The organism is Brevundimonas lenta, from assembly GCF_014196335.1.
Taxonomy (GTDB): domain Bacteria; phylum Pseudomonadota; class Alphaproteobacteria; order Caulobacterales; family Caulobacteraceae; genus Brevundimonas; species Brevundimonas lenta.
This window is the reverse complement of sequence record NZ_JACIDM010000001.1, coordinates 776,398-834,068: the sequence shown is the minus strand read 5'-3', so window position 1 is coordinate 834,068 and position 57,671 is coordinate 776,398. Positions and strand designations below refer to the sequence as shown.

The following is a 57,671-nucleotide window of genomic DNA, read 5'->3' as shown; positions in this document are numbered from 1 at the left end:
GGCCCACTACGGCCCGGTCGTCTCGGCGGCGCACAAGCAGCGCATCGAGAGCTACATCCAGATGGGCGTCAACGAGGGCGCCGAACTGGTCGTCGACGGCCGCGGCTTCAGCCTGCAGGGCCACGAGAACGGCTTCTTCCTCGCCCCCACCCTGTTCGATCACGTGACCCCGAACATGGCCAGCTACCGCGAGGAGATCTTCGGCCCGGTGCTGCAGATCGTCCGCGCCGCGACCTTCGAAGAGGCCCTCGCCCTGCCGTCGAAGCACCAGTACGGCAACGGCGTCTGCATCTTCACCCGCGACGGCGACGCCGCGCGCGAGTTCGCCGACCAGGTCGAGGTCGGCATGGTCGGCATCAACGTCCCCATCCCCGTGCCGGTCGCCTACCATTCCTTCGGCGGCTGGAAGCGCTCGGGCTTCGGCGATCTGAACCAGTACGGTCTCGACGGCGTGCGCTTCTACACCCGCACCAAGACCGTCACCCAGCGCTGGCCGCGCAAGGGTCCGGTGGCGGATCAGAGCTTCGTAATTCCAACCATGCGATAAAATGGAATTCTTCTTCCGTTTTCTGAATCCGTGAAATAGGCTCCTCGCCAACGAGGCGGACGCCCGACGTCCGCCCGGTTCCTGGGAGGGGCACTGTCATGGCGCGCGGACTTTTGGGCTTTTTCGCCACGGGGCCTGACCTCCCCCGGATCACCGACAAGGGCACGATCGACACCCTGTTCCGGCGTCACCGCTTCCGCGTGATGGTGGCCATCACCCTCGGCTACGGCCTGATCTACATCTGCCGCCTGGCCATCGGGGTGGTGAAGAAGCCGCTGATCGACCAGGGCGTCTTCAGCCCCGCCGAGCTGGGCATGATCGGTTCGGCGCTGTTCTGGACCTATGCGATCGGCAAGCTGACCAACGGCTTCTTCGCCGACCACGCCAACATGCGGAAATTCCTCACCGCCTCCTTCCTGCTGTCCGGCCTGTGCTGCATCGCCATGGGTTCGGTGAACTACCTGTGGGCCGCCGTCGCCATCTGGGGCCTGAACGGCTGGTTCCAGAGCTTCGGCGCCCCGGGCGGCGTCGTCGCCATGACCGCCTGGTATTCCAACAACGAGCGCGGCCGCATGTACGGCATCTGGAGCACCGCCCACTCGATCGGCGAAGGCCTGACCTTCCTGCTGGTCGGCGCCGTCGTCGTCGCCATGGGCTGGCGCGCCGGCTTGTGGGTGCCCGGCCTGATCGGCATCGCGGTCGCCCTGTTCACCTGGATGCTGCTGCGCGACCGGCCCCGGACCATGGGTCTTCCGGCCGTCGCCGAGTGGCGCAACGACCACTACACGGGCCCGGCCCGCGTCGAGCAGTCGACCGTCCTGCGCACCCAGCTGTCGATCCTGAAGCTGCCCGCGATCTGGATCCTCGCGGTGTCCAGCGCCCTGATCTACGTCACCCGCTACGCCATCAACTCGTGGGGCATCCTGTATCTCCAGGAGGACCGCGGCATGGACCTGCAGTCCGCCGCCGGCCTGCTGTTCATCTCGACCATCGCGGGCATCGTCGGCGCCATCAGCTACGGCTTCATCTCCGACAAGGTGTTCGGCGCGCGCCGCCCGCCGGTGAACCTGATCTTCGCCATCCTCGAGCTGGCCGGCCTGCTGCTGTTCTTCTTCGGGCCCAACACGATGTTGTCGCTGACCATCGCCATGATCCTGTTCGGCGTCGGCCTGACCGGCCTGGTCACGGCGCTGGGCGGCCTGTTCGCCGTCGACGTCGCGCCCAAGCGGGTGGCGGGCGCGGCCATGGGGGTGATCGGGGTGTTCAGCTACATCGGCGCCGCCGTGCAGGAGAACGTCTCCGGCTTCCTGATCGAGAAGCACATGACCACCATCGGCGACGACAAGATCTACGACTTCGGCCCGGTGATCTGGGTCTGGGTCGGCGCCTCCGTCCTGTCCATGCTGCTGGCCGCCAGCCTGTGGCGCACCCGCCTGAGGGACTGATCTTGATCGACGCATCCGACGACCTGAAGGCCATGATCGAGGCCGCGAAAGCGGCCGGTGACGGTCTGGAACGCCATTTCGGCCGCCTCGCCGATCTGGAGATCCGCTCCAAGAACGGCCCCGCCGACATGGTCTCCATCGCCGACGAGGAGGCCGAGCACACCACCCGCGGCATCCTCGCCCGGGCCCGGCCCTCCTACGGCTTCCTCGGCGAGGAAGGCGGCTCGGTCAGCGGCGGGGATGACGCCCAGACCTGGATCGTCGATCCGCTGGACGGCACCACCAACTTCCTTTTCGCCTGCCCGCTGTGGGGCGTGAACGTCGCCCTCGCCCGCGAGGACCGGGTCGTCGCCGGCGTCACCTACATCCCGATGCTGAACGAGCTCTACGTCGCCGAAGAGGGCAAGGGCTGCTGGCTGAACGGCAAGCAGGTCCGCGTCTCCCCCCGTCACGCCCTGATCGAGTCCGTCCTCGCCTGCGGGATCCCCTTCGCCGGCAAGCCGGACCATCCGCTGTTCGCCCGCGAGATGGAGCTGCTGACCTCCGACGTCGCCGGCATCCGCCGCACCGGGGCCTGCGCCGTCGACATGGCCTGGGTCGCCGCGGGCCGCTGGGACGCCTACTGGGAGCGCTGCCTCAACGCCTGGGACATGGGGCCGGGGATCATCCTGGTGCAGGAGGCCGGCGGCCGCGCCACGGGCGTCGACGGCGGTCCGCTGGACATCCACGCCGGTCACGTCTGCGTCTCCAACGGCGGCGTCCACGACCCGCTGATCGAACGCCTGAACGCCGCCCTTTCGGAGTAATCGCATGATCCGGAAACTGACTTTCGGCCGCCGCGCCTTCCTGGCCGGCGCGTCGCTCAGCGCCCTGCTCGCCGCCGCCCCGCGCGCCCTGGCCGAGGTGCTGGGCTACCCCCGGGCCCTGCAGGGTCCCATGGTCGGATCGCCCGGCCCGAGCCATTTCACCGTCTGGGTCCGCGCCAGCGGCGCCTTCCCGGTGACCCTGGAGTACTCCACCGACCGCGACTTCGAGACGGTGATCCAGGGACCGACCGCGACCGCCCGCGTCGAGGACGACTGCTGCGTCACCCTGCGCGTCGACGGGCTCCAGCCCGGCGCCGACTACTGGTACCGGCTGAAGTACAACGGCGACGCCGACCGCTATCAGCACTTCCCCTATCGCACCCGCACCGCCCCGGCCGGCGCGGCGGAGTTCAGCGTCGCCTTCGGCTCCTGCTGCCGCATCCAGTTCGACGCCGACCAGCCGATCTGGAACGCCGTGCGCGAGATCGACCCGGACCTGATGTTCTGGCTGGGGGACAACATCTACGGCGACAGCGACCAGCCCTCGGTGCTGGCCGATCTCTACGGCCGCGGCCGTCTGGTCGAGCGGCTGGTCCCCCTGCTCCGCTCCAAGCCCCAGCTGGCCATCTGGGACGACCACGACTTCGGCTACAACAACGGCGACGGGCTCAGCCCCTACAAGGCCGCCTCGCTGAAGGTGTTCAAGAACTTCTGGGCCAACCCGTCGTACGGCGAGGCCGACAACCCCGGCGTCTATTTCAAACAGTCGTACGGCGGGGTCGACTTCTTCTTCCTCGACGGCCGCTACCACCGCGACCCGATCGAAACCACCGACAACGCCCGCAAGACCATGCTGGGCGCCAGGCAGAAGGCCTGGCTCAAGCGCGAGCTGGCGGCCTCGACCGCGCCGTTCAAGGTGCTGGTCGCCGGCGGCGGCTTCTCCTCGGCCGAGAACGAGGAAGGCGGCGACAGCTGGGGCGTCTTCCTGACCGAGCGCAACGAGATCTTCGACTTCATCCGTGATCGGAACATCGGCGGCGTCTTCTGCATCACCGGCGACAGCCACATGGGCGAGCTGAACTGCATCCCGCGCTCGGACGTCGGCGGCTACGACATCTACGACTTCTGCTCCTCGCCCCTGGCCCAGATGCCCGCAGCCAAGAACATCCGCCAGACGCCGGAGGTGCGCATCCGCGACACCTGGACCCGCAGCGTCAACGTCGGCCACCTGCGCTTCGACATGACCGGCCCGACGCCGACCATGACCTACACCCTGCACGACGTGATGGGCGAAGCCGTCTGGGACCCGCTGGTGCTGACCCCCGCCGATCTGACCAACGGCGTGCGCACCTGGGATGTGAAGGCCGACCCCGATGAGCTGAAGCGGCTCGAACGCTTCAAGCGCGGCGGCGGCTACTACGGCTACGATCCCGCGCCGGGCTGGCCTAGCCACCCACACTACGACGGAGAGTCAGGCTGACGTAGCCGGGCTGCTCCCAGCGGCGCCGCTCGATCTCGTCCAGCGGCGTCGTCGAGCGGGGCCCGTCGTATTTCTCGCGCGTCTCGATGAACTCGCGGCCGAACAGGTCCGCGACCTCGGCGCGCAGCCGCCAGTGCTCGCCGATCCGCTGCTCGACATGGATCGACCAGCTCGTGGCCTCCGATGCGCGGGTCACCTCGTCGAACCGGTATTCGGTCGAGTGCTCGGCCAGCGGATCGAACGACACGCCCCAGTTCAGGCCCATCGACGGAATGTCCTGGGTCAGCTCGATCCAGCCCTCGAACGGCTCCTCGTCCGAGATGCGGCGGCGCTCGCCGGTGACCGGATCGACCACCTCGCTGTCGCGCCACTCCATCCACGTCCGCAGATGTCCGCCCGCCAGGCCCAGACGATCCAGCGGCGCCGACAGCTCGGCCGTCAGCGTGTCGCGCCGTCCGTCGCCGATATTGCCCGGCGCGTCGAACACGTCCGTCGGCGTCACGATCAGGATGCGGTCGACGACATCCTCGATCTCGTCGTGGGTCCAGGTCAGGGTCAGCGCGGCGTCGGAGCCGAACCGGTGCTCCCAGCTCAACGCCGCCCGCCAGGTCTTGTCCGGCTCCAGCTCCGCATTGCCCGCCGACACCACGTCCTGATCCAGCGAGGCGGAAGCGACGAAGTCCCCGAAATCCAGCTGCCCGATTTCGCGCGACACCGACAGCCGCAGCCGGTCGCTGTCGCCGGCGTTCCAGGTCACCGCCGCCCGCGGCTTCGGATAGAAGAACGACCGATCCAGCGGCGTGTCGCCGGTCTGCGAGATCTGCGAGGTCTCCAGCCGGACCCCCGCTTCGACCAGCCAGCGGTCCGACGGCTTCCACGAGCCGCCGACCGACGCCTCGGCCCGCCGTTCCTCGATCCGCACGTCCGATCCCGGCAGGTCGACGGGGACGCCGTTCTCCTCCAGCCGCGCCTCGCTTTCGAGGAAGTTGAACGCGCCCTCCAGACCCGCCGTGACCGTCAGCGTATCCGACCGTTCGTTGACCAGTTCGACGCGCACGATCGACTCTCCGGCCTCGGAGGTTTCGGCGAAACGTTCGGCGTCGCCGTTCTCCAGCGAGGATTCCTGCGCATCCACCCAGCCCAGCCGCTGGCTGGCCATGACCTCCGCGGTCAGGCGCTCGGCGACGGGGCGCTGGTAGCGGACGCCGAACTCGACCTCGTCGAAGGTCTCGCTCTCATCGACAGCTTCGGCATCGCCGCCGCTCTCCTCGATCCGGGTCCGCGCCTCCATGTCCTCACGCCGCAGCGCGCCGGTCGCGGTGAACTGGCCGCCGCCGATCGCCCGCTGCCAGGCCGCGCCCGCCTCGGCGGTTTCAAGACGGGTATGCATGTCGAGCCGGCTGGTCTCCTCCAGGGCGCCGTCCGGCCCGAACTCGTCGATCACGCCGTCGCCGGTCTCGTCGTCCAGTTCCGGCTCGAACTTCAGCGTCAGCTCCAGCGACTGACCATCCCAGGTGCGCGCATATTCCGCCTCGCCCTGAAACCCCGTCGAGCCGTCGGTCCAGGCGACCAGGCCGCCTTCCGCCGCGCCTTCCGACGTCGCGATCCGTCGACGGACGATGTTGGCCACGACCGCATAGCCGCCCATGTCGACGCCCGCCGCCCCGCCGCGGATCAGCTCGATCCGCTCGACCGAGGCCGCCGGAATCCGGTCCAGCATGTCGCCGATGTCCTGCCGCTTGCTGGCGGGTCGGGCGCCGTCGATCAGCACATTGCCGAGCGCGCCGGAATAGCCGCGCACGTCGGCGTCGGCCTCGATGACGCTGAAGCCCGGCACCCGGTCCAGCATGTCGCCCGCCGTCCGCGGCGCGCTGTCCGCGAAGGCTTCCGGCGCGAACACGGTGACCCCGCCGGGCGCGGTCTGGGCCAGCGCGCCGCCCGCCCCGGCCATCGCCAGCAGCAGGCTCGTCGCCATGATCTTTCCACGCACCGAACGCGACACGCCCATACCGGTCTCCCCCATTCGGGAACCGTTCTGGACCAGGCTTCCTGACACCGCCCCGCGTCCGCCTGTCAGCGAAATGTCAGCGGACAGGGCACACCTTCCCGCCATGACCCGCACATCCCTGCTCCGTCGCATCGCCCCCGTAGCCGCCGTCGTGCTCCTGGCCGCCGTTGCTCCTGCCGCCCCGGCCTTCGCCGGCACGAGCGAGGAGGATCACGTCGCCGCCCGCGAGGCGCTGCGACGCGGCGAAATCCTGCCCCTGGCCCGCATCCTCGCCATCACCGCCCGGCACGTGCCCGGCGACGTCATCGACGTCGAACTGGACCGCGAGGACGGCCAGTGGCGCTACGAAGTGAAGGTTCTGACCTCGACGGGCCGCGTGCGGGAGGTCAAGCTCAACGCCCGCGACGGTGCGGTGCTGGAGATCGAGGACGAGTGAATGCGGTGTCTCGTCGTCGAGGACGATCCGGATATCCAGACTGATCTGAAACGCGCCATCGAGGCCGCCGGCTTCACCGTCGACGTCGCCTCCGACGGCGACGCCGCCTGGTATGCGGGCGACGTCGAGGACTACGCCATCGCCGTGCTGGATCTCGGCCTGCCGCGGCTGGACGGCCTGTCCGTCCTGCGTCGCTGGCGGGCGGCGGGTCGCGCCTTCCCGGTGCTGATCGTCTCGGCCCGTTCCGACTGGACCGAAAAGGTCGAGGGCATTGAGGCCGGCGCCGACGACTACCTCGCCAAGCCCTTCGAGATGGGCGAACTGGTCGCCCGCCTGCGCGGCCTGCTGCGGCGGGGCGCCGGCCGGCTGTCCAACGTCGTCACCATCGGCAAGCTGCGCCTGGACACCACGCGCATGGCCGCCTCCTTCGACGGCTCGCCCGCCCGCCTGTCGCCGCTCGAATTCCGCCTGCTCGACTACCTCGCCCACCAGCCCGGCCGGGCCGTCTCGTCCGGCGAACTCGCTGACCACCTGTACGGCGCCTCGGAGTCCGGCGACGCCAACGCCATCGAGGCTATCGTCGCCCGGCTCCGGCGCAAATTCGGCGCCGAGCTGATCACCACCCGCCGCGGCTTCGGCTATCTGCTGGAAGCCGGCGCGTGATCACCTCCCTGCGCACGCGTCTGCTGGCCGGCGCGGCCCTGGCGATCATGACCGCCCTCGTCGTCGCCTGGCTGGTCATGAGCCTGCTGTTCGAGCGCCACCTCGAACGCCGCATGACCGTCGAGATGACCGGCGATGCGACCCGGCTGGCGGCCGCCCTGACCATCAACCCGGCCGGCGGTCTCGCCCTCACCGAAGACCTGCCGGACCCGCGCCTGATCACCCCCGCGAGCGGCTTCTACTGGCAGGTCTCTGCGCCGGGACAGGTGCTGCGCTCCCGGTCGCTGTGGGACCAGACACTCCCCGCACCGCCCACCGCCCCGGCCGACGCATGGGCGCTCCGCCGCACCGCCGGACCGTTCGACGGCGACGTCTATCTGCTTGAGCGCAGCATCCGGCCGGACGCCGAACATCCCGCGGCCGTCATCCAGCTGGCCCGCGACGCCTCGGGCATCGCCACCGCCCAGGCCGAGTTCGGCCGCGAGCTGGCCGGCTTCCTCGCCATCCTCTGGCTGTTCCTCATCGCCGCGGCCTGGGTGCAGGTGCACCTGGGCCTGCAGCCTCTGGCGGGCATCCGCGCCAGGCTCGCGGCGTTGCGCTCCAACTCCTCCGCCCGCCTCGACGACCCGGGCCTCAGCGACGTGCGCCCGCTCACCGACGCCATCAACGAACTGGCTGATGCCCGCGAGGCCGATCTGCTCAAGGCCCGCGCCCGCGCCGCCGACCTCGCCCACGGCCTCAAGACCCCGCTTGCGGCCCTCAAGGCGCAAAGCCGCCGCGTACGCGACGCCGGACAGATCGAGATCGCCGACGGCCTCGACCGCGCCATCGCCTCCCTCGCCTCCACCACCGAGGCCGAGCTGGCCAGAAGCCGCATCGCCGCGGCCGGTCCCGGCGGGGGCAGCCCCGCGCGCGATGTCGTCGATCAGCTGATCAGCGTGCTGGAGCAGACCGACGAGGGCGAAATGGTCGCCTTCACCAACGCCGTGCCGGAGGATGTCGAACCGCCGCTGCACCGGGACGACCTGACCGAGCTTCTCGGCCCCCTGCTGGAGAACGCGGTCCGCTTCGCCCGGCGTCAGGTCGCCGTTCACGGTGAAACCGGACCGGCCGGCCTGTCGATCCGGATCGAGGACGACGGCCCCGGCCTCCCGGCCCAGAACCCGTCTGATCCCACCGTGCGAGGCGTCCGTCTGGATCAGGCGTCGAAGGGCCACGGCCTGGGTCTGTCGATCGCCGCCACCCTGGCCGAGGCCTCGGGCGGACAGCTCCAGCTGACGCAGTCCGCGCTGGGCGGCCTCAGCGTCCGCATCGACTGGCCGCACCGGGACGCGACGACGCCCGCGTGATCAGCCGGGCGCCCTGACCACGACGTAGCAGCCGTGGCTGTTCGCCTCGTCCTCCGCAGCGCGCAGGGCGGCGCGATGCTCAAGGAAGCTCCCCGACAGGCGGCCGTCCAGCGATCTGAACCGCCACAGGCCGTGGTCATGGGATATCTCGATCGGCACAGGCGCAGGTTCCGGAGGCGGGATCATCGCCGCGCCGCCGGTCTGTGGTTCAGGCGATCCGCCTGCACCTGAAGCGCACGCGCCAGCCGCTCGGCCTTGCGGCGCGGAAGCGCCTCGGTCCGGCAGCCGTTGACGGCGACGCACCAGCCGCCGTCTCTCGGCAAGACCTGGTACCGGCAGGCGCCGGACGTCGGGCAGGACGCCGGTCGGTCATCGACATAGCCGGACATCATCGGCCGCGCTCCCCACCTTCCGGCGAACGGGCGCCGAACGCCTGACCGATGACGTCCAGCGTCATGCGCCAGACGCTGCGCTCGGCGCGGCGCGGCTGGAGAGTCAGTTTCAGCAGGTGATTCCGGGTCATGACGACCTCCGTTTCGGGGAAGCGGAGTCGACACCCGACGGCCGTAAGCGGGCCATGCTGAAAGAGCGGCGGCGACCTAAGGCGCGCATAAAGCCGGTCAGCCGCCCTTACGCTTTCCTTATGCGGCCGCCCCGAACCCGAATGGCGCGCTTACGCGGATCGGGAGCCTTGTCCCGTCTCCATCAAGTCGGAGGCGATCGGCATGGCCGATGTGATTTTTCTGGCGTTGGGCGGCGGGGCCTTCGTGCTCTTCGCCGCTCTCGCCGCTGCATTGAAGAGGGTGTGACGATGATCGGCATCCTCTGGGGCGTCGGCGCTGTCGTCGTCGCCGTCTACATGGTCGCGGCGCTGCTGCGCCCCGAGCGGTTCTAGGAGAGCCGCGTCATGAACATTCAAGGTTGGGGCGAGATCGCCCTTACGCTGGGGCTCGCCTGCCTGCTGGGCCGGCCCATCGGCGTCTACATGTCGCGCGTCTGGAACGGCGAGCGGACCTGGCTCGACCCGGTGATGAAACCGGTGGAGGGCGTCTTCTACAAACTGGGCGGCGTCGACCCGGCGCGCAGCCAGGGCTGGCTCGGCTACGCCGGCGCCCTGCTGGCGTTCAACCTCGCCGGCTTCCTGTTCCTCTACGCCATGCTACGCCTGCAGGGCGTGCTGCCGCTGAACCCGCAGGGCTTCGACGGCGTCAGCCCGCATCTGGCGTTCAACACCGCGGTCAGCTTCGTCACCAACACCAACTGGCAAAGCTACGGCGGTGAGACGACCATGTCGTCCCTGACCCAGATGGCCGGCCTGACCGTCCAGAATTTCGTCTCGGCGGCCACCGGCGCGACCATCGCCGCGGCCCTCGCCCGCGCGTTCATCGCCAACCGGGGATCGGGCGTCGGAAACTTCTGGGCCGACCTGGTGCGGACCACCCTGTGGCTGCTGCTGCCCCTGTCCTTCGTGCTCGCCATCGTTCTCGTCGGCCTGGGCGTGACCCAGACGCTGGCGGCCAACGCCACGGCGACCACCCTTGAAGGCGGCCAGCAGACGCTGAGCCTGTTCCAGACCGCCAGCCAGCTGGCCATCAAGCAGCTCGGCATCAACGGCGGCGGCGTCTTCAACGCCAACTCGGCGCACCCGTTCGAGAACCCGACCCCGCTGACCAACCTGATCACCGCCGTGTCGATCAACGTCATGGGCTGGGCCGCCTTCTTCGCCTTCGGCCGCAGCGTCCTGGCGAAGAAGGAGGCGCGCGCCCTGGCGACCGCCGCCTTCCTGATCCTGTTCGCCTGCACCGCCGGCATCTACGTCGCCGAAAGCCAGCCCGCCCCGGCCCTCGTGGCCGCCGGGATCGAGCAGCCGGTCAATATGGAAGGCAAGGAGACCCGCTTCGGCCTGGCCGCCTCGTCCGCCTGGGCCGGACAGACCACCGGCGCATCCAACGGCTCGGTCAACGCCATGCACGGCAGCCTGATGCCGCTGTCCGGCGGTCTGACCATGTTCCTCATGGCGCTGGGCGAGATCCTGCCGGGCGGCATCGGCTCGGGCATCGCCATCATGGTGGTGATGGCCATGCTGTCGGTCTTCGTGGCCGGCCTGATGGTCGGCCGCACGCCGGAGTATCTCGGCAAGAAGATCGAGGCGCGCGAGATCCAGTTCGCCATGATCGCGGTGCTGGTCCTGCCGCTGGCCATCCTCGGCTTCACCGCCATCGCGGCGGTCCTGCCGACGGCCATGGAAGGGTTGCTGAACCACGGGCCGCACGGCCTGTCGGAGATGCTGTACGCCTACATCTCGGCGTCCGCGAACAACGGCTCGGCCTTCGCGGGTCTGACCGCCAACGCGCCCTGGTGGAACACCACCCTCGGAATCTCGATGCTTGCGGGCCGGTTCGTTCCCGCCGTGGCGGTGCTGGCCATCGCCGGAACCCTCGTCGCCAAGCCCCGGCTGGCGCCCTCGACGGGCACCCTGCCCACCCATGGCCCGCTGTTCATCGGCCTGCTGATCGGGGTGATCCTGATCCTCGGCGGGCTGCAGTTCTTCCCCGCCCTCTCGCTGGGTCCGATCGTCGAGCATTTCCAGATGCTCGCCGCCGGCGCCGGCGTCTGAGCCCCTGCGGACATCGCAAATGACACAAGTCGCAATCGACCACGCGTCGCATCGCACGGCGCTCGCCGGGGGGCTCAGCGGAGCCATCCTCGGGCGCGCCCTCCGCGACGCCTTCGTCAAACTGAACCCGGTGAAGCTGGTCCGGAACCCGGTCATCTTCACCACCTGGATCGTCGCCCTGCTGGCCACGGTCTCGGCCGCCGCCGGGATCGGCTCGGGGCAAGGCTTCGGCTTCGCCCTGCAGCTGGCCCTGTGGCTGTGGGCCACGGTCCTGTTCGCCAACGTCGCCGAAAGCGTCGCCGAAGGGCGCGGCAAGGCGGCGGCCGACAGCCTGCGCGCCACCCGCGTCACGACAAAAGCCAAGCTGATCGTCGACCCGATCACCGGCGCCATCGTCCCCACCCCGGCGCATGAGCTGGACGTCGGCGCGATCATCCTTGTGGAGGCGGGCGACGTCATCGCCTCCGACGGCGAGATCATCGAGGGCGTCGCCTCGGTCAACGAGGCCGCCATCACCGGTGAATCCGCCCCGGTGATCCGCGAAAGCGGCGGCGACCGGTCCGCCGTCACCGGCGGCACCACCGTCGTCTCCGACTGGATCAAGGTGCGCATCACGGCCAAACCGGGCGCCACCTTCCTCGACCGCATGATCGCCATGGTCGAGGGCGCGGACCGTCGCAAGACGCCGAACGAGCTGGCGCTGGGCGTGCTGCTGGCGGGCCTGACCCTGGTCTTCCTGATCGCGGTCGTCACCCTGCTCGGCCTCGGCGCCTACTCCGGCGTCAAGCTGGATCCGATCGTGCTCGGGGCCCTGTTCATCACCCTGATCCCGACCACCATCGGCGGCCTGCTTTCGGCCGTCGGCATCGCCGGCATGGACCGCCTGCTGAAGGTCAACGTCCTGGCCACCTCGGGCCGCGCCGTCGAGGCGGCCGGCGACGTCGACACCCTGCTGCTCGACAAGACCGGCACCATCACCTTCGGCAACCGCATGGCGGTCGAGGTGATCCCGGTCCCGGGCGTCCGTCCTGAGGCGGCCCTGCGCGCGGCCATCATGGGCTCGCTCGCCGACGAAACGCCGGAAGGCCGCTCGATCATCGAACTGGGCCGCAACGCCGGCCTGTCGCTCAGCCTCCCCGTCGGCGCCAGGGCCATCCCCTTCTCCGCCGTCACCCGCCAGTCAGGCGTCGACGCCGGGGGCAAGACCTGGCGCAAGGGCGCGGTCGACGCCGTGCTCAAGACCGTCGGCCTCGACGAAGGTCAGGCCCCGGCCGAGTTCCGTCAGGCCGTCGACCGCATCGCCCGTTCGGGCGGCACGCCCCTGGCCGTGGCCGAGGACGGCGTCCTGGTCGGCGTCATCCACCTGAAGGACGTGGTCAAGCCGGGCGTGAAGGAGCGCTTCGCCGACCTGCGCCGCATGGGCCTGCGCACGGTGATGATCACCGGCGACAACCCGGTGACCGCCGCCGCCATCGCCTCCGAGGCGGGGGTCGACGACTTCCTCGCCGAGGCCACCCCCGAGGACAAGATGCGCCTCATCAAGGCCGAACAGGCCAGGGGGCGGCTGGTGGCCATGTGCGGCGACGGGGCCAACGACGCCCCCGCCCTCGCCCAGGCCGACGTCGGCGTGGCCATGCAGACCGGCGCCCAGGCCGCCCGCGAGGCCGGCAACATGGTCGACCTCGACAGCGACCCGACCAAGGTCATCGAGATCGTCGAGGTCGGCAAGCAGCTGCTCATCACCCGCGGCGCGCTGACCACCTTCTCGATCGCCAACGACGTGGCCAAGTATTTCGCCATCATCCCGGCGATGTTCGTGGTCGGCCTGCCGGCGCTGGGCGCGCTCAACATCATGGGCCTGCACAGCCCGCAGAGCGCGATCCTGTCGGCGGTGATCTTCAACGCCCTGGTCATCATCGCCCTGATCCCGCTGGCGCTTCGGGGCGTGAAATACCGCGCCATCGGGGCCGGCAAGCTGCTCAGCCGCAACCTGCTGATCTACGGCCTCGGCGGCCTCGTCGCCCCGTTCGTCGGCATCAAACTCATCGACATCGTCATTTCCGCGCTCGGCCTGGCCTGAGCCGCGAACCATCAAGAACAGCCTTCAATGATCCGCAAATCCCGTCTCAAATCGTCCGGCCGCAACGACGCCCTGTTCGCCGGCGCCTGCATCGCCGCCCTCGCCATCTGGGGCATCGCCTCGAACGTCGAAGCCCAGGAAACGTCCGGCCCGCAGGTCGCCGGCCCCCAGATCTCGGGCAACGTCGCCATCACCAGCGACTACATCTTCCGCGGCGTCAGCCAGACCCAGGAAGAGCCCGCCATCTCGGCCGGCGTCGACCTGACCAACGGCGGCTTCTACGCCGGCGCCTGGGCCTCCAACGTCGACTTCGCCGATGGCGCCAACGCCGAGATCGACCTCTACGGCGGCTGGCGCACCGAGGCCTCCGGCTGGACCCTGGACGCCGGCGCTGTCGGCTATTTCTACACCGCCCAGCCGGATGGCGCCGACTATGACTACGTCGAGCTGAAAGCCGCCGCCTCGCGCGCCTTCGGCCCGGTCACCGTCGGCGGCGCCGCCTACTGGTCGCCCGACTTCTTCGGCGCGGCCGAGGAGGAAGCCACCTATGTGGAAGCGAACGCCGCCTGGGCGCCGGCCGACAAATGGATCGTCTCCGGCGCGGTCGGTCGCCAGTTCGTCTCGTCCGACTTCGACTACACGACCTGGAATCTCGGCGCCGCATACCAGCTGACCGACAACCTCGCGCTCGACGCCCGCTACTACGACACCGACCAGCACGACTTCGGCGACATCTACGGCGCGCGCGCCGTGGCCTCGCTGAAGGCGACCTTCTGAGGCGCACGACCATGCTCAGCCAGATCCGCCCGGCCCTCGTCATGACGGCCCTCTTCACCCTCCTGCTCGGGGTCGCCTATCCGTTGGCGGTGACCGGCGTGGCCCAGCTCGCCTTCCCCTGGCAGGCTGACGGCAGCCTGATCCAGGACCGCGACGGCACGGTCCGCGGCTCGGCCCTGGTCGGCCAGCCCTTCGCCGAGGCGCGCTACCTGCACCCGCGCCCCTCTGCCGCCGGCGACGGCTACGACGCCTCGGCCTCGTCGGGCTCCAACCTCGGCCCGATGAACGAGGACCTGAAGACCCGGGTCGCGGAGGGCGTCGCCGCCGTCCGCGCCGAGGACGGTCCGGGCGTCATCCCGGCCGACGCCGTGACGACCTCGGCCTCTGGCCTCGACCCGGATATCTCTCCGGCCTACGCTCGGCTCCAGGCCGCGCGCGTCGCACAGGCCCGGGGCGTCGCCGTGGAACAGGTCCAGCGCATTCTCGACCGCAACACGGAAGAACCCCTGCTCGGCTTCATCGGCCAGCCGCGCGTCAATGTCCTGATGGCGAACCGCGACCTGGACGCCCACTTACCCGCGCGATGACCCCCGACGCCGACCCGCCCGTCGCGACCCCGGCCGCCCGCCGCAAGCGCGGGCGGCTGAAGGTTTTCCTCGGCATGTCGCCGGGGGTGGGCAAGACCTGGGAAATGCTGCGCGCCGCCCGCCGCCGGAAGGCCGAGGGCGGCGACGTCGTGGTCGGGGTGGCCGAGACCCACGGCCGCAAGGAGACCGAAAGCCTGTTGCGCGGGCTTGAGGTCCTGGCCCGTGCGCCGCTGGCCCACCGCGACCGCACCCTGTTGGAGTTCGACATCGACGGCGCTCTCGCCCGCCGCCCCGAACTGCTGCTGGTCGACGAATACGCCCATTCCAACGCGCCGGGCTCCCGCCATCCGAAGCGCTGGCAGGACGTCGAGGAGATCCTCAACGCCGGCATTGACGTCTGGACCACCCTGAACGTCCAGCACCTCGAAAGCCTGTCCGACGTCGTCCTGCGCATCACCGGCGTGCGCCAGCGCGAGTCCGTTCCCGACAGCGCCCTGTCCCGCGCCGACGACATCGAGGTCGTCGACATCACCCCCGACGAACTGCGCAAGCGCATGTCCGAGGGCAAGGTCTACGTCCCCGAGACGGCGCGCCTGGCTGCCGACAATTTCTTCAAGGTCGAGAACCTCACCGCGCTGCGCGAACTGGCCCTGCGCCGCGCCGCCCAGACCGTCGACGATCAACTGGTCGCCACCCTGCGCGAGCGGGGCATGGAGGGACCGTGGGCGGCCGGCGAACGCATCCTCGTGCTGGTCGGCGGCGACGCCATGGCCGCCTCTCTGGTCCGGACCGGCCGGCGCATGTCGGACGTGATGATGGACGCGCCCTGGACCGTGGCCCACGTCGACCGGCCGTCGGGCGCGGGTCAGGCCGCCGCCTCTGCGGGCCGCATCTCCGACGCCTTCAAACTGGCGGAACAGCTCGGCGGCCGCACCCTGCTGCTGACGGGCGACGACGTCGTCCGCACGGTGATGGACCACGCCCGGCGCTCCAACGTCACCCAGATCGTCATCGGCAAGGGCCGCGACAGCCGCCTGTCCGAATGGCTCGGCCGTTCCCTGGCGGCGGAGCTGCTGCGCCACGCGCGCGGCGCCGCCATCCATGTCGTCACCGACGACAGCGAGCCGGAGCCCGTCCGGCGCGAATGGAAGCCGGCCTTCGGCAGCTGGCGCGGCTACGTCATCGGCGTCGGCTTCGTCGGCCTGGCGACCCTCGCCGCCCTGTTCCTCGACCGCACGTTCGAGCGCGTCGATCTCGGCGTCGTCTACCTGTCGGCCGTGCTCGCCGCGGGCGTCCTATACGGCCTGCGCCCGGCGCTGGCGGCTGCGACCACCGCCTTCCTCGTCTACAATTTCCTCTTCCTCGCCCCGCGCTACAGCCTCGGCATCGGCTCGCCGACGGACCTGCTCACCCTCGTCGTCTTCTGGGCCGTGGCCCTGGTGACCGGCGCGCTCGCCGGCCGGGTCCGCGAACAGGCCAGGGCCGCCCAGCGCCGCGCCTCGGGCGTCTCCGCCCTGCTCGCCGCCAGCCAGGCCTTGTCCGCCGCCGGCGATCGCGCCGCCGCCGCCCGCATCCTCGCCGAACAGACCGCCGCCGCCGCCGGAGCGAAGGCCCTGGTGCTGCTGCCGGTCGACGGCGAGCTGGCCCTGGTCGCCTCGGCCCCGGACGGCGTCGACGCCGCCCTCTCCGCCGAGGTCATGGCCGCCGCCCGCTGGACCTGGGAGAAGGGCGAGCCCGCCGGTCACGGCACCGGCACCCTGCCCCAGGGCCGCTGGACCTTCCGTCCGCTCGAAGGCGTGCGCGGCCGCGCGGGCGTCGCCGGCATCGAGGCCGCCGCCCTGTCACCCGGCTCCGATGAAGAGCGTTTGGCTCTCGCCCTGCTCGACCAGGGCGCGGTCTCGCTGGAGCGCGCCGAACTGGCCACCGAAGCGGTCGAGACCGAAACCCTGCGCCGCGCCGACCGCTTCCGCTCGGCCCTGATGAACTCGGTCAGCCACGACCTGCGCACGCCGCTGTCGACCGTGCTCGGCTCGGCGACGACCCTGATCGACTACGGCAAGTCGCTGACGCCCGCCGTGCGCGACGATCTGTTGCTGTCCATACGCGAGGAGGCCGAACGCCTCGGCCGCTACGTCGGCGACCTGCTCGACATGACCCGGCTCGAGGGCGGCGGACTGAATATCAAAAGCGACTGGACCGACGTCCGCGACGTCCTCAACGCCGCCGCCGAACGCGTCTCGCGCCGCCTCCAGACCCGCCGCATGACCCGCGACTTCCCCGCCAGCCTGTCGGTCGTCCAGGCCGATCCCGGCCTGCTGGAGCAGGCGCTGGTCAACATCCTGGAGAACGCCATCGAATACAGCCCCGACGGCTCGACCATCGAACTGGCGGCCTACGAGGATCGCGGCTCGGTCGTCATCTCGATCGAGGACGAGGGCAAGGGCATCCCCACCGCCGAGCTGGAGCGCGTGTTCGATAAATTCCGCCGCATGGAGGAATCCACGGACCGCTCGAAGGGCGCCGGTCTCGGCCTCGCCATCGCCAGGGGTTTCGTCGAAGCGCTCAACGGCCGCATCGCCGCCGCCAGCCCGATCCACGACGGCAAGGGCACCCGCGTTCTGATCAGCCTGCCCAAGGCCATCGCCACCCACCCGTCCCTGCTCTAGCCTCGCCCCATGTCCGCCGTCCGCCCGCAGATCCTCGTCATCGACGACGAACCGCAGATCCACCGCTTCCTGTCGCCTGCGCTCGACGCCGCCGGCTATGAGCCGAAGCGCGCCGACAGCGGTCAGGAAGGCCTGCGCGGCATCGCCCTGTGGTCGCCCGACGCCGTGGTGCTCGACCTCGGCCTGCCCGACATGGACGGCAAAGACGTGCTGGTTCGCGCCCGGGAATTCTACGCCGGGCCGATCATCGTCCTGTCCGCCCGCGACCGTGAGGCCGAGAAAATCGCCGCCCTCGATCTCGGGGCCAACGACTATGTCGAGAAGCCGTTCGGCGTCGGCGAACTGCTGGCCCGCCTGCGCGCCAGCCTGCGTCAGACCGCCGACCGCGACGCCCCGACGGGCCCCGTCGTCGTCGGCGACGTCACCATCGACCTCGACCGCCGCCTCGTCGCCCGCGCCGGCCAGCCGGTCCGGCTGACGCCCAAGGAATACGACGTCCTCGCCCACCTCGCCCGCCACGTCGGCAAGGTCATCGGCCACCGCGACCTGCTCACCGCCGTCTGGGGCGCCGCCCATGCCGAGGACACACAGTACCTCCGCGTCGTCGTCGGCCAGTTGCGCCAGAAGCTGGAGCCCGACCCGGCCCAGCCGCACCTGATCCAGACCGAACCGGCCGTCGGCTACCGCCTGGGCGGCTGACGCCGACCAGGCGCGGCGGGAGCGCTATGGAAGGGTTTCACCTGGGTGACGTCGGCCCTCGCTGAGCCTCTATGTCTTGCCGCGACGCTCGGCGTCACGGACCGGAGGCTGTCATGGCGACCACCGAAGACTTCCTGACGCCGGCGGCGATGGCCATTCCGAAGGAAGGCTATTTCGAACGGATCGAAGGCGCCCACGGCCCCATCTATCCGAAGACGCCGGCCAACTACGGCTTCTCCGTCATGGGCAAGGTTCTGCCGGGTCGGGAGCAGGCGATCCGCGACTATGCGACGACCATCGAGGCCGCGGTGAAGGAGACGCCCGGCGTGCTCGCGCCGCTGAAGCTGCACTACCTGCGCTGGATCCTGTTCCCGATCGGGGACGACCTCTACTTCATGTACCAGGGCATCTTCGACACCGACTTCGACAAATACCTGGACGACGCCGTCTCCCTGTTCCTGGCGACCGGCATCACCACCGTCTTCGTCAATCTGGAAGGCTGGCCCGAGGACTGGAAGGACAACCTTCCCGCCGTCATCCGGTTCTTCCGCGAGCACCAGGTCCCGAGCTTCCTCGAGTACGCGGAATACCCCTGGGTCAGCGCCGACGAAATCAAGAAGGCGCTGCGCCTCAAGGCGTCCCTGACCACGGCTCTGGACCAACTCCAGTAGATCTGACCCCAGGAGGGTCCGATGACGGAACCCGGCCGCACCTACAATCAGGATCACGTCCCGCGCCCGGCCACGCCGGGACGCCGCCGGGTCAGCGCCTACGTCTCCTGGACCTATCCCGGCGAGGCGAACCGCAACGTCGCCGAGATGGACAACCGCTTCTCGACCATGACCGAGGTCCGCCGCGTCTTCTGGCCGGCCTATGAGGAGCCGCGCTTCGCCGATCCGCTGCAGTTCCAGCAGGGCATCGGCGGGTCTCTGGAGCTGTTCTTCTGGGCCTGGGTCCCGTTCCAGCGGGCGATGGCCGAGGCGACCGGCCACCCGGTGCCGATGTTCCAGCGCATCGACCAGGCCGGCTTTCGCCTGCCGCTTGACGAGCGGGTGCTGGGCGATTGCGACACCCTGCTCATCTTCGGCCTCGACCATAACGTCACAGGACAGGTCCCGTCCGCTGAGGAGATAGCGGCGCTCAAGGCCTTCCTGGCCCGTGAGGGCAGCTGTCTGGTCATCGGTCCCCATCACGACGTCGGCGGCGAACCCGACCGCGACCGCCGCGCACAGGAATTCGCTCACCACGGCGACGGCCTGGTGCCGCGCGAGCAGCGCTTCGGCCAGTTCGCCCTGGCCCTGCTCAAGGCTCTCGATATCCCGGTCGAGAACCGCCACGGCCTGCGTCCCGCCGTCGACGCCGCCGGCCTGATCGCGCCCCTGACCGTCGACAGGACCGTGGATACGAAGGGCTGGCTGGAGGGGGTGACCCGCTTCAACTTCCACATGCACCTGCCGCACTACGCCCTGACGCGCGACGACGGCACGGCGGTGGTGCTGGCGCGCCAGCCGGTCGACCTCGGCCGGCCGCACCCGTTCACGGCCTCGGGCGAGACCGAGTTCAACACCCTGATCTGGGCCCCGCCGAAGGGCGACCGCAGGGGCGACGTCCTGGTCTGCGACTCGACCGTCTTCAGCACCCTGTTCGGCGGCGACGAAAGCCTGGAGCGGTTCTGGCGGAACATCGCCACGGCCGCGTGACGCCATGAGCGACGCCGCGCCCGCGCTCGAGCTCGACGACATCCAGAGCGGGGTCCTGCGCCCGCGTCCCTCGCCCTACGCCGCCACCTACATCCTGCTGCGCATCGACGATCGCCGGGACGGGCGGGAATTCCTGCGTCGGCTCGGCGGCGTGATCACGGCCGTCCGGCCGCCGAAGCCGGTCGAACGCGACACCTCGGTCAGCGTCGCCCTGACTTACGAGGGGCTCAAGGCGCTGGGCGTTCCACAGACCTCGCTGGACAGCTTCACCTGGGAATTCCGCCAGGGCATGCGGGCGCGGGCCACGGCCCTCGGCGACGTCGGCGAGAGCGCACCCGAGCACTGGGAAACCCCTTTCGGCACGAACGACATTCACGTGGTCCTGATCGGCCTCGCCCCCGACGTTGCGAAACTGGAGGCGGCGCTCGCCTCCGGCCGCGCGGCCTTCGAGGACCTGCCGGGCGTGGTCCCGGTCTGGCGTCAGGACTGCCACGCCCCGCCCGATCACAAGGAGCCGTTCGGCTTCCGCGACGGCATCAGCCACCCGGCCATCGAGGGCAGCGGCATTCCCGGCGACAACCCGTTCGACCCGCCGCTCAAGGCCGGCGAACTGGTCCTCGGTTATCGCGACGAGATCGGCGCCCTGCCGCCCGCGCCTGTCCCTGAAATACTGGGTCGCAACGGGACCTACGTCGCCTTCCGCAAACTGCGCCAGAAGGTGGCCGAGTTCCGTCGCTACGTTCGCGCCAACGCCGCCGACGCCGCGGACGAAGAGCTGGTCGCCGCCAAGATGATGGGCCGCTGGCGGAGCGGCGCCCCCCTCGCCCTGTGCCCCCTGCACGACGATCCGGAGCTCGGAGCCGACCCGACGCGACACAACGCCTTCATGTTCCGCGCCGACGACGCGACTGGCTATAGCACCCCGCCCGGCTCGCACATCCGTCGCAGCAATCCCCGCGACGCCGATGTCGCCGGTGTCGTCCGCCTGCACCGCATGGTCCGCCGCGGCACCGCCTACGGTCCCTTGCTGCCCGAGGGCGTGCTGGAGGACGACGGCGAGGACCGCGGCCTGATGTTCGCCTTCGTCGGCGCCCACCTGAAGCGGCAGTTCGAGTTCGTGCAGTCCGAATGGATCAACGGCGGCGAATTCCTCGGCCTCGGCGACGCCCGGGATCCGGTCACCGGCAGCAACGAAGACGGCGACGCCTCCTTCTCCTTTCCCCGCCGCCCCCTGCCACGCAAGCTCCGCAACCTCGCCAGCTTCGTCGTCACCCGCGGCGGCGAATACGCCTTCATGCCAGGCCTCAGCGCCCTGCGCTGGCTCTCCGAACTGACCGACGAGGCCGACGGGTGAGCGCCGTCTCCAGCGACGTCCTGGTCATCGGCGGCGGACCGGCCGGTGTCATCGCCGCGGCCCGTGCGGGCGACCTCGGCGCGCGCACCACCCTGGTCACCGCCGGATCGTTCGGCGGCATGGCGGCCACCGACGGCCCGGTGCCGGTGCGCACCCTGGCCCACGCGGCGCGGCTGATGCGCGAGGCCCGCCAGCTCGAACGCTTCGGCGTCACCGTCAGCCCGCCCGTCCTCGACTACCCACGCCTGCTGGCCCGGGTGGACGCCGTGGTCGAAGAGGTCGCCCGCACCTCCCTGCTCCGCAAACAGATCGAGGACGCCGGGGTCGCCATCCACACCGACGTCGGCCCGGTCCGCTTCCTCGATCCGCACACCGTCGAGGCGCCCGACGGCCGACGCTTCGAGGCCGACAAGATCATCCTCTGCGTCGGCGGCGTCAGCCGCCGCCTGCCCATCCCGGGGTTCGAGCTGACGGCGACCCACAGCGACGCCTGGTCCCTGACCTCCGTCCCCGAGACCCTCATCGTCGTCGGCTCCGGCGCGACCGGCGCCCAGGTCGCCTCGGTCTTCAACGCCTTCGGCTCGAAGGTTCAGCTCTTCGAGGCCGGCGCCCGCATCCTGCACACCGAGGAGCCCGAGGTCTCGACCTGCGTCGCCGAAGCCTTCCGCGCATCCGGCATCACCATCCATGAGGGCTTCGGGGCCATCGAGTCCTTCGAACCGGCGCCCGGCGGCGTGCGCATGACCTGGAGCAAGGACGGCGAACGCCATCACGCCGACGCCGCCGTGGTGGTCGTGGCGATCGGCTGGGCCGCCGACACCGCGGCGATGAACCTCGCCACCGCCGGCGTCGAGATCAACGAGCGCGGCTTCATCCGCGTCGACGACGCCCAGCGCACCACCGCCCCGCACATCTTCGCCGCCGGCGACGTCACCGGCCGCCTCATGCTCGCGCCCCAGGCGCAGCACGGCGGCTTTACCGCCGCCACCAACGCCGTCACCGGTTCAGGCGAAAGCGCCGCAAGGGCGGTCAATCCGCTCGGCAGCTTCACGGACCCCGAGTACGCCCAGGTCGGCCTCGGCGAAGCCGCCGCGCGCAGGGCACACGAGGTGGAGGTCTTCACCGTCGGCTTCGACGTGACCATCCGGGCCATCATCGACGACCGCACCACGGGCTTCTGCAAACTGGTCGTCGACCACGCCGACCATCGCGTGCTCGGCTGTCACATCGTCGGCGAGCGGGCCGTGGAACTGGCGCAGATCGCCGCGGTGGTCATCGACGCGGGCATGACGGTCGAGACGCTGGCGCAGCTCCCCATCTCCTTCCCGACCTACGCCGGAATTCTCGGACGCGCCGCCGCGGCTGCGGCCCTCGGGCTTCGATGAGCGCCCGGCGGAATGCCGTCGCCGCCGTCGCGACGCTCGTCGCGCTCGCCCCGTTTACCGCCGCCCCGGCCCGCGCCCAGGACGACGGCCCCCGCGTCTACCAACTGGTCCCGAACGGCGCCCGCACCTTCACCGCCTTCGCCGTCGCCAAGCGCGGCAATGAGACGCCCGAGCCGGGCACGATCGTACCGGGGTCGGAGATCGACACCGACCTTCTGGTGCTCCGCTACGCCCAGACCTTCGATCTGGCGGGCCGCGCCTTCACGCCCTTCGCCATCCTGCCCATGGGTCGAGTGAACGCGACCGGCGCCGCCGAAAGCTCCGGCCTCGGCGACGCGCAGATCGGCGCGACCCTGGGCCTCATCGGCGCCCCGGCCCTGTCCCCGGAAGCGTTCGCGAGCTTCGAACCCCGCTTCGGCACGAGCGTGCTTGCCCGGGTCTATTTCCCGACCGGCGCCTATGATGCGGCGACGCCGGTCAACCTCGGCTCGAACCGGCCATCCTTCCAGCTCGGCTTCCCGACGTATTTCGCCTCCGGCCGCTCGTTCCGCGATCCGTCGCTGACCTCGCTGGAGGTGCTGCCGACGCTGACCTTCTACCAGGACAACGACGACCCCTTCGGCGGCGAGCGCAGCTCGAAGGACCCGCTGTTCAGCGTCGAGGCGCATCTGACCCGCAACCTCGGCGCCCGCACCTGGGTCTCGGCTGACCTGCTCTATCGCAACGGCGGCAAGGCGACGCTCGACGGCGTCGAGGACGCGGGCATGCACGGCTGGTCGGCGGGCGGCAGTCTCGCCTTTCCCTTCATCTCCAGGACCAATCTGATCCTGAGCTACCAGCACGTCATCGAGCGGCGCGACGACGGCCCCGACGGCTGGTTCTTCCGCACCGCTCTGGTGGCGCCGTTCTAGCTCGTCCGGCGACCGGCGATCCCCGCTGCGGGTTTCACCTCATAGCCCGCGCGGCGACGCGGAGGCTAAGGGCACATCCCAGAAATGGCGCCTTTTGGAGGTGGACGATGAGCGCTCACGACCAGCTTGTGACGGCGGCGACCCGACGGGCACATGAGATCATGGCCTTGCCCGTCGAGGAACGGGAGGACCGCTACGCCGGGATGAAGACCGAGCATCTGGCGACCGCGGGCGCCCTCGGCCTTCCCGACGACGCCGTCCAGGAGCTCGCCGATCAGATGGAGCGGACGATCCGTCGCCTCGTCGCCATCATGGAAGGCGGGGAGTAATTGCTATCCCGTCCCCATATATATAACGCCGGTTGACAGAACTCGCGTTCAAGTAGCCTCCTCTGCGATCTCGCCTTTTAGCAGAAACCGCAACGGGGGTTCTCGTGCCGATCCAGGATGTCGAACACGTCGTTGTGCTTATGCTGGAGAACCGCTCGTTCGACAGCATGCTGGGCTGGCTCTACGAGCATGACGCCCCCAGCCAGTTCATTCCCGCCAGTCCCGGCGCGCCCTATCGGGGCATGCAGAACGTCAATCCGGACGACTTCATCAACACCGTGCCGAAAAGCACCCTCACGGCGAAGCCGACTCGCGGGGTGACGGGGTTCACCATCCCGGACTTCGATCCCGGCGAAGAGTTCGAGCACGTCAACACGCAGTTCTACGGCCCCGACACGACGCCGTCCGGCAAGCCCTCCATGACAGGCCTGCTTGCGGACTTCGTCGGCATCCTGAACGGCCAGAATGTCAGCCCCGCGGACGTCCAGCGCCTGGCCCCGACCATCCTGCAGTGCTTCACGCCCGGCCAGCTGCCGGTGCTGAACCAGCTCGCGAAACACTACGCCGTCAGCGACGCCTGGTACGCTTCGGTGCCGTCCCAGACCAATCCGAACCGCTCGTTCCTGATGTGCGGCACCTCGAACGGGATGGTGAACAACGGCGACCTCGAAACCAATCCCCAGGCCAAGGAGATCCACAAGTTGCTGGGCATGGCCATCGGCGACGATCGCGTCGACGCGCCGACCATCTTCAATGCCCTCGACACCGCCGGCGTCGACTGGACCGTCTTCTGGCAGACCAGCTACCTGCCGCAGAAGATATCGACCCTGCTCAACGGCTTGCCGGTCCTCATCCCGATCCTCGCGGCCTCCGGTCATCCGGTGGCGGCGGCCGCGGCGAGCGTGGCTCTCGCAGCCCTCAGCCCCTACACCAGCTATCTGGAGGACCTCACCTCGGGCGAGCTGGGCTCCTGCTACACGTGGCGTCTGTACCCGCAGATCAAGGACAAGATCCCCAACGCGGCCCAGCATTTCCAGAAGCTGGAGGACTTCCACCGCCGCGCCCGCGCCGGCCAACTACCGGCCTTCAGCTACATCGAACCGTTCTGGTCGATCTCGCACACCGCCACCGACAACTCGGGGCTCGAGAAGCTGGTCACCGTCCTGGGCAATGACTACCACCCGCCCAGCAATCTCCTCGTCGGCGAGGAGTTCGTGAAGGAGGTCTACACCAGCCTGATCTCCAACCGCGCGGCCTGGGAAAAGACCCTGCTGCTGATCACCTTCGACGAGTTCGTCGGCGTCTTCGATCACCGCAAGGACGAGCTGGTCGAAGGCGTCGTCACCCCGCCCTGGGGGCCGAACGGCCAGCCGCCGTTCAAGAGCACGAGCGACTTCAAATTCGACCGCCTCGGCGCCCGCGTCCCGACCATCCTGATCTCGCCGCACGTCCAGAAGGGCACGGTCTTCCGCTCGGCGACGAACGTCCCCTACGACCACACCTCGGTCATCGCCACGACGCTGAAATGGCTGAACCGCACCGACCTCATGCCCCAGTTCGGACAGCGCACGGCGGCGGCGCCGACGTTCGAGAACGCGGTCACCCTCGGCACGCTCCGGACCGACGAAGCCGATATGCGCTTCCTGGACACGCCGAAGGCGATCGGCGACCCGGTCGGTTACGGCGACAGCTTCGTCCTCAAGAACCAGAACGGCCAGTATCTCACCAGCTTCTACACGACCATGCTGGCCGTCGGCGGCGGGTCCGTGATCCCTGACTCGCTCATGGGCATATGCGTGGATCTGGGGATCGCGGCCCACTTTCCCCGCATCGGGGGCGACACGCCCGCCACCCTGGCCTTCATCACCACCGACGCCGACCCCACGCCGCAGATCGCGGACGGCGCCCAGGTCATGCTGGTCTCGCGCGAGGAAGGGCTCGGCGCGCTCAACGTGCTCGGCGCCTGGGCGGACTCCAGCGACTGCTACTACGCCAACGAATATCTCGACGCGGCGAACGTGGCCAAGCAGCGGTGGGCGATCCAGAAGCTGGCCAACCAGGGCCAGCCGCTCCAGTACGGCGACCAGGTCTATCTCACCAACATGTCCTACTCCGGCCAGCGGCTGACCCGCGACCAGGGCTGGTTCACGCCCGCGGGCTGGATCACCACCGGGGCCGGCGGCGACTACTGGACCATCGTGCCGGCCGAGGCGCGCGTCGGCCACAATCCGTGGAACGGCGCCCCGCCCCTGACCATGATCGCGGCGTCGCAGCAGGGCGGCTCGCGCGGCGCCCAGCTGTGGGGCGTGGATCCGTCGGGCCAGCTGCGTTCGACCTTCCAGGAGACTCCCGGCGGCGCCTGGTCGCCCTGGTCCGGCGTCTGGAACGGCGCCTCGCCCTCCAACGCCATCTCGCTCGCCGCGGCCCAGCAGAACGACGGCACGGTCCGCCTGTGGCTGCTGGATGCGAACAACGCCCTGTACTCCAACGCCCAGACCTCGCCGGGCGGCGGCTGGTCCGGCTGGTCTCCTGCCGGCTGGAACGGCGCCCCGACGCTGCGCTCCATCGCAGCCTCCCAGCAGGGCGGCTCCCGCGGGGCCCAGCTCTGGGGCATCGACATGGACGGCCAGCTCCGCTCGACCTTCCAGGAGACGCCGGGCGGGCCCTGGTCCGGCTGGTCGGGCGTCTGGAACGACGCCTCGCCCGCGGGCCTGATCTCGGTGACCGCGGCGCAACAGAACGACGGCACGGTCCGCATCTGGGTCGTGGATCTGCACAACGCCGTCTATTCGAACGCCCAGACCTCGCCGGGCGGCGGCTGGTCCGGCTGGTCCGCCGCCGGCTGGAACAACGCCCCGCCGCTGCAGACGGTCGCCGCCTCGCAGCAGGGCGGCAGCCGCAGCGTCGCGCTCTGGGGCGTCGACACCAGCGGTCAGTTGCGTTGCAGCTTCCAGGAGTCGCCGGGCGGTCCGTGGTCGTCGTGGTCCGGCGTGTGGAACGGCGCATCGCCGTCCCACATCGGCTCGGTCGCCGTGTGCCAGCAGAACGACGGCACGTGCCGCATCTGGGCGCTGGACGGCAACCAGACCCTCTACTCGACCGCCCAGACCGGTCCCGGCCTGGGCTGGAACCCCTGGTCGCCTTCGGTCTGAGGCAGGGTCGGGGGAGGACGTCCTCCTGCGTCCTCCCCCGGCTCAATCATCGGACGCCGCCCAGGCGCATCGCCTCACGGTGAGCCACCACGGCCAGGACGCCGTACATCCCGCCCACGCACAGGGCGTAGGCCAGCGCCGCGCCGGTCGCCCCGAACGGCGGGATCAGCACGATCAGCAGGACCACCTGCACCGCCGCCGCCACAGCCACGGCGGCATAGATGACCCCGCGCCGCTGCCGGATCTTCAGCCAGGTCGGCGCCAGCGAGAACAGCACCGTCACCCCGGTCGCGACCGCCAGGATCCTCAGCGCCGCGACGCCCTCCGCCGCGAACTCGGGCCGGAACATCGCCAGCAGCGGACGCGAAAACACGAAGATCGCCAGCAGGAACACGATCACCGCCGGCCCCAGCCGGCGCAGCCGCTCACGCCGGGCCGTCATCACGGCCTCGAAATCCCCCTGCTCCATCAGCAGCGACAGCTTGCGGCCGTAGGCCCGGTTGGTGGAGGTCGCCAGCACCGCCGCCACGCCCACCGTCGCGCTCGCCGCGGCATAAGCGCCGATCGCCGCCGCCGACGCCTGCATCAGCTCCAGCCCGATCACCCCGGCCTGGGCCAGAATCGCCAGCGACACGCGATAGACGAAGAACGGCCGGCTCTCGACGCGCCAGACGGCGGCCTCCCCGACGTCGGCGGGCGCGGACAGCGCTTGCGGCGCCGCCCGTCGCAGGGCTGCGATCATGGCGCCCAGGGTCACGACCCACGCCACGCCCCAGCACCCCACCGCGGCCGCGCCAGTCAGCGGAACCGACCTCAGCATCAGCATCCCCGCCAGCACCAGCGCCAGAACCGGAGTCAGCAGCTTGAACAACGCCAGCGCCCGCAGCGGACGCCCGGCCGCGCTCAACGCCTCGACGCCGTAGTGGGCCAGGGCGCCCGCCGGCAGCGACAGACAGGTCACGACCATCGCCGGCCACACCGCGTCGCCCGGATCGCGCATCGACCAGCTCAGTCCCCCGACCACCGCACCGGTGACCAGGGCCGTCGCCAGCGTCCGTCGCGCGCCGAACCGCAGCAGCCCCGACGCCTGACTCCAGTCGCCGCGCTGCAACAATCCGGGCAACCGGCTGAGCACGTGTTTGTCGGAACCGAGCGGCGCGAACGACGCCATGACGATGAAGGCCGCCGACGCCACCACATAGGCCTCGAACCCCGCCGCCCCGAGACTCCGCGCCAGCATCACCGACAGGGCGTAGGCCACGGCCTGTCCGGCCGCCGCGACGACCACCAGGACGTGCATACCGTCAGGGTTTTCCCTGAACTGCGCCATAAAGAACCCTGTATTCGACCCCTGCAATACTATTCGCTGCAGGATTTCGATGCGATATCGGCCGTAGCGTCGGCTGCGCGCAAGAGACGACGGCGCATTTCATTTCAGCTCGCCGGGGGCCGGAGGGCGTATTTTGGATATCAGCCGCAGAAGCGTGGTCAAGGCGACCGGATATGCTGTCGCCGGGGCCATGATCTCTTCCGAATTCTCACCCATGGCGGCAGCACAAGCCGCTGATTTCAATATAGATCGCGCCTTCACCGCCTTCCTCGCCGACATCGGGCGCAGTCCCGGGGACGCCGGCGGCGGCGTCAGCTTCACCGGCGCCGACCCCCTGATCCACAGCCGCTTCCGCATCGCCACCTCCATGGCCCTGCCCGCCACGGCTGCGGCGCTGGGCGCGGCGGCGATCTGGAAGGACCGCACCGGCCAGACCCAGGACGTGGCCATCGATCTGCGCGAGGCCCTCTACGGGGTGAACCCGCTCATCACCCTGATCATGCAGCACCGCGTGATGGTCGGCGCCCTGCCGGCCGACGATCCGGTGGTCGCCAACTTCTCCTTCGTGCCGCTGATCAACGACCGCTGGCTGCAGGCGCCCGTCGGCCTCGGCAATCCGATGTCGTTCGTGCCGTTCGAGACGAAGGACGGCCGCTTCGCCAACATCACCGGGGCCTATCCGCACCTCTACGACCGCGCGCTCAACGTGCTGAAGGCCACGCCGAACCGCGAGTCCATCGCCGCCGCGGTCCGCACCTGGGACGCCGAAGCGCTGGAGGATGCCCTCGCCGAAAACCGCGCCGTCGGCGCCATCCACCGCTCGACGGAGGAATGGGCCGCCCACCCCGAAGGACGCCACCTCGGCGCGCGGCCGCTGATCGACATCGTCAAGGTGGCCGACTCGCCGCCGGTGCCGTGGACGCCGAACCCGCAACAGCCTTTGTCGGGTATCCGCGCCCTGTCCCTGACCCATGTCATCGCCGGCTCCACCACCGCCCGCACCCTGTCCGAATACGGCGCCGAGGTGCTGCACGTCGTCCGCGACCAGTCGTTCGAGCACGAGGCCATCTGGACCGACGTCAACGTCGGCATGCGGTCGACCCTGCTGAACCTGACCCAGGACCCGCACAAACAGGCGCTCCAGGCCCTGCTTCCACAGACCGACGTGTTCATCGAGGGCTTCAGCGGCCGCGGCATCGAACGACTCGGCTTCGGCGTCGACGAGGTGGTCCGGCGGAAGCCCGGCGTCATCTACATGTCCATGCGCTGCTACAGCTGGGACGGGCCCTGGCAGGACCGCGGCGGCTTCGACATGGAGGCCCTGACCGTCACCGGCTTCACCCTGCTGGAGGGCGGCGGCCAGCCGTCGCTCGGCGAGAACTATCCCGCCGCCGGCACCTCGACGACGGCTCCGGCCTTCCCGCCCACCCTGGTCCTCAACGACTATGTCGCCGGCTATCTGGGCGCGGCCGGGGTCATCGAGGCCCTGCGCCGGCGGGCGACCGAGGGCGGCAGCTACCACGTCCGCATCAGCCTCTCGCGCGCCGCCATGTGGTACCAGAGCCTCGGCGTCTTCCCGAACCGCGAGGTCGACGTCAGCCGTCCCGAACATCGCATGGTCCCGCCGGAAACGATCACCGGCACGACCTGCTACGGCGAGGTCCACCGCCTGGCGCCACTGGTCAAACTGTCCCGGACGCCCGGCCGCTGGCCAGCCCCCCTGCTGCGCGTGCGCGGCGGCGATCGGCCCGTGTGGGAGAGTTGATCCCATGCGTTCCTGCGATCCACGCACGGGCGTCGGCAGGGCCTCGCTCGCCTTCGCCCTGCTGCTCCTCCCCGCCTTCCCGGCCATCGCCCAGGACGCCATAGCGCCCGCCGACGAAGCGGCCGGTCTGCCGGTGATCACCCACCCCGATCCCGAAGCGCCGCCCGATCCGACAGCCGTCGCTCCCGACGCCGCGCCCCAGGACGCTCCGTCGACGGACGATGACGAACCGCTCTACCCCACGCTGCTGGAGACCACCCTGTCCGTCGAGGGCGACCTCGAGCCCGACGGCCCGCCCGGCCCGCGCCGCGAGACGGCGCTCGCCCCCTGGTTCGCCTGGAAGCAGGGCCTGACCGAACGCACCGGCCTGACCATCGGCGGCTCATGGGGCCTGCTGTGGCAGAACTACTCCAACAGCCGCATCGACCAGCAGGACGCCGTCGGCAGCAAATTCACCCTCAACCTGTCGTGGGCCGTCGATAACCGCGGCGAACCCGACGCCCTGATGTTCGACATGGCCATCGAGGACCGGCGCCCGGTCGGCACCGACCTGCCCCCGCTCCAGGCCGGCATCGGCGCGGGTTCGGGGGTGCCCACCGCGGCCACCTGGGGCGACTTCAGCCTCGGCGTGACCCAGGCCTACATCCGGCAGAATCTCGCCGGCAACCGCTTCCAGTACGCCGTCGGCAAGATCTTCGCGCCGAACTTCGTCAACGCCTATCCCTTCTTCGACGACAACCGTCAGTTCCTCAGCCTGCAGTTCTCGACCAGCCCCACCATCGCCGTTCCCCTGCGCGGCTTCGGCGCGGTCGCGGCGGGCTTCCCGACCGAGGGCGGCCTGTATCTGAAGGGCGGCATCTTCACGCCGTACAGCGACGACACCGGCTGGACCGTCGACGACTTCTTCGGCGAGAGCGCCAAATTCTATTTCTTCGAAACCGGCTGGAGCGGCCTGTCCGGCGCGGGCATGCCGATCCACGCCCGCGGCCCGATGGACCGCAACAATTTCCACGTCACCACCTGGTACCGCGACGCCCTCAACGACGGCAGTCCCCGCGCTTACGGCGTCGCCTTCAACGCCAACTTCATGGCCGGCGAGGACTTCATGTGGTTCGTGCGCGGCGGCTGGTCGAACGGCTGGCTGGCCGACGCGAACCTCAGCGCCGGCCTCGGCTGGCGCCCGCCGACCGCGCCTTCCGACCTGCTCGGATTCGCAGGCGGCTGGACCAGTCCGTCGAACGACTTCCTCGAAACCCAGTACACGGCGGAGCTCTTCTACCGGTACCACCTGACCGAAAACTTCGCCCTGACCCCGGTGCTGCAGCTGGTCCTCAACCCCAGCCTCTATCCGACGCGGGACTCGATCACCGTCCTCAGCGTCCGCTCGCGCATCACCTTCTGATCAGGCGTCGACCCGTTCAGGCGCCCGCGCCGGGACCGGCTTTCCGGGGTGGTTCACCTCGTGATGGTACTGGGCCGCGCCGGACTCCGGGACCTGCTCGCCCGAACGGTCCGCGATCCGCGCCCACTGCGCCTCGATCTGCTCGGCCGCGTCGTCCGCATCGCCGACATGGATGCCGTTCGTCATCGTGATGTGGGCCTGTTCGAAGGCGCCCGCGCCGGCCAGCAGGATCGTCCGCGTCGGCGCATTCTCGCTCACCAGGGCCACGACGCCCGGACTGACCAGGTCCGTCGACAGGCCGCGCAGGTCCTCGGGCGAATACAGCTTCTCGGTCATCTGGGTGGCCGCGCTGGGCGCCAGGCAGTTCACGTGGATGCCGTACTTCTGGCCTTCCAGGGCCAGGGTCTGCATCAGGCCGACCAGCGCCATCTTCGCCGCCGAATAGTTCGACTGGCCGAAGTTTCCGTACAGCCCCGACGACGAGGTCGTGAAGACGATCCGGCCATAACCCTGCTCGCGCATGTGCGGCCACACCGCCTTGGTCAGGTTCACCGAGCCCATCACGTGCACGTCGATGACCATGGCGAAATCGTCGAGGTCCAGGTTGGCGAAGGTGCGGTCGCGCAGGATGCCCGCGTTGTTGACGACGATGTCGATCGAGCCCCAGCGGGCGATCGTTTCGCGCACCATGTCCTCGACGCCCGTGCGGTCGGTGACGCTGCAGGTCCACGGCATGGCCTTGCCGCCCAGGGCCTGGATTTCCGCCGCCACCGCATCGGCCGCGCCGGGGCTCAGGTCGTTGACGACGACGCGCGCGCCGCGCTTCGCCAGGGCGATGGCGTGGCTGCGGCCCAGGCCGCCGCCGGCCCCCGTTACGATTGCGGTGCGATGGCTCAGATCGATCGTCATGGCGTATTTCCCCGAAATTCCGACGGCCGCGCACGACGACCGGCGACGCCCGCATACTTCGCGGTGCGCGGCGCAGACTGAAGCGATCTTCGTCAAAAGGTCAATATTCACCCGCCGCCTAGTGAATGTTGACAACCAACCGTGACGGTGGGACGGTCGCCTCCATGGTGCCGGAAGAGCGCCGAGGAAACATCGAGGAGGATGACCGATGAGCCGGAAGCTCTGGATAACCGCGTCTGCCGCTGCGCTCCTGTTCGCCGCAGGCGCCGCCAACGCCCAGGACGCACGTCCTGCGAACCAGAACACCCAGGACGAACAGGCCGACACGCTTGACGACGTCGTCGTCACCGCCGAACGCCGCACCACCAATCTGCAGGAAACCGCGGTGGCCGCCACGGTCCTGAGCGGCGAGGACCTGGAGAACCGTGGGGTGACCTCGCTGGAGCAGCTCCAGTTCGTGGCTCCCTCGACCACGGTCCAGAATTTCGGTCAGGGCAATTTCTTCAACGTGCGCGGCATCGGCAAGTCGGAGCCGACCACGGCCATCGGCGTCGGCGTCACCACCTACCGTGACGGCGTGGCCGTCTTCCCCGGCTACTTCCAGACCGAGCCCTACTACGACATCGGCAGCGTTGAACTGCTGCGCGGCCCGCAGGGCACCTTCGCCGGCACCAACGCCACGGGCGGCGCGGTCTTCATCAACGCCCGCAACCCCGACTTCACCGGCGTGAACGGCTACGTCATGGGCCAGGCCGGAACCTACGGGAACCTCAAGCTGCAGGGCGCGATCAACGTGCCGATCAGCGACACCCTGGCGGCGCGCTTCGCCCTGAACAGCGAAATCCGCGACAGCTTCCACGAGATCACCGGCACCTATTCGGGCCACCCGGGCGAAATCGACTCCAAGAGCTACCGCGCCAGCGTCCTGTGGACCCCGACGCCGGCCCTCCGCGTCCTGCTGAAGGGCGACTACAACAACCTCGATTTCGGCGGCTATCCGGCCGATCCGGCGCTGGCCACCAACGATCCGTTCAAGATCACCGCCAACGGCCCGCACTCGGGTCACGACGAGACCGCGCGCGTGTCGCTGAACGTCAGCTACGTGCTCGACAACGGCATCACCCTGCGCTCGATCACCGGCTACCAGGACGGGATCAGCGAATTCTCGACCGATCTGGACGGCACCAGCGCGCTGAACAACACCTTCTACGACCGCGTCGAGGAAGAGGTGTGGTCGCAGGAGTTCAACATCGTCTCGCCGGACGACCAGCGCCTGACCTGGATCCTGGGCGCCTTCTGGCAGTACGACGACGTGGTCTTCCCCGTCACCACCTTCCCGCAGGGCGCCTACCACGTCGGCTTCCCCGAAGGCGTGGTCGACTACTACATCTTCGGCGAGACGCCGAAGGAGACCCAGGCCGTCTTCGGCCAGATCAGCTACGACGTGTCTGAGAACCTGCAGATCCAGCTGGGCGCCCGCTGGTCGGAAAGCACCTCGACCAACGACAACGTCTACACGACCTACCCGGCCTTCGGCCTGACCCTGCTGCAGAACGACGAGGTCACCGCCGAAAAGACCACCGGCAAGCTGAGCGTCAACTACAAGCTCGACGACAACAATTTCGTCTACGGCTTCGTCGCCACGGGCTTCAAGATGGGCGGCCTGAACGCGCCGAACTTCTACGTGCCCGCCAGCTCCTTCGGGCCGGAAGACGTCATCGACTACGAACTGGGCTGGAAATCGACCATGTTCGATGGTCGCGTCCGCACCCAGCTGGGCGCCTACTACATGGTCTACGAGGGCTTCCAGGTCATCGTCGGCGACCCGACGGTGCCGCTGTTCAACTCGATCGTGAACGTGAACGGCGAAACCGTGCTGAAGGGCATCGAGGCCTCCGCCCAGGCGCGCTTCGGCCAGTGGTCCGTCGACGTCGGCGGCTCCCTCTCCAGCTCCGAGCTGGGCCAGTTCTACGCCGTCGATCCGCGCCTGGCGCGCCTGCCCTGCAACCCCCAGACGGGGCCTGCCGCCGGCAACTGCCAGAACCTGGAAGGCAACAGCCAGAGCTACGCGCCGGAGCTCACCTTCAACGCGGGGCTTCAGTACGAGTTCGCCCTCGAAGGCGGAGCCATCCTGACGCCGCGCATCGACTACTCGCACATCGGCGAGTCCTGGACCTCGATCTTCAACAACGAGGCCCTGGGCGACAAGCTGGAGGCGCGCAACATCGTCAATCTGAAGCTGACCTATCAGCTCGACGAATGGACGCTCGCCGCCTACGCGCTGAACGCCACGGACCAGACCTACATCGCCGCCGTCAATGCGGGCCTGCGTTACGCCGGACCGCCGCGGCAGATCGGCCTGAACCTGATGCGGACCTTCTGATCCCGGCGCGGGGGCGGCCCACAGCCGCCCCCGCAACCGCCGCCGGCTTCCCGGCGCCCCTGTAACTGTTTGGACTGCCCCCCACGGATGATCGCGCCGACCCCCAGCCCGATGCAGGACTACGCCCTGACCGTGGATCGCTTCCTGGATCACGGCGCCAAGTGGCACGGCTCAGCCCGGGTCATCACCGCCGGCGACCATGACGACGCCGCCGTCGGCTATGCGGACCTTCGCGATCGCGCCAACCGCCTGTCCGGCGCCCTGCTCGATCTCGGCCTCGCACCCGGCGATCGCATCGCCACCCTCGCCTGGAACACCCAGCACCATGTCGAGCTCTGGTACGCCTCCATGGGCGCCGGCCTCGTCTGCCACACGCTCAATCCCCGCCTGACGCTCGCCCACCTGACTGCCATGGTCATCGAGGCCGGCGACCGCGTCCTCGCCATCGGCGCAGGCCTGCGCGCCGTCGCCGAAGCGCTGATGGCCGCCTGCCCCTGCCTCGAACATCTCATCGTGCTCGACGAGGCCGACGACCGCGTCGTCTCGACCCGCGGCGCCGGCACGCCCCTGGAAGCCCTCATCGCCGCCGGCCGCCCCGCGCCCTGGGGTCAGTTCGACGAGACCGCCCTGGCCGGCCTCTGCTTCACCTCGGGCACCACCGGCGCGCCCAAGGGCGTCGCCTACACCCACCGCTCCAACTACCTGCACACCATCCGCTCGCTGCAGGCCGACGCCCTCGCCCTGACCGCCGAGGACGTGGTGCTGGTCGCCGTGCCCATGTTCCACGCCAACGCCTGGGGCCTGCCGTTCGCGGGGCCGGCGGTCGGCGCCAGCCTCGTCCTGCCCGGCCGCGTCACCGACGGCGCCAGCCTCGCCCGTCTGATCCAGACCCACGGCGTCACCGTCGCCGTCGGCGTCCCCACCGTCTGGCTCGGCCTGCTGGATCATCTCGACGCCGCGGGCGGCGACACCCCCACCCTCCAGCGCGTCGTCATCGGCGGCTCCAGCTGCCCCGACACCCTGATGAAGCGCATGGAGACCCGTCTCGGCGCCACGGTCCAGACCAGCTGGGGCATGACCGAGCTGTCGCCCCAGGGCACCCTCTCACCGCGCAGCACCACGCCGGGCGCGGCCCGCGGCGCCGGCCGCCCGCCCATGGGCCTCGACCTTCTCCTCACCGACGCGTCCGGAACGCCCCTGCCCGAACAGCGCAACGTCGTCGGCCACCTCAAGGTGCGCGGCCACAGCGTCGTCCAGCGCTACTTCAACGCCCCGGAAACCGCGCTGGACGCCGACGGCTGGTTCGACACCGGCGACCTGGCGATCATCGACGACGCCGGCAACCTGACCATCGCCGGCCGCGCCAAGGACCTGATCAAGTCGGGCGGCGAATGGATCAATCCGGTCGAGATCGAGGAGATCATCGGCGCCCTCCCCTCCATCGGCCTCGTCGCCGTCATCGGCACGGCGGATGCCAAATGGGGCGAGCGTCCGCTGATGGTCGTCGAGCCCGCCCAGGGCCAGCAGATCGACGACAGCGCCCTCAAGGCCAGCCTCAAGGGCCGGGTCGCGGACTGGTGGATTCCCGAGCGGATCGTCCGCGTCGAAACCATGCCTCTCGCCGCAACCGGCAAGATCAACAAGCAGCAGCTTCGCGCAACCTACGGAGCTGCATAGGATGACCGCCGTCTCCATTGAGTCGGCGGGCCTTTTCACGGTGACGCCGGACCGCCTCGAGGTTCAGGTCATGACCACCCCGCCCCGTCCCCGGCGCCGCAAGGCGGAACAGCGCGCCGAGAGTCTGGAACAGCTGCTGGACGCCGCCGAGGAGCTGTTCTCCCGGCACGGCCTGCACGGGGTCACCATCAAGGACATCGCCGACAAGGTCGGCGTCCACAAGTCGCTGATCCACTACTACTTCACCGACAAGCAGGAGGTGTTCGACAAGGTGATGGCGCGCCGCGCGCCCGTCACCAGCGGCCGCCGCATGGACGCACTCGACGCCTACGAGGCCTCCGTCGACGGCAAGCCGACGGTCGAGGGCGCCCTGCGCGCCTTCCTCGACACCGACCTCGACACCTATTCCACCGGCGGCGAGGGCTGGCGCCATTTCGGCGCCCTCAGCGCCCAGATCAACAACACCCCGGCCTGGGGCGCCGAGGTCATGGACCGCCTCTACGACCCGGTCGTCCTGCGCCTCATCGGCCTGCTGAAGAAGGCCATGCCCGACTGCGCCGAGGAGGACGTCTTCTGGGGCTATCACTTCGTCACCGGCGCCCTGACCCTGACGCTCGCCCGCACCGGCCGGATCGACCAGCTGTCCGGCGGCCTGTGCAAGTCCGACGACTTCGAGGCCATCAAGGCCCGCATGGCCGCCTTCATGGCCCACGGCTTCGTCGGCATCTGCAACAGCCGCGCCGCTGAACGGCGCAAGGCGGGGGAGCCATGACGCCCCTCCGTCACTCCGAAAAATAGACGGGCCTCGACGCCCGCATCACCGAGGAAACGACCATGAGCCAGAAAGACGCCGCCATCGGCCTCGACGCGCCGCCGACGACGAAACCGCAAGGCGTCGGCAGGGGCGCCTGGATCACCCTCGGGGCCCTGTGGTTCATCTATGTGCTGAACTTCCTCGACCGGCAGTTGCTGTCGATCCTGGCCAAGCCCATCCAGGACACGCTGAACATCAGCGACAGTCAGTTGGGCCTTCTGGGCGGCCTCTATTTCGCATTCTTCTACTGCTTCATCGCCATCCCGGTCGGCTGGCTGGCGGACCGCACCAACCGGGTCGCCGTCGTCGCCGTCGCCTGCGGCATCTGGAGCGCCGCGACCATGGCCTGCGGCATGGCCCGCAACTACGGCGAACTGGCCGTCGCGCGCATGACCGTCGGCTTCGGCGAGGCCGGCGGCGTGCCCCCGTCCTACGCCATCATCACCGACTCCTTCCCGCCCGGCCGTCGCGGCATGGCGCTGGGCATCTATAACCTCGGCCCGCCCGTCGGCGCCGCCATCGGCATCGCCTTCGGCGCCTCGGTCGCCGCGGCCTTCAGCTGGCGCGCGGCCTTCATCGTCATCGGTCTGGTCGGCCTGGTCGCCGCCCTGGCCCTGATCCTGATCGTCAAGGAACCGAAGCGCGGCGGCCTGGATCCCGTCTCCGCCACCGACGGCCCGGCCCGCGCCGGCTTCTGGGAGACGGTGCGCATGTTCTTCTCGCGCCCGACCCTGGTCCTCGCCTCGCTCGGCAGCGGCGTCACCCAGATCGTCACCTACGGTCTGGGCAATTTCGCCGTCCTGTTCCTGATGCGCGAAAAGGGCATGACGCTTGAGAACGTCGCCCTCTGGTACGCCCTCGTCGTCGCCATCGGCATGAGCGGCGGCATCTTCGTCTCGGGCTGGCTGATCGACCGCTTCACCCGCCGGTCGAAGCGCGCCTACGCCATGCTGCCCGCCATCTCGCTGGCCCTGGCCGTGCCCTTCTACATCGCCTTCGTCTGGGCCCCGTCGTGGCCGCTGGCCCTGGCCTTCCTGATCGGCCCGACCTTCCTTAACTATTTCTACCTGTCGTCCTCGGTGGCCCTGGTCCAGGGCGAGGTCCGGCCCAACCAGCGCGTCATGTCCGGCGCCCTGCTGCTGCTGGTGATGAACTTCATCGGCATGGGCGTCGGCCCGACCTACGTCGGCATGGCCAGCGACTTCTTCCGCGCCACGCACCCGGAGAACTCGCTGCAGATCGCCCTCTACACCCTGATCCCGGTCTATTTCGCCGCCATCGGCCTCTTCCTGTGGCTGGCCAAAGTCCTGGGACGCAACGACCGTCAGGCCGGAGGCGCCGCATGACCCCGTCGCTGAAAGCCCTCGCCGCCGCCTGCCTCGTCGGGGCCCTCCTCGCCCCGGCCGCGGCCTCGGCCCAGACCGCCCCGGTCGTCACCGCACCTGCGGGCGCCGTGCGCGGCGTCGCCGACGGCAGCGTCTCCGCGTTCAAGGGCATTCCCTACGCCGCCGCCCCGGTCGGTCCGCTCCGCTGGCGCCCGCCCGCGCCGGCCCCGCAGTGGCAGGGCGTCCGCGACGCGACCCGCTTCGGTCCCGCCTGCGTCCAGCCCGTCTCGCCGGTCCGCACCATCTATTCGTCGGACTTGGGCCCCACCAGCGAGGACTGCCTGTCGCTGAACGTCTGGACCCCCGACGTCGCCGGCAAGGCGCCCGTCATCGTCTGGATCCACGGCGGCGCCCTGGTCGCCGGCTCCAGCAAGGAGCCGCTGTACGACGGCTCCACCCTGGCCGCAGACGGCGCCGTCGTCGTCTCGATCAACTACCGCCTCGGCGTCCTCGGCTGGCTGGCCCATCCCGACCTCAGCGCGGAATCGCCCCAGGGTATATCGGGCAACTACGGCCTGATGGACCAGATTCAGGCCCTGCACTGGGTCCGTCAGAACATCGCGGCCTTCGGCGGCGATCCTGACAACGTCACCATCGCGGGCGAGTCCGCCGGCGGCCTCAGCGTCATGTATCTGATGGCCTCGCCCTACGCCCGGGGCCTGTTCCACAAGGCCATCGCCCAGAGCGCCTACATGATCTCCACGCCCGAGCTGAAGGAGGCCCGCTTCGGCGCCCCGTCCGCCGAGGACGCCGGCGCTCGCCTGGCCCGCACCCTCCAGGCGCCGTCCACCCGCGTCCTGCGCGCCATGGACGCCCAGGAGATCACCAACACCGCCGCCATGTCCGGCTTCGCGCCCTTCGGCGCCGTCGACGGCAAGCTCCTGCCCGGCCAGCTCGTCGACATCTTCGATCGCGGCGAACAGGCGCCCGTGCCCATCCTCGCCGGCTTCAACAGCGGCGAGATCCGCTCGCTCCGCATGCTGGCCCCGCGTCCGCCCGCCGGCGCCGCGGAATACGAACGCGTCATCCGCGAGCGCTACGGCGACCTCGCCGACGACTTCCTGCGGCTCTATCCCTCCACCGACATGGAGGAGAGCGTCATCGCCGCCAGCCGCGACGCCCTCTACGGCTGGACCGCCGAACGCCTCGCCCGCAGCCAGACCGCCCGCGGCCAGGCCTCCTTCCTCTACCTGTTCGACCACGGCTATCCGGCCTCCGACAGCGCCGGCCTGCACGCCTTCCATGCCGCCGAACTGCCCTACATGTTCGGCCTTCTGGACCGCACGCCGCCGCTCTGGCCGAAGATCCCGCAGACCGCGGAAGAGGCCGCCCTGTCCGCCGCCATGGTCGACTACTGGACCAGCTTCGCCCGCACCGGCCGGCCCCAGGCCGCCGATGCTCCGGCGTGGACCCCGTACGACGCCTCGGGCGCCTACATCGCGTTCCGCGACGGTCCGGTCATGGAGACCGGTCTGATGCCGGGCATGTACGCCCTGCACGAACGCGCCATGTGCCGCCGCAAGGCCGACGGGACCATGGCGTGGAACTGGAATGCGGGCCTCGCCTCGCCCGTCCTGCCGGCCGCCGCCCCGGGCTGCGACTGACGGTAACCACGTCCGGCCGGGCTCGCCGGTGAACCCTGCACGCGCGGTGGCGTTCGCCATCCATGAGCGTCTCGCATAGTTCGCCGGCGAGCCCGGGCCAGGAGCCTTCCCCGTCGTTCTTCCGGCGCATGCTGCGGCGAGCGATCGTCAGCAAATCGCTGGTGGTCGTCGGCCTCGCGACCGTACTGACGGCGCTGCTCGTGGCCATGCTCAGCTACGAACTCGTCCGCGATCTGGCCCGCGAACGGCGGCTCGAGGCGGCGCTGGAACAGTCTCACTACGAGCAGACCCAGATCCTGCGCGTCTTCTCGCTGATGCAGGACGCCGAGATCGGCCAGCGCGGCTACATCGTCACTGGCAATCCCGAATACCTCGACGTCTACAGCAATGCGCTCGAACAGCTCGATCCCCAGCTGGTGCTGCTGTCCCGCCTGCTCGCCGACCAGCCGCGCCAGGCCGCCCAGCTCCGCGAGCTCAGCGCCCTGATCGCCCTCAAGCGGACCGCCCTCCAGGGCAGTCTGAACCGGTACGAGGACATGAAGCGGCGGGGCGTCACCGGAAACCCCCTGACGGGCACCGGCAAGACGACCATGGACCGCATCCGAATCCTGGTCGGCGAGATGGCCGCCTACGAAGCCATCTCGTTCCGCGACCTGCGCGACGCCTCCATCGATCGCTCCACCCAGACCGGCCGCTTCCTGGCCGGGCTGATGATGCTGTTCGCCGTCCTGCTGGCCGTCTCGGCCTTCGTCATCTGGCGCTCCCTGCGCACCCGCAACGACCTGCTCGCCAGCCTGACCTCCTCCGTCCGCCGCCAGGAGGCCCTGTTCGACAGCAGCCAGGACGGCCTGATGGTCCTGAACTCGAAGGCGGCGATCCAGACCGTCAACCCGGCGACCGAACGTCTGTTCGGCTGGTCCGCTGCCGAGATGGAGGACAAGGACGTCACCTTCCTGATCGACGTCACCGGTCCCGCCGACGCCCACATGGTCGACCGGCTCAAGAACCGGCGCGGTATGCTGGACCTGACCCTCGTCGGCGACCTCACCGGCATCCGCAAGGACGGCTCCACCTTCCCCGCCAACGTCTCCCTCAGCCCGGTCGAGCTGACCGAGGGCCACTGCATGTTCGCCGCCGTGCGCGACATCTCCGAACGCCGGCGGATCGAGGAGATGAAGACCCAGTTCGTCTCCACCGTCAGTCACGAACTGCGCACCCCCCTGACCTCCATCGCCGGCTCGCTGGGCCTGTTGGCCGGTGGCGCGGCGGGGCAGTTGCCCGAGAAAGCATCGCGGCTGATCGGCATCGCCCACGCCAATACCCAACGCCTCGTCCGGCTGATCAATGACATCCTCGACATCGAGAAGATCCAGTCGGGCCAGATGACGCTCGACCTCCAGCCCCTCGATCTGCGCGACGTCGCCGAGCGCTCGATCGAAAGCGTCCGGGGCATGGCCGACGGTCTCGAAGTGACGGTGACCATGCGCGACGGCACGCCCTGCCCGGTGCGCGGCGACGCCGACCGGCTGATCCAGGTGGTCGTCAACCTTCTGTCCAATGCGATCAAATTCTCGCCCGCCGGCGGCGAGGTCCTCCTCGTCGTCGAAGCCGCCAACCGCATCGTCCGCCTCAGCGTCCGCGACAACGGTCCCGGCGTGCCGGAGGAATTCCGCGCCCGCATCTTCTCCAAATTCGCCCAGGCCGACGCCTCGGACACCCGCGCCAAGGGCGGCACCGGCCTGGGTCTCGCCATCGCCCGCGAGATCGCCGAACGCCACGGCGGCCGCCTGTGGTTCGAGTCCAGCGTCGGCGAAGGCGCCACCTTCCACCTCGACCTGCCGCTGGCGGCCGGGGCCGAGGATGTGATCCAGGGCGACGGCCCCCGCCTGCTCATCGTCGAGGACGACGCCGACGCGGCCGAAGTCCTGCGCACCATGCTGGCCGAGGACGGCTTCGGCGCAGACGTGACCCCGACCGCGCGCGAGGGTCTCGCCGCCGCCCGCACCGGCTCCTACTCCGCCGCCCTCGTCGACCTTCAGCTCCCCGACGCCGACGGCATCGGCCTCATCCGCGCCCTCCGCAGCCAGCGGGCCACGCGCGATCTGCCGGTCGTCGTCGTCTCCGCCGATGTCGCCCGCGGCCGTGCGCGCGGCTATTCGCTCGAGGTGCTGGACTGGCTGGAAAAGCCGTTCGAGACCGACCGCCTGCGCGAGGCCGTCGGCGCCATCCTGGTCCGGCTCAACGAGCGGCGTCCGCTGGTCCTGCTGGTCGAGGACGACCCCGACATCCAGCGCCTCACCGCCTCCGCCCTGGGCGAGTCGGCGGAGGTCGTCATCGCCGGCTCGCTGGGCGAGGCGCGCGAGGTGCTGGCGGCCCCCTTGCCCGATCTCGTCGTGCTCGACCTCGGCCTTCCGGACGGTTCGGGCATCGAACTCCTCGGCGACCTGCAAGACGCTGACGGCTCATCCATCCCGGTCGTCGTCTATTCGGCCCAGGAGACCGACGCCGCCATGCTCAGCGGCGTCCAGGCCGTTCTGGTCAAATCCCGCACCTCGCTGTCGACCCTGGCCCGCACCGTACGCCGCCTGACGCGCAAGGAGGTCCCCACGCCATGAAGCCCCTGTCGCTGCTCCACGTCGATGATGACGACGACATCCGCGACGTCGCCGCCATGTCGCTGGAGCTGGACCCCACCATCGACCTGACCAGCGCCGCCTCGGGCGAGGAGGCGCTCGATCTCCTCAGCGCCGGCCTGCGCCCCGACGTCATCCTGCTCGACGTCATGATGCCCCGCCTCGACGGACCCGGCACGCTGGAGGGCCTGCGGCGTATCGCGGGGCTGGAGGACACCCCCGTCATCTTCATGACCGCCCGCACCCAGGGCAGCGAGGTCCAGCAATGGGTCCGGCTCGGCGCGGTCGGCGTCATCACCAAACCCTTCGATCCCATGACCCTCGCCGGTCAGGTCCGCGACGTCCTCAGCGGCGCCTGACCCTGGGGTATTTCCCCCATGCCTCCGGGTTGCACCGGATGGGATCGCGCCGCTTCCGGCGACACCGTCCGGGCCAGTACCCGTAATGCGTGAGGCTCCCATGCCCCTCCCATCGCTCCGGAAAACCATGGGACGCCTCCTCCTCGGCGCCGCCGCGGTCCTGCAGCTCCAGCTCGCCGCCTGCGCCACCCCGGTGCGCATGCCTGCGGTGCCCAGCGAACTGACGGCCCAGGCCGAGGTCGCGATCCCCAACGCCCGCTTCTTCCCGGACCGCGACCCCGGTCCCCTGGCCGAGGAAGGGCTCCAGTCCCTCCGGCGCGAGATGGCGTGGCGCCGCGAAAGCGGTCAGACCGGCCCCCTGCCGCCCGTCAGCTTCCTGACGATCTCCGGCGGCGGCGGCGACGGCGCCTTCGGCGCCGGGCTGCTCACCGGCTGGACCGAATCCGGAACCCGGCCCGAGTTCAAACTGGTCACCGGCATCAGCACCGGCGCCCTGATCGCCCCCTTCGCCTTCCTCGGCTCCCGGTACGATCCCATCCTGAAGGAGACCTACACCGGGGTCTCCGACAGCGACATCTTCCACCCGCGCGATTTCACCGCCGCCCTGTTCGACGACGCCATGGCCGACACCGCGCCGATGGCGCATCTGGTCGAGCGCTACGTCACCCGCGAGCTGCTGGACGCCATCGCGGTGGAATACGCCCACGGCCGCCTGCTGGTCATCGGCACGACCAACCTCGACGCCCGCGAGCCGGTCTACTGGAACATGGGCGCCATCGCGAGCAGCCGGGACCCGGCCGCCCTGCCGCTGTTCCGCAAGATCATCCTCGCCTCCGCCTCCATCCCCGGCGCCTTCCCGCCGCAGATGTTCGACGTCACCGCCGGCGGGCAGTCGTACCAGGAGATGCACGTCGACGGCGGCGCGACGCGGCAGGTCTTCATGTACCCGCCCAGCATCCACCTCGGCGAACTCGCCGCCCGGGAGGACGCCGTGCGCACCCGCCACCTCTACATCATCCGCAATTCGCGCCTCGATCCCGACTGGGCCAGCGTCGACCGCCGCACCCTCTCGATCGCCAACCGCGCCGTCTCGTCCCTCATCCAGACCCAGGGCGTCGGCGACCTGACGCGCATCTATCTGACCGCCACCCGCGACGGCCTCGACTACAATCTCGCCTACATCCCGGCGGACTTCACGGTCCCCAAAACGTCCGAGTTCGACCCGGTCTACATGAGCCAGCTGTTCGACCGCGCCCGGCAGATGGCCACCGCCGGCTACGTCTGGGACAAGGCCCCGCCCGGCTTTGCAGCGGTCACCGTCCCCTAAAGGATGTGCAGCACCCGCTCCTTCGGGCGGGCCAACACCGCGCCCCTGGGCGTCTTCACCAGCGGCCGTTCGACCAGCGCCGGATGCTCGATCATCGCCTCCAGGATCGCCGCCTCGCCGACACCGTCCTTCAGCAGGCCCAGCTCGGCCACCAGCTCGCCCTTCGTCCGCAGCGCCTCGCGCGGCGTCAGCCCGGCCTCGTCCAGCAGCGCCTTCAGCGCCCCCGGCGTCCACCCGGCCTTCAGATACTCCACCACCTCCGGCTCGTGGCCGGCCGCGCGGATCATCTCCAGCACATTGCGCGACGTGCCGCAGTTCGGATTGTGGAAGATGGTGACGGGAAAGGTCATCGCGCCGTTATACGCCGCCCGAAAAACATCGCCAGCCACCCGCCGATCAATGGCGCCGCAACCGCCGCGACCTGCATCCACAGCGGGTGCGGGATGGTCAGAACCGTGTACAGACCTCCGCAGGCGATCAGCGCCGCGATGACCCAGCCCGGCCACATGCGGCGCGAGATAAGTCCCGCCACGGCGGCACCGCCCCATGATCCCAGAAGCCACGCGTTCACGACTGTCAGGGCCGCGCCCAGCGGCATCATGGCGATCAGTCGGGCCTGGTCCGCCTTGTCCAACGGATCCAGTCCCGCCGGCGGTGGGAACACCGCGTGACCCGCCAGCTCCAGGCAGATCACCAGGACCATCGCGACCGCCACGCCCGCCAGAATTCCAAGAATGATCCTGAGCATCGCTTGTCCTTCCTCACTCGCGGCGACCGTAGCCTGCTCGACTCGAAAGGCGCAATCAGCACCGCTTTCTGCACCCGAGCCGGTTGCGCTCAGGCTTCGCGGCCCCATCTGGCCACGATGACGACTGACGCCGCCCCCGCCGCCCCCGCTTCCGCCAGGGGCCCGGGCTTCCCCGAGTTCGTCTGCCTGATCGCCATGTTCATGGCGCTCAACGCCCTCGCCATCGACTCCATGCTGCCCGCCCTGCCCGACATCGGCGCGGCGCTCGGCGTCGTCTCGGACAACAGCCGCCAGTGGGTCATCACCGCCTATCTGCTCGGCTTCGGCGCGGCCCAGATCGTCTACGGCCCGCTCGCCGACCGCTACGGCCGCAAGCCGGTGCTGGTCGCCGGCCTGCTGATCTACGTCGTCTTCGCCGTCGCCTGCGCCTTCGCCCCGACCTTCGAGTTGCTCATCGCCGCCCGCGTCGCCACCGGCGTCGGCGCCGCAGCCACCCGCGTGCTGGCCGTCTCCATCGTCCGCGACCGCTACTCCGGCCGCACCATGGCGCGCGTCATGTCGCTGAGCTTCCTCGTCTTCCTCGGCGTGCCCATCCTCGCTCCCACGGTCGGCCAACTGATCCTCAACGTCGCCCCGTGGCGCTGGATCTTCGGCGTCCTCGCCGTCTTCGGCAGCAGCGTCCTGCTGTGGGCGACCATCCGCCTCCCCGAGACCCTGCACGCGGAAGACCGCCTGCCCATCAGCGCCGGCCGCATCCTCGGCGCCTTCCGCGAGGCCGTCACCAACCGCCAGTCCATCGGCTACACCCTGGCCATGACCTGCATCACCGGAGCCCTGTTCGGCTTCATCAACTCCAGCCAGCAGATCTTCTACGACGTCTTCCACGCGCCGCAGCTGTTCACCACCGTCTTCGCCGCCATCGCCGGCGGCATCGCCGTCGCTTCGCTGCTCAACGCCCGCCTCGTCGAGCGGCTGGGCTCGCGCCTGATCTCGCACACCGCCCTGCTCGGCTTCATCGCCATGGGCGCCATCCACAGCGTCATCAATCTCAGCGGCCACGAGTCGATCTGGACCTTCGCCGTGCTCCAGGCCCTGACCATGTTCTGCTTCGGCTTCATCGCCGGCAATTTCGGCTCCATGGCCATGGAGCCCATGGGCCACATCGCCGGCACCGCCTCCTCGGCCCAGGGCTTCATCTCGACCATCGTCGGCTCCCTGCTGGGCTTCGCCATCGGCCAGTCCTTCAACGGCTCGGCCACCCCCATGGCGCTCGGGTTCACGGTCATGGGAACCGCCGCCCTGGTCTTCGTCCTCATCGCCGAGCGCGGCCGCCTGTTCCAGGCCAAGCACCTCGCCCCGGTGGCAGCCCAATAACTCACCTCCCCATCGCAGATGGGGAGGGGGACCATCCGAAGCCCGCAGGGCGAAGGATGGTGGAGGGGGCGTCGCCGGCGGATGAATATCAGAGCTCAACCGGCCCAGGCCGGCGTCGCCCCCTCCTGACCGCTTCGCGGTCTGTCCTCCCCATTCGCTTCAAGGCGAATGGGGAGGTGAACCCCCTCTTGATCTTTTCCGTCTGACGGGGCGTTGTCCCGCCAGCGAAAAGCTCGGCCTCAATCAGCGCGAAGCGCACCAGGCCAACGAAAAGAGAGGACACCCCCGATGATCCGCACCGCAGGACTGGTCTCCGCGCTCGCGCTCACGCTCGCCATGGGAGGATGCGCCGCCATGCCCGCTTCCGGTTCGGGGTCCATCTCCGACATGCCGCCGCTGCCGGCCTCGGCCACGGCCCCGGTCCAGTACGCCCTGGACACCCACTCCTTCGCACAGCCCGCGGTCGCCCACGTCCGCCACGTCTCGCTGGACCTGACGACCGATTTCGACAGCAAGACCCTGTCCGGCACGGCCGCCCTCGACATCCAGGGCGCGCCCGGCGCGACCGAGGTCGTCCTCGACACCAAGAACCTCGACATCCGCGGCGTCACCGACGCCTCGGGCGCCCCGCTGCAGTTCAACCTCGGCCCGGTCGACGCCATCAAGGGCCAGCCCCTGACCGTCCGCTTCCCGGCCCTCGCCGCCGGCGGGACCCAGCGCGTCGTCGTCGCCTATTCGACCCGCCCCGACGCCGCCGCCCTGCAATGGCTGGCCCCGTCCCAGACCGCCGGCGGAAAGCGCCCCTACATGTTCAGCCAGGGCCAGGCCATCCTGACCCGCACCTGGGTGCCGACCCAGGACAGCCCCGGCATCCGCCAGACCTGGGACGCCCGCATCGTCGCCCCCGCCGACCTGCGCGTGGTCATGAGCGCCCAGGACCTGACGCCCGAGGGCGAGCCCGCCGGCGACGGCCTCAAGGCCTGGCGCTTCAACATGACCAACCCGGTCCCGCCCTATCTGATCGCCATCGGCGCCGGCGATATCGCCTTCGCCCCGATCGACGAGCGCACCGGCGTCTTCACCGAGCCCTCGCGCCTCCAGGCCGCCCATGACGAACTGGCCCCGACCGCGCAGATGGTCGACGTCGCCGAGGGCCTCTACGGCCCCTACCGCTGGGGCCGCTACGACCTGCTCGTCCTGCCGCCGTCCTTCCCCTTCGGCGGCATGGAGAACCCGCGCCTGACCTTCGCCACCCCGACCATCATCGCCGGCGACCAGTCGCTGGTCTCGCTGGTCGCGCACGAACTGGCGCACTCCTGGTCGGGCAACCTCGTCACCAACGCCACCTGGAACGACATGTGGCTGAACGAGGGGTTCACCGTCTATTTCGAGAACCGCATCATGGAGGCCCTGTACGGCCGCGACCGCGCCCTGATGCTGGCCTCTCTGGGCTGGGGCGACCTGCAGGACGAGATGGCCGGCCTGCCGCCCGCCGACACCCGCCTGCACCTCGACCTGACCGGCCGCGACCCCGACGAGGGCCTCACCGACGTCGCCTATGAGAAGGGCGCCGCCTTCCTCTTCACCATCGAGCGCATCGTCGGCCGCGAGCGTTTCGACGCCTGGCTGAACGGCTATTTCGAGCGCAACGCCTTCCGCCCGATGACCACCGAGCTGTTCCTGCAGGACATCCGCACCCACCTGATCAAGGGCGACGCGGCGCTGGAAAGCGCCCTGATGATGGACGCCTGGATCTACCAGCCGGGCATGCCGTCCAACTGGCAGCCCCCGGTCTCCACCGCCTTCGTCCCCGTCGACGCCGCCGCGAGCGATTTCTACTCGGGACGCATTCCGGCCTCCGCCATTCCCTGGGCTGGATGGTCCACCCAGGAACGTCAGCGCTTCCTGGCGTGGCGTCCGGCCATCGCCGACGGCAGCGATGGCGGCTTCACCACCACCGCCAGGCTCGCCGACCTGGAGTCGACCCTGAACCTGCGTAACGAAGGCAACGCCGAGGTCCTGTTCGCCTGGCTCCAGATCGCGGTCCAGCACCGCTACGAGCCCGCCGTCCCGACGCTCGAGCATTTCCTCACCACCCAGGGCCGGCGCAAATTCGTCCTGCCCCTGTTCCAGAGCCTCTGGGCCGAAGGCGACTGGGGCCAACCCATCGCCCGCCGCATCTACGCCACCGCCCGCCCCGGCTACCACGCGGTGACCAGCAACTCGGTGGATGCGCTGGTCGGGCGGCCGTAATCACGCCAGCCCCTTCCTCCTTTGCGGGGAAGGGCTGACGCCGCCACTCACCTCCCCATCGCAGATGGGGAGGGGGACCATTCCGGCGGCTCAGCCGGAATGGTGGAGGGGGCGTCGCCAGCGCATGCGATCAGAGCTCCAACAACACCCGCCGGCGTCGCCCCCTCCTGACCGCTTACGCGGTCTGTCCTCCCCATCGCCTCGGGGGCGATGGGGAGGTGAATCTGTCGGCTATTCCCGGATTCTTTTCGCCAACCCGCTGACTTCCCCCACCTAAATTCCCTCTACGCAGCGAGGTATCCGCCGCGGCGATAATGCCCGCATCCCGTCGATGGGGAAGGCGTCGGATCCAGCGCCTCGACGACGGCGGGGTGTGGTCGAGCGATGAAGCCCGGGCGAAGGGTAGTCCGGGGGTCCTCGTCGGACAGCGATGGATGCTGTCCGCTTGCTCGCCGCGCATCGAAGGTGCGGACCGCTGGCTCAGCCGATGTCCCACCCACGTCGCCTCCAGCAATGGCGGCGGCGGAGATCCGTCAAGGCTCTAACAGGGCCGCCAGCCGGAGGGCGCGCGAAACCAACGACCACGCGGGGCGTCCACCTCGTCGAAACGGTAAAACTATCAAAGCACCGGGCGAGGCCCGGACGCCCCGCGCCTTCCCCTCCCTTCCGGCGGCTCCCGCCGGAAGATGCACCCGCATGTCCTTCCCCCATTTCGGGGGATGGAGGAGCGGTGGCGAAGCCGATCCGACGACGGGCTGCGGAGCAGCTCGGATAGGGGCTCTGTCCGCGCCTCAACTGTTTGCCGGATGGCCGCCTTCGACAGCCCCCATCCGTCAGGCTCCGCCTGCCACCTTCCCCCGAAATGGGGGAAGGAATTCGCATTTGAGCTTCGCCGTCGTAGCCTCCATCCGCACACGGAGCCGCCATGTCCCTCGACCGCCGCAGCCTGCTCGCCGCCGCCGCCGCCCTGCCGCTGGCCGGACGCGTCTCCGCCCCCACGGCGGATTCGCTGAGGCAGCTGGCCGACCCCGCCCGTCCCGACACCGTCATGGGCTTCGGCGTCATCGCCCGGGACGGCGCCGGCCGCCCGGTGCTGGAACAGGCCCACGGCTCCGGCCGGCTGACCATCGACGGCGCGCTTCAGGCCCGCCCCTTCGCCCTCGACACGCCCATGCGCATCGCCTCGATCACCAAACTCGTCGCCATGACCGGCCTGATGACCTTGGTCGAACAGGGCCGTCTGTCGCTGGACGACGACGCCGGCGCGCTGGCCGGCTTCCCGCTGCGCCATCCCGCCCATCCGGACGTCCGCGTCACCCCGGCCATGCTGGCCAGCCATACGTCCGGCCTGCGCAACGGCCCCAGCTATCCCGTCCCGCTGGGCCGCCCCCTGTCCGGGGCCTTCGTCCCCGGCGGACGCCATTACGACGACGGCGCCTGGTTCTCACCCGCCGCCGAGCCGCCCGGCTTCTTCGCCTACGCCGACGTCAATTTCGCCGTCCTCGCCCAGATCGCCGAACGCGTCTCCGGCGAGCGGTTCGACCGCTTCCTCAAGCGCACCGTGCTCGACCCGGCGGGCCTCGACGCCGGCCTCAACTGGAGCGGCGTCTCCGACCCCGTCCGCGCCCGCGCCTCCGCCGCCTGCCGCCCGGTCGACGGCCGCTGGGAGCCCCAGGTCGACGGCGAGGTCGCGCCCGCCCCGGCCATCCGCGTCACCACCCCGTCCGAGGCGCCCGGCCTCACCGCGGACGACTACGTCCCCGGCGACAACGGCTTCGTCTTCTCGCCCCAGGGCGGCCTGCGCGCCTCCGTCGCCGACCTCGACCGCCTCGCCCGCAGCTACGCCGGCCACGCCGACGCCCCGCAGATCGTCTCGCGCCGGACTGTCGAACAGATGAGCGCGCCGCTGTGGACGTATGACCCGGTCAGCCCCAACGGCCATACCGACCGCGGCCTGCTGCAGAGCTACGGCCTGTCGGTCCACATCCCCACCGGCCGGGCCGGCGACGACTTCTTCGGCCCCGGCTCCGCAAACTGGCGCGGCCATTTCGGCCAGGCCTACGGCCTCCAGTCCGGCCTGTTCTGGAATATCCTCGACGGTCGCACCTTCGCGTACATGATCTCCGGCACGCCGCGTGACGCCGAGGGCCTGTCCGGCGCCCGCTCGGCCGCCTCGCCCTGGGAGGAAGTCATCCTCGACGCGGCCCTCGCCGCCTGGGCCGGTCGGGCCTGACGGCCATGTGAGCGCGCCCGGCCTTCCATTCCGGTCCCCTCGCCCCTAGGTTCCGCCGCACAAGAACGGCCAAGGCCGCCACGCTCCAGGAGACGCGCCATGCACGACGCCCCCCAATCCGAAACCGCCGCGGCGCTCGACAAGGAAAACCCGCTCGGCGTCGACGGCTTCGAGTTCGTTGAATTCACCGGCCCGGATCCGGCCGCCATGGTCGCCCGCCTCGAGCTGATGGGCTTCACCCAGACGCACGTGAACCCGGCCAATGACGTGGTCCGCCTCAAGCAGGGCGACATCACCATGCTGGTGCATCGCACCCCGACCGGTCAGGCCGCCGCCTTCTCCACCGATCACGGCCCCTCGGCCAACGGCATGGCCTTCCGCGTCAGTGACGCCAAGGCCGCCTTCGAGGGCGCGGTCGCCCGCGGCGCCAAACCCGCCGAAGGCCACGACGGCGGCGCGCTGGCCAATGGTTATCCCTACGTCCTGCAGGGTATCGGCGGTTCGCTGCTCTACATCATCGACCAGTACGGCGAGACCTCGCTCTACGACGGCTGGAACGAGATCGAGGGCTGGGAAGAGGCCGAGCGCAAGAACGCCGTCGGCCTGTTCTCGCTCGACCACCTGACCCACAACGTCCGCCGCGGCGAGATGCGCACCTGGTCGGGCTTCTACGGCGACGTCTTCAATTTCGAAGAGCAAAAATACTTCAACATCAAGGGCAAGGCGACCGGCCTGCTGTCCCAGGCGATGATCGCCCCCGACCGCGCCATCCGCATTCCGCTGAACGAGAGCCAGGACGAGAACTCGCAGATCGAGGAGTTCCTGCGTCGCTACAACGGCGAGGGCATCCAGCACATCGCGCTCGCCACCGACGACATCTTCGAGACCGTCGAGGAGATGAAGCGTCGCGGCATTCCCTTCCAGGATACGATCGACACCTATTTCGACCTGATCGACAAACGCCTGCCGGGCCACGGCCACGACGTCGCCCGCATGCGCCTGAACCGCATCCTGATCGACGGTTCGGACGAGGACGGCCTGCTGCTGCAGATCTTCACCCAGGACACCTTCGGTCCGATCTTCTTCGAGATCATCCAGCGCAAGGGCAACCAGGCGTTCGGCGAGGGCAATTTCCAGGCCCTCTTCGACTCCATCGAGCTGGATCAGATCCGGCGCGGCGTCATCAAGGTTGATGCCTGAGTTCCGTTTCGGGCCGCCGTCCTGGCTGCCCTGGCTCGGTCCGCTCCTCGCGGCCGTGGTCGGGGCGCTGGCCGGCGAGTTCTGGCTGGGCGGCGGCTTCTGGACGGTGCTGTTCGCCGCCCTGACCTGCGGCTTCGCCCCCATCGTCGGCTACCGCGTCTGGAAATGGCGGCACCACCGGCGGGATCAGCGTCCGGGCTAGCGCCCCGACTAGTGAAAGTCGCGTGACCCCGGCAGCACCCGCACATCGCGCGGGTGCCGTCCGCGGGCCGGCGAATGCCCCGATCCCGGCGCGGCGTCCGGCGTCAGATGGCCCAGCATCGGCGTCCAGTCCTCCATGTGGTCGACGACCAGATGGGTCACCTCCTCCGCCGTCTGGACCTTGCCCTTCACCAGCACCATCCGCGCGCCCATCGCCACCGGCCGGAACCGCTCGAACACGTCCGGCCACAGCACCAGGTTCACCACCCCGGTTTCGTCCTCCAGGGTGATGAAGCACACGCCCTTCGCCGTCCCCGGGCGCTGCCGCACCAGCACCACGCCGCCGACCGTCACCGTCCGCCCGTTCGGCCGCTTCGCATACTCGTCCGCCGACAGCGCCCCGATCTGCGTCAGCCGCTCCCGCAGGAAGCTGACCGGATGCCCCTTCAGCGACAGCCGGATCGTCCGGTAGTCGCTGACCACCTCCTCGGACGGCGCCAGCTCCGGCAGCGCCTCCGGCGGCCGCCCGTCGGCCTCGCGCAGCCCCACCGCCTCGAACAGCGGCGCCGACGACGCCTTCGGCGCCCCCTTCGCCGCCCACAGCCCCTGCCGCCGCGACAGCTTCAGCGACCCGAACGCATCCGCCTCCGCCAGCCGGTCCAGCGCCGACGGCGGCAGTCCCGACCTCAGCCTCAGATCGTCCACGTCCGCGAACGCCCGCCCGCCCCGCGCCGCCACGATCCGCTCCGCCCAATCCCTCCGGAACCCGTCGATCGACCGCATCCCCAGCCTCAGGGCGCACCGCTCGCCATCTCTCCGCGGCTCCATCGAGGCGTCCCAGTCGCTCACATTCACATCGGGATGCCGCACCTCCACCCCATGCTCCCGCGCATCCCGGACCAGCTGCGCCGGGGCGTAGAAACCCATCGGCTGACTGTTCAGCAGCGAGGCCGTGAACACCTCCGGATAGTGATGCTTCATCCATGCCGAGATGTAGACCAGGTGGGCGAAGGAGCAGGCGTGGCTCTCCGGAAAGCCGTACTCGCCGAAACCCTTGATCTGGTCGAAACAGCTGCGGGCGAAGTCGGGGTCGTAGCCCCGCTCGATCATCCGCCCGACGAACTTATCCTCGTGCTCATGGATCGTCCCCATGTGCCGGAAGGTCGCCATGGCCCGCCGCAGACTGTTCGCCTCCGCCGGCGAATAGCGCGCCGCCTCCATGGCGATCCGCATCGCCTGCTCCTGGAACAGGGGCACGCCCAGGGTCTTGTGCAGCACCCGCTTCAGCTCGTCCCGGTCTCCGTGATCCGGATGCGGATGCGGATAGTCGATGACATAGGGCCGGCCCCGCGCCTCGGCCTCCCGCCGCTCCTTCCGGCGCTTCAGATAGGGATGCACCATCCCGCCCTGGATCGGCCCCGGCCGCACGATCGCCACCTCCACCACCAGGTCGTAGAAGGTCGCGGGCCTCAGCCGCGGCAACATCGCCATCTGCGCCCGGCTCTCCACCTGGAAGACGCCCAGCGAGTCCGCCCGCTGCAGCATCCCGTAAACCGCCGCGTCACCCTGCGGGACGGTGTGCAGCTCAAACCTCTGGCCATAGCTCCCGGCGATCATGTCGAACCCGCGCCTCAGCGCCGTCAGCATCCCCAGCGCCAGCACATCGACCTTCATCAGCTTGAGGAAGTCGATGTCGTCCTTGTCCCATTCGATGAAGGTCCGGTCGGCCATGGCGGCGTTGCCCACCGGCACGATCTCGATCAGTGGCGTCTGGCTCAGCACATAGCCGCCGACGTGCTGGCTCAGATGCCGGGGAAATTTGATCAGCTCCGCCGTCAGCGCCAGCGCCAGCTTCATCCGCGCGTCGTCGCGGCTCAGGCCGGTGCGGTCGACGTGCTCCTCCTTCACCTCGTCGCCCCACGAGCCCCAGACCGTGTCCGCCATCCGCGCGGTCACGTCCTCGGTCAGGCCCAGCGCCTTGCCCACGTCCCGGATCGCCGAGCGGGGACGGTAGTGGATGATCGTCGCCACGATCGCCGCCCGGTCCCGCCCGTAGCGGCGATAGACGTACTGCATCACCTCCTCGCGCCGCTCGTGCTCGAAATCGACGTCGATATCCGGCGGCTCGTCCCGGTCGGCCGACATGAACCGCTCGATCAGCACGTCCTGCTCGGCCGGGTTCACATTGGTGACGCCCAGGCAGTAGCAGACCACCGAATTGGCCGCCGACCCGCGCCCCTGACACAGGATCGGATCCGGCTGCTTCCGCGCCCAGGCGACGATGTCGTGCACCGTCAGAAAGTAGTTCGGATACTTCAGCAGTTTGATGAGACCCAGTTCCTTGACGATGGTCTCGCGCACCTTCTCAGGCACGCCGTCCGGCCATCGCTCACGCGCGCCTCTGAAGGCCAGGCGGATCAAACGTCGCTGTGCCGTCCAGCCATCCGGCACCGGTTCCTCCGGATACCGGTATTCCAGCTCCCTCAGCGAGAACCGGCATGCCCGAATGACGTCCATCGTCCGCGCCAGCGCCGCCTCATGTCCGCGGAACAATCGCGCCATCTGCGCCGGAGGCTTCAGATGACGCTCGGCGTTGGCCTGCAGCCGCCGCCCGGCCTTGTCGATGGTCGTCCCCTCGCGAATGCAGGTCAGCACGTCCTGCAGCATCCTGCGGTCCGGGTGGTGGTACAGCACGGCGTTGGTCGCGATCATCGGCGCGCCGGTCCGGTCGGCCATGGCCGCCAGCCGGTTCAGCCGCCGCCGGTCGTCACCGCGCCACAGGGGCGACGCGGCCAGATACAGATCGTCCGGCCAGGCCGCCCGCCACGCCGCCAGCCGCGTCTCGAACGCCGCATCCGGCCGTTCCGGCGCCGGAGCCAGGGCGATCATCCCCTCGCCCAAGGCGACCGCCTGTTCGAACGTCAGCCGCGTCTCGGCCTTGACGATCCGCGCCGCCTCCGGATCGGCCCCCGGCTGCGGCACCGCCTCGCTCTTGCCCAGCGACAGCAGACGGCACAGCCGTCCATAGGCGGCGCGGTCGCGCGGAAAGACGATCAGCTGCGTCCCGTCGATGAACCCCAGCCGCGAGCCAATCACCAGTTGCAGGTCGACCTTCTCCGCCCCCATCAGGGCGCGCACCATCCCGGCCAAGGTGTTGCGATCCGCCACGCCCACGGCGGCCAGCCCCAGCGCCTTCGCCTGAAGCATCAGCTCAGCCGGATGCGACGCCCCCTCCAGAAAACTGAAGTTGGTCACCGCGCCCAGCTCGGCGTACTCGCCGTTCCAGCCGGTCATGCCAGAACCCCGTGCATCCACCACGACGGCGCCGCCCGCTCATCCCCCGCGCCGGCGTAGTCCTTGCCGTACAGCCCCTCGCGGAACAGCCAGTAGCGGCCGCCGTCGCCGTCCTCGACGCGATAGTAGTCCCGGGTGCGCACCTCACGCCCGTCCGGCCGGGGCCGCCACCATTCCGGCGACAGACGTTCCGGTCCCTCGGCGCGGACGATCCGGCGGCTGACCCGGCGCCACACGAACCGCGCCGGCGCGCCCTCAGGCAGATCGAACACCGGGTCCACCACCGGTTCGGGCGGATCCAGCAGCAGAAGGGGTCGCCGCCCCATGTCGGCCGCACCGGCGACCAACGGCCGGCCCAGCGCGGCGCGCAGCCGTTCGGCACGCTCGGGAATCCAGCTGTCGACCGGCTCGGGCGCCAGCACCCGGTCCTCGCCCAGCCGGGCGGTCAGCCGGTCGATCAGCGCCGCCAGGCTCTCCGCCTGCTTCGCCTCCGCCTCGCTCTCCAGCGCGCCCTGCCGCGCGGTCATCGGCTCGACCGCATCCGCGGTCAGCATCAGGGCGTCGAGGCCGAACCCCAGCTCCAGCCGTCCCAGTCCCGCCTCCCGGAACAGGCGCATCCAGACGCCCGCCTCGCGCCCCGGCCGCCCCAGCCGCACCGACAGGCTGGTGGTCTGCCCGTCGGTGCGGAAGCCGGTCACCGTCAGCGCCCGGCCGCCCTGCCCGTCGCGCTCCAACGCCGCCGCCAGATCGGCGGCCAGCTCCGGCAGGCGCATCTCCACGCCCGCCAGATCGCCGATAGGCTCGGCGAACGCCTGCCAGGCGCGATAGCGGGCGGGAGGGCGCACCGGCGTCAGCGCCTCGGCCGTATAGCCCCGGGCCTGATCCAGCCGCCGCACCAGTCCCACGCCGTCGCCATCGCGGAACCGCCGCGCCAGCCCGGCGCGCGGCATGGCGTACAGGCTCCCGATGGTCTTCAGGCCGAACTGCCGGGCCGTCGCCAGGGTGGGTTCGTCGATCCGCAGCGCCTCGACAGGCAGGTCCGCCAGATCATCGGACAGCGTCTCGTCGGTCGCGACCGGCTCTCCTTCGCCCCAGCGCGCCAGCGCCCATGCCGCCCCCGGCGTCGGGGCCATGGCCACGCGGGCCCGCACGCCGGCTTCCGCCAGCCGTTCCCGGATTTGCGCCAGCAGCGCCGCTTCGCCGCCGAACAGATGCGCCGCTCCGGTGACGTCGAGGAACAGCCCCTCCAGCCCGTCTCCCGAAGGATCCAGGCTGACCGACGGCGACCACCGCTCGGCCCAGACCGCCAGAGCCTCCAGCGCCCGCGCATCAGCCTCCCTGTCGGCGGGCTGGCTGATCAGGTGCGGGATCATGGCCAGGGCGTCGGCCTGGGTCTGCCCCCGCCTCAGGCCTGTCGCCCGCGCCGCCGGGTTCAGGGCGTGCAGGATCACCGCGCCCCGGCTGTTCTTCAGGATCAGGGCGAACGGATTGTGCGGATCGAGCGCGGGATCAGGCGGCGAGGCCGGACGGCGCGCCCGCTCCAGCGATCGACGCCGGACCGAGATCGGCCAGTCGATCAGCCAGACGGAGACGATGCGTCTCATCATCCTGCTCCAGCAACCACGCGCCTGGGCGTTCGCTCCGGCTGCGCGTCAATTCGGCCAGAAGCCGGGCCGCCCCCGGAGCCTTCCCGTCCTCGAAATCCCTGGCGCTGGCCTGGGTCGAGACGCGCCAGCGACGTCGCGCCGCGCTCAGCCCGTCCAGATCGCGCGACAGGATCAGGCCGACC

47 protein-coding genes (2 of these 47 only partly in view) are annotated in these 57,671 nt (G+C 69.9%); 36 read left to right on the top strand and 11 right to left on the bottom strand.

What is annotated here, in order from left to right; all coding sequences use genetic code 11:
• From GGR12_RS04150 to GGR12_RS04135, 4 genes are all read left to right on the top strand, one after another.
• Window positions 1-547: the 3' end of a CoA-acylating methylmalonate-semialdehyde dehydrogenase gene (locus GGR12_RS04150; RefSeq protein WP_183203112.1), read on the top strand. The gene continues 953 nt to the left of window position 1, outside the view; the window shows 547 of its 1,500 coding nt (coding positions 954-1,500); its start codon lies beyond the left edge, outside the window; the stop codon is at window positions 545-547.
• A 98-nt stretch (window positions 548-645) separates the two neighbouring features.
• Entirely contained in the window at window positions 646-1,992 is a 1,347-nt protein-coding gene (locus GGR12_RS04145; RefSeq protein ID WP_183203111.1) for an MFS transporter, read from the top strand.
• A gap of 2 nt (window positions 1,993-1,994) precedes the next feature.
• Window positions 1,995-2,798, top strand: coding sequence for an inositol monophosphatase family protein (locus GGR12_RS04140; RefSeq protein ID WP_246328722.1), 804 nt, complete (start codon window positions 1,995-1,997; stop codon window positions 2,796-2,798).
• A gap of 4 nt (window positions 2,799-2,802) precedes the next feature.
• Window positions 2,803-4,278: an alkaline phosphatase D family protein gene (locus GGR12_RS04135; protein ID WP_183203110.1), complete on the top strand. Its 1,476-nt coding sequence runs from the start codon at window positions 2,803-2,805 to the stop codon at window positions 4,276-4,278.
• Here GGR12_RS04135 and GGR12_RS04130 read toward each other — a convergent pair.
• On the bottom strand, window positions 4,244-6,253 hold the full coding sequence (locus tag GGR12_RS04130) for a TonB-dependent receptor plug domain-containing protein (protein ID WP_183203109.1): 2,010 nt from the start codon (window positions 6,251-6,253) through the stop codon (window positions 4,244-4,246). The genes GGR12_RS04135 and GGR12_RS04130 overlap by 35 nt on opposite strands.
• A gap of 136 nt (window positions 6,254-6,389) precedes the next feature.
• Between GGR12_RS04130 and GGR12_RS04125 the strand changes: the two genes are divergently transcribed.
• Genes GGR12_RS04125 through GGR12_RS04115 form a run of 3 tightly spaced genes read left to right on the top strand, consistent with a single transcriptional unit; the run spans window position 6,390 to window position 8,734 of the window.
• On the top strand, window positions 6,390-6,722 hold the full coding sequence (locus tag GGR12_RS04125) for a PepSY domain-containing protein (protein WP_183203108.1): 333 nt from the start codon (window positions 6,390-6,392) through the stop codon (window positions 6,720-6,722).
• On the top strand, window positions 6,723-7,385 hold the full coding sequence (locus GGR12_RS04120) for a response regulator transcription factor (RefSeq protein ID WP_183203107.1): 663 nt from the start codon (window positions 6,723-6,725) through the stop codon (window positions 7,383-7,385).
• Entirely contained in the window at window positions 7,382-8,734 is a 1,353-nt protein-coding gene (locus tag GGR12_RS04115) for a sensor histidine kinase (protein ID WP_343053082.1), read from the top strand. Before GGR12_RS04120 ends, GGR12_RS04115 begins: the two co-directional genes overlap by 4 nt.
• Here GGR12_RS04115 and GGR12_RS04110 read toward each other — a convergent pair whose 3' ends face one another.
• Genes GGR12_RS04110 through GGR12_RS16700 form a run of 3 tightly spaced genes read right to left on the bottom strand, consistent with a single transcriptional unit; the run spans window position 8,735 to window position 9,257 of the window.
• Window positions 8,735-8,920, bottom strand: coding sequence for a hypothetical protein (locus tag GGR12_RS04110; protein WP_183203106.1), 186 nt, complete (start codon window positions 8,918-8,920; stop codon window positions 8,735-8,737).
• Entirely contained in the window at window positions 8,917-9,126 is a 210-nt protein-coding gene (locus tag GGR12_RS04105) for a hypothetical protein (protein ID WP_183203105.1), read from the bottom strand. Before GGR12_RS04105 ends, GGR12_RS04110 begins: the two co-directional genes overlap by 4 nt.
• Window positions 9,123-9,257, bottom strand: coding sequence for a hypothetical protein (locus GGR12_RS16700; protein ID WP_281378519.1), 135 nt, complete (start codon window positions 9,255-9,257; stop codon window positions 9,123-9,125). Before GGR12_RS16700 ends, GGR12_RS04105 begins: the two co-directional genes overlap by 4 nt.
• A gap of 288 nt (window positions 9,258-9,545) precedes the next feature.
• Between GGR12_RS16700 and GGR12_RS04100 the strand changes: the two genes are divergently transcribed.
• The 14 genes from GGR12_RS04100 to GGR12_RS04035 all read left to right on the top strand — a co-directional run bounded on the left by GGR12_RS04100 (window position 9,546) and on the right by GGR12_RS04035 (window position 26,991).
• Window positions 9,546-9,629 (top strand): potassium-transporting ATPase subunit F, encoded by an 84-nt coding sequence (locus GGR12_RS04100; RefSeq protein ID WP_343787392.1) that lies wholly within the window; start codon window positions 9,546-9,548, stop codon window positions 9,627-9,629.
• 12 nt (window positions 9,630-9,641) lie between these two features.
• Window positions 9,642-11,351, top strand: a complete 1,710-nt coding sequence (kdpA, locus tag GGR12_RS04095) for a potassium-transporting ATPase subunit KdpA (protein ID WP_183203103.1) — start codon at window positions 9,642-9,644, stop codon at window positions 11,349-11,351.
• Window positions 11,352-11,370: 19 nt separating this feature from the next.
• Window positions 11,371-13,431 (top strand): potassium-transporting ATPase subunit KdpB, encoded by a 2,061-nt coding sequence (gene kdpB / locus GGR12_RS04090; RefSeq protein ID WP_183203102.1) that lies wholly within the window; start codon window positions 11,371-11,373, stop codon window positions 13,429-13,431.
• Window positions 13,432-13,458: 27 nt separating this feature from the next.
• Window positions 13,459-14,208 carry a TorF family putative porin gene (locus GGR12_RS04085; RefSeq protein WP_183203101.1) on the top strand — a complete coding sequence of 250 codons (750 nt, stop codon included), beginning with the start codon at window positions 13,459-13,461 and terminating at the stop codon, window positions 14,206-14,208.
• An 11-nt stretch (window positions 14,209-14,219) separates the two neighbouring features.
• A complete protein-coding gene (kdpC, locus tag GGR12_RS04080; RefSeq protein WP_183203100.1) occupies window positions 14,220-14,795 on the top strand; it encodes a K(+)-transporting ATPase subunit C in 576 nt (191 codons plus the stop codon).
• The gene (locus GGR12_RS04075; RefSeq protein WP_183203099.1) at window positions 14,792-17,461 is read left to right on the top strand and encodes a sensor histidine kinase; all 2,670 of its coding nucleotides are present in this window, start codon (window positions 14,792-14,794) and stop codon (window positions 17,459-17,461) included. Before kdpC ends, GGR12_RS04075 begins: the two co-directional genes overlap by 4 nt.
• Window positions 17,462-17,470: 9 nt before the next feature.
• Window positions 17,471-18,160, top strand: coding sequence for a winged helix-turn-helix domain-containing protein (locus GGR12_RS04070; protein WP_183203098.1), 690 nt, complete (start codon window positions 17,471-17,473; stop codon window positions 18,158-18,160).
• A gap of 113 nt (window positions 18,161-18,273) precedes the next feature.
• Window positions 18,274-18,831 (top strand): hypothetical protein, encoded by a 558-nt coding sequence (locus GGR12_RS04065; protein ID WP_221212195.1) that lies wholly within the window; start codon window positions 18,274-18,276, stop codon window positions 18,829-18,831.
• A gap of 21 nt (window positions 18,832-18,852) precedes the next feature.
• Window positions 18,853-19,860 carry a hypothetical protein gene (locus tag GGR12_RS04060; RefSeq protein WP_183203097.1) on the top strand — a complete coding sequence of 336 codons (1,008 nt, stop codon included), beginning with the start codon at window positions 18,853-18,855 and terminating at the stop codon, window positions 19,858-19,860.
• Between the two features lie 4 nt (window positions 19,861-19,864).
• Entirely contained in the window at window positions 19,865-21,214 is a 1,350-nt protein-coding gene (locus GGR12_RS04055; protein WP_183203096.1) for a Dyp-type peroxidase, read from the top strand.
• On the top strand, window positions 21,211-22,599 hold the full coding sequence (locus tag GGR12_RS04050; RefSeq protein WP_183203095.1) for an FAD-dependent oxidoreductase: 1,389 nt from the start codon (window positions 21,211-21,213) through the stop codon (window positions 22,597-22,599). Before GGR12_RS04055 ends, GGR12_RS04050 begins: the two co-directional genes overlap by 4 nt.
• Window positions 22,596-23,510: a transporter gene (locus tag GGR12_RS04045; RefSeq protein ID WP_183203094.1), complete on the top strand. Its 915-nt coding sequence runs from the start codon at window positions 22,596-22,598 to the stop codon at window positions 23,508-23,510. The genes GGR12_RS04050 and GGR12_RS04045 overlap by 4 nt, the downstream gene beginning before the upstream one ends.
• Before the next feature lie 107 nt (window positions 23,511-23,617).
• Window positions 23,618-23,839 carry a hypothetical protein gene (locus tag GGR12_RS04040; RefSeq protein ID WP_183203093.1) on the top strand — a complete coding sequence of 74 codons (222 nt, stop codon included), beginning with the start codon at window positions 23,618-23,620 and terminating at the stop codon, window positions 23,837-23,839.
• 104 nt (window positions 23,840-23,943) lie between these two features.
• A complete protein-coding gene (locus GGR12_RS04035) occupies window positions 23,944-26,991 on the top strand; it encodes an alkaline phosphatase family protein (protein ID WP_183203092.1) in 3,048 nt (1,015 codons plus the stop codon).
• A 46-nt stretch (window positions 26,992-27,037) separates the two neighbouring features.
• Here the strand turns inward: GGR12_RS04035 and GGR12_RS04030 are convergent, their stop codons facing one another.
• A complete protein-coding gene (locus tag GGR12_RS04030) occupies window positions 27,038-28,321 on the bottom strand; it encodes a lipopolysaccharide biosynthesis protein (protein WP_183203091.1) in 1,284 nt (427 codons plus the stop codon).
• Window positions 28,322-28,535: 214 nt separating this feature from the next.
• Between GGR12_RS04030 and GGR12_RS04025 the strand changes: the two genes are divergently transcribed.
• Together GGR12_RS04025 and GGR12_RS04020 are read left to right on the top strand one after the other, a co-directional pair.
• Window positions 28,536-30,086 carry a CoA transferase gene (locus tag GGR12_RS04025; RefSeq protein WP_183203090.1) on the top strand — a complete coding sequence of 517 codons (1,551 nt, stop codon included), beginning with the start codon at window positions 28,536-28,538 and terminating at the stop codon, window positions 30,084-30,086.
• Window positions 30,087-30,090: 4 nt separating this feature from the next.
• The gene (locus GGR12_RS04020) at window positions 30,091-31,488 is read left to right on the top strand and encodes a carbohydrate porin (protein ID WP_183203089.1); all 1,398 of its coding nucleotides are present in this window, start codon (window positions 30,091-30,093) and stop codon (window positions 31,486-31,488) included.
• Here the strand turns inward: GGR12_RS04020 and GGR12_RS04015 are convergent, their stop codons facing one another.
• Window positions 31,489-32,397, bottom strand: a complete 909-nt coding sequence (locus GGR12_RS04015; RefSeq protein WP_183203088.1) for an SDR family NAD(P)-dependent oxidoreductase — start codon at window positions 32,395-32,397, stop codon at window positions 31,489-31,491.
• Between the two features lie 208 nt (window positions 32,398-32,605).
• On the opposite strand from GGR12_RS04015, the gene GGR12_RS04010 reads away from it, so the two are divergent.
• From GGR12_RS04010 to GGR12_RS03975, 8 genes are all read left to right on the top strand, one after another.
• Window positions 32,606-34,780 carry a TonB-dependent receptor gene (locus tag GGR12_RS04010; protein ID WP_183203087.1) on the top strand — a complete coding sequence of 725 codons (2,175 nt, stop codon included), beginning with the start codon at window positions 32,606-32,608 and terminating at the stop codon, window positions 34,778-34,780.
• A gap of 87 nt (window positions 34,781-34,867) precedes the next feature.
• On the top strand, window positions 34,868-36,457 hold the full coding sequence (locus GGR12_RS04005) for an AMP-binding protein (protein WP_246328721.1): 1,590 nt from the start codon (window positions 34,868-34,870) through the stop codon (window positions 36,455-36,457).
• Window positions 36,458-36,527: 70 nt separating this feature from the next.
• Window positions 36,528-37,229 carry a TetR/AcrR family transcriptional regulator gene (locus tag GGR12_RS04000; RefSeq protein WP_183203750.1) on the top strand — a complete coding sequence of 234 codons (702 nt, stop codon included), beginning with the start codon at window positions 36,528-36,530 and terminating at the stop codon, window positions 37,227-37,229.
• A gap of 62 nt (window positions 37,230-37,291) precedes the next feature.
• Complete coding sequence (locus GGR12_RS03995; protein ID WP_183203086.1) at window positions 37,292-38,617, top strand: spinster family MFS transporter; 1,326 nt, start codon at window positions 37,292-37,294, stop codon at window positions 38,615-38,617.
• Window positions 38,614-40,260, top strand: coding sequence for a carboxylesterase/lipase family protein (locus GGR12_RS03990; RefSeq protein ID WP_183203085.1), 1,647 nt, complete (start codon window positions 38,614-38,616; stop codon window positions 40,258-40,260). Before GGR12_RS03995 ends, GGR12_RS03990 begins: the two co-directional genes overlap by 4 nt.
• A gap of 62 nt (window positions 40,261-40,322) precedes the next feature.
• Window positions 40,323-42,875: a response regulator gene (locus GGR12_RS03985; RefSeq protein WP_183203084.1), complete on the top strand. Its 2,553-nt coding sequence runs from the start codon at window positions 40,323-40,325 to the stop codon at window positions 42,873-42,875.
• Entirely contained in the window at window positions 42,872-43,252 is a 381-nt protein-coding gene (locus tag GGR12_RS03980; RefSeq protein ID WP_183203083.1) for a response regulator, read from the top strand. The genes GGR12_RS03985 and GGR12_RS03980 overlap by 4 nt, the downstream gene beginning before the upstream one ends.
• 127 nt (window positions 43,253-43,379) lie before the next feature.
• Complete coding sequence (locus GGR12_RS03975; protein ID WP_221212194.1) at window positions 43,380-44,579, top strand: patatin-like phospholipase family protein; 1,200 nt, start codon at window positions 43,380-43,382, stop codon at window positions 44,577-44,579.
• Here GGR12_RS03975 and arsC read toward each other — a convergent pair.
• A complete protein-coding gene (arsC, locus tag GGR12_RS03970) occupies window positions 44,576-44,929 on the bottom strand; it encodes an arsenate reductase (glutaredoxin) (protein ID WP_183203082.1) in 354 nt (117 codons plus the stop codon). The genes GGR12_RS03975 and arsC overlap by 4 nt on opposite strands.
• Window positions 44,926-45,327, bottom strand: a complete 402-nt coding sequence (locus GGR12_RS03965) for a hypothetical protein (protein ID WP_183203081.1) — start codon at window positions 45,325-45,327, stop codon at window positions 44,926-44,928. Before GGR12_RS03965 ends, arsC begins: the two co-directional genes overlap by 4 nt.
• A gap of 117 nt (window positions 45,328-45,444) precedes the next feature.
• Here GGR12_RS03965 and GGR12_RS03960 point away from each other — a divergent pair, with 117 nt between their 5' ends.
• From GGR12_RS03960 to GGR12_RS03940, 5 genes are all read left to right on the top strand, one after another.
• The gene (locus GGR12_RS03960) at window positions 45,445-46,701 is read left to right on the top strand and encodes a multidrug effflux MFS transporter (protein WP_183203080.1); all 1,257 of its coding nucleotides are present in this window, start codon (window positions 45,445-45,447) and stop codon (window positions 46,699-46,701) included.
• A 288-nt stretch (window positions 46,702-46,989) separates the two neighbouring features.
• A complete protein-coding gene (locus tag GGR12_RS03955; RefSeq protein ID WP_183203079.1) occupies window positions 46,990-48,954 on the top strand; it encodes a M1 family metallopeptidase in 1,965 nt (654 codons plus the stop codon).
• Between the two features lie 925 nt (window positions 48,955-49,879).
• Complete coding sequence (locus GGR12_RS03950) at window positions 49,880-51,187, top strand: serine hydrolase domain-containing protein (RefSeq protein ID WP_183203078.1); 1,308 nt, start codon at window positions 49,880-49,882, stop codon at window positions 51,185-51,187.
• Window positions 51,188-51,286: 99 nt separating this feature from the next.
• Window positions 51,287-52,387: a 4-hydroxyphenylpyruvate dioxygenase gene (hppD, locus tag GGR12_RS03945; protein ID WP_183203077.1), complete on the top strand. Its 1,101-nt coding sequence runs from the start codon at window positions 51,287-51,289 to the stop codon at window positions 52,385-52,387.
• Window positions 52,380-52,589 carry a hypothetical protein gene (locus GGR12_RS03940; RefSeq protein ID WP_183203076.1) on the top strand — a complete coding sequence of 70 codons (210 nt, stop codon included), beginning with the start codon at window positions 52,380-52,382 and terminating at the stop codon, window positions 52,587-52,589. The genes hppD and GGR12_RS03940 overlap by 8 nt, the downstream gene beginning before the upstream one ends.
• An 8-nt stretch (window positions 52,590-52,597) precedes the next feature.
• On the opposite strand, the gene GGR12_RS03935 is transcribed toward GGR12_RS03940, so the two are convergent.
• The 3 genes in view from GGR12_RS03935 to GGR12_RS03925 are tightly spaced (each overlapping or abutting the next) and all read right to left on the bottom strand, a layout consistent with a single transcriptional unit that may run on beyond the window.
• Window positions 52,598-55,882 (bottom strand): error-prone DNA polymerase, encoded by a 3,285-nt coding sequence (locus GGR12_RS03935; protein ID WP_183203075.1) that lies wholly within the window; start codon window positions 55,880-55,882, stop codon window positions 52,598-52,600.
• Window positions 55,879-57,486 carry a Y-family DNA polymerase gene (locus GGR12_RS03930; RefSeq protein ID WP_183203074.1) on the bottom strand — a complete coding sequence of 536 codons (1,608 nt, stop codon included), beginning with the start codon at window positions 57,484-57,486 and terminating at the stop codon, window positions 55,879-55,881. Before GGR12_RS03930 ends, GGR12_RS03935 begins: the two co-directional genes overlap by 4 nt.
• Window positions 57,392-57,671, bottom strand: the end of a protein-coding gene (locus tag GGR12_RS03925) for a hypothetical protein (RefSeq protein ID WP_183203073.1). The gene runs 374 nt beyond the window's last position; the window shows 280 of its 654 coding nt (coding positions 375-654); its start codon lies beyond the right edge, outside the window; the stop codon is at window positions 57,392-57,394. The genes GGR12_RS03930 and GGR12_RS03925 overlap by 95 nt, the downstream gene beginning before the upstream one ends.

Excerpts from the sequence above, each read along its gene's own strand:
- GGR12_RS03950 (WP_183203078.1), top strand. The coding sequence starts at position 49,880 with ATGTCCCTCGACCGCCGCAGCCTGCTCGCCGCCGCCGCCGCCCTGCCG.
- GGR12_RS04145 (WP_183203111.1), top strand. The coding sequence starts at position 646 with ATGGCGCGCGGACTTTTGGGCTTTTTCGCCACGGGGCCTGACCTCCCC.
- GGR12_RS04100 (WP_343787392.1), top strand. The coding sequence starts at position 9,546 with ATGATCGGCATCCTCTGGGGCGTCGGCGCTGTCGTCGTCGCCGTCTAC.
- GGR12_RS03940 (WP_183203076.1), top strand. The coding sequence starts at position 52,380 with ATGCCTGAGTTCCGTTTCGGGCCGCCGTCCTGGCTGCCCTGGCTCGGT.
- GGR12_RS03965 (WP_183203081.1), bottom strand. The coding sequence starts at position 45,327 with ATGCTCAGGATCATTCTTGGAATTCTGGCGGGCGTGGCGGTCGCGATG.
- GGR12_RS04120 (WP_183203107.1), top strand. The coding sequence starts at position 6,723 with ATGCGGTGTCTCGTCGTCGAGGACGATCCGGATATCCAGACTGATCTG.
- GGR12_RS04110 (WP_183203106.1), bottom strand. The coding sequence starts at position 8,920 with ATGATCCCGCCTCCGGAACCTGCGCCTGTGCCGATCGAGATATCCCAT.
- GGR12_RS04030 (WP_183203091.1), bottom strand. The coding sequence starts at position 28,321 with ATGGCGCAGTTCAGGGAAAACCCTGACGGTATGCACGTCCTGGTGGTC.
- GGR12_RS03955 (WP_183203079.1), top strand. The coding sequence starts at position 46,990 with ATGATCCGCACCGCAGGACTGGTCTCCGCGCTCGCGCTCACGCTCGCC.
- GGR12_RS04000 (WP_183203750.1), top strand. The coding sequence starts at position 36,528 with ATGACCACCCCGCCCCGTCCCCGGCGCCGCAAGGCGGAACAGCGCGCC.
- GGR12_RS04005 (WP_246328721.1), top strand. The coding sequence starts at position 34,868 with ATGATCGCGCCGACCCCCAGCCCGATGCAGGACTACGCCCTGACCGTG.
- GGR12_RS04105 (WP_183203105.1), bottom strand. The coding sequence starts at position 9,126 with ATGATGTCCGGCTATGTCGATGACCGACCGGCGTCCTGCCCGACGTCC.
- GGR12_RS03975 (WP_221212194.1), top strand. The coding sequence starts at position 43,380 with ATGGGACGCCTCCTCCTCGGCGCCGCCGCGGTCCTGCAGCTCCAGCTC.
- GGR12_RS04040 (WP_183203093.1), top strand. The coding sequence starts at position 23,618 with ATGAGCGCTCACGACCAGCTTGTGACGGCGGCGACCCGACGGGCACAT.
- GGR12_RS04085 (WP_183203101.1), top strand. The coding sequence starts at position 13,459 with ATGATCCGCAAATCCCGTCTCAAATCGTCCGGCCGCAACGACGCCCTG.
- kdpC (WP_183203100.1), top strand. The coding sequence starts at position 14,220 with ATGCTCAGCCAGATCCGCCCGGCCCTCGTCATGACGGCCCTCTTCACC.
- GGR12_RS03930 (WP_183203074.1), bottom strand. The coding sequence starts at position 57,486 with ATGAGACGCATCGTCTCCGTCTGGCTGATCGACTGGCCGATCTCGGTC.
- GGR12_RS04020 (WP_183203089.1), top strand. The coding sequence starts at position 30,091 with ATGCGTTCCTGCGATCCACGCACGGGCGTCGGCAGGGCCTCGCTCGCC.
- GGR12_RS04125 (WP_183203108.1), top strand. The coding sequence starts at position 6,390 with ATGACCCGCACATCCCTGCTCCGTCGCATCGCCCCCGTAGCCGCCGTC.
- kdpB (WP_183203102.1), top strand. The coding sequence starts at position 11,371 with ATGACACAAGTCGCAATCGACCACGCGTCGCATCGCACGGCGCTCGCC.
- GGR12_RS03960 (WP_183203080.1), top strand. The coding sequence starts at position 45,445 with ATGACGACTGACGCCGCCCCCGCCGCCCCCGCTTCCGCCAGGGGCCCG.
- arsC (WP_183203082.1), bottom strand. The coding sequence starts at position 44,929 with ATGACCTTTCCCGTCACCATCTTCCACAATCCGAACTGCGGCACGTCG.
- GGR12_RS04025 (WP_183203090.1), top strand. The coding sequence starts at position 28,536 with ATGGCGGCAGCACAAGCCGCTGATTTCAATATAGATCGCGCCTTCACC.
- GGR12_RS03995 (WP_183203086.1), top strand. The coding sequence starts at position 37,292 with ATGAGCCAGAAAGACGCCGCCATCGGCCTCGACGCGCCGCCGACGACG.
- GGR12_RS04060 (WP_183203097.1), top strand. The coding sequence starts at position 18,853 with ATGACGGAACCCGGCCGCACCTACAATCAGGATCACGTCCCGCGCCCG.
- GGR12_RS04130 (WP_183203109.1), bottom strand. The coding sequence starts at position 6,253 with ATGGCGACGAGCCTGCTGCTGGCGATGGCCGGGGCGGGCGGCGCGCTG.
- GGR12_RS04045 (WP_183203094.1), top strand. The coding sequence starts at position 22,596 with ATGAGCGCCCGGCGGAATGCCGTCGCCGCCGTCGCGACGCTCGTCGCG.
- GGR12_RS04135 (WP_183203110.1), top strand. The coding sequence starts at position 2,803 with ATGATCCGGAAACTGACTTTCGGCCGCCGCGCCTTCCTGGCCGGCGCG.
- hppD (WP_183203077.1), top strand. The coding sequence starts at position 51,287 with ATGCACGACGCCCCCCAATCCGAAACCGCCGCGGCGCTCGACAAGGAA.
- GGR12_RS04070 (WP_183203098.1), top strand. The coding sequence starts at position 17,471 with ATGTCCGCCGTCCGCCCGCAGATCCTCGTCATCGACGACGAACCGCAG.
- GGR12_RS04065 (WP_221212195.1), top strand. The coding sequence starts at position 18,274 with ATGGCGACCACCGAAGACTTCCTGACGCCGGCGGCGATGGCCATTCCG.
- kdpA (WP_183203103.1), top strand. The coding sequence starts at position 9,642 with ATGAACATTCAAGGTTGGGGCGAGATCGCCCTTACGCTGGGGCTCGCC.
- GGR12_RS03990 (WP_183203085.1), top strand. The coding sequence starts at position 38,614 with ATGACCCCGTCGCTGAAAGCCCTCGCCGCCGCCTGCCTCGTCGGGGCC.
- GGR12_RS03935 (WP_183203075.1), bottom strand. The coding sequence starts at position 55,882 with ATGACCGGCTGGAACGGCGAGTACGCCGAGCTGGGCGCGGTGACCAAC.
- GGR12_RS04075 (WP_183203099.1), top strand. The coding sequence starts at position 14,792 with ATGACCCCCGACGCCGACCCGCCCGTCGCGACCCCGGCCGCCCGCCGC.
- GGR12_RS03985 (WP_183203084.1), top strand. The coding sequence starts at position 40,323 with ATGAGCGTCTCGCATAGTTCGCCGGCGAGCCCGGGCCAGGAGCCTTCC.
- GGR12_RS16700 (WP_281378519.1), bottom strand. The coding sequence starts at position 9,257 with ATGACCCGGAATCACCTGCTGAAACTGACTCTCCAGCCGCGCCGCGCC.
- GGR12_RS03980 (WP_183203083.1), top strand. The coding sequence starts at position 42,872 with ATGAAGCCCCTGTCGCTGCTCCACGTCGATGATGACGACGACATCCGC.
- GGR12_RS04015 (WP_183203088.1), bottom strand. The coding sequence starts at position 32,397 with ATGACGATCGATCTGAGCCATCGCACCGCAATCGTAACGGGGGCCGGC.
- GGR12_RS04055 (WP_183203096.1), top strand. The coding sequence starts at position 19,865 with ATGAGCGACGCCGCGCCCGCGCTCGAGCTCGACGACATCCAGAGCGGG.
- GGR12_RS04010 (WP_183203087.1), top strand. The coding sequence starts at position 32,606 with ATGAGCCGGAAGCTCTGGATAACCGCGTCTGCCGCTGCGCTCCTGTTC.